A 41,219-nucleotide genomic window follows, 5' to 3' on the forward strand; every position below is an offset into this window, starting at 1 on the left:
CTGCAAGAAGACCTTAAGGTGGTTATTGCGGCGGGGCTCACCTCTTCCCATTTCGAACAGAGAAGTTAAGCCCGCCTGCGCAGATGGTACTGCAATCCTGTGGGAGAGTATGTCGCCGCCTTTCTTTTAAAAATCCCCATCATTTCTGATGGGGATTTTTTGTTTTACATTGTTTTGATTTATCAAAATAACCTGAAGTCCACTGGACTTTTATTTCATACCGTTCGACCTTCGGTCTCGGGTCTCCTCTTAATATCAAATGCTCGATTCGGGCTATGCCCTCGGGTCTTTAGAAAGCCCTATCCAAACGGATAGGGTTTTTTGTTTTGCATTGTTTTGATTTATCAAAATAACCTGAAGTCTAATGGGCCGGGATTCCTTATCTTGATGTATGTTGTTAGTTGGCTTCGCTTAGTTCGGCTAAACCTTAAATATTTTCAATATCTTTTATCTAATGATGAAGGTGGTGTTTTTTTATAATAATCTATTTTTATAATAATTACAGTGGTTGTTTACCGGACATATGTCGCATTTAGGATTTGTTGGTCTGCAAATTTCCCTGCCAAGAAAAGAAATTGACATTCCGATTTCTCCCCAGATGTTCTTGTCTAAAACTTGCATTAATTGCTTTTCTACCTTATTCCCATCTTTTGATTCGTTAATTAATCCTATTCTGGGGGCAACTCTGATAACATGTAAATCAGCTATAATACCCTCGGCTTCAACTTTACTTTCACGCATAATTACATTTGCTGATTTTCGCCCTATACCCTTTAATGCTGTTAGAGTATCCATTGTTAGAGGAACATTTTCATCTTTTTTTAATAATTGTGCTATTTCAATAATCCAGTTGGCTTTGGTTTCGAAGTTTCTTACTTTTGAAATATAAGGTCTCAAGGTTTCTATATTTGATACGGAAAGAGTTTCCATGTTAGGGAAGGCATCAAATAATACTGGTGTAATTTTATTGATATTTGCATCTGAATCTTGAGCAGAAAGTATTACCATGATTAGTAATTGGTATGTGTTATGATAATCCAGAGGATGCTTTTTACCTTCGTATTTATCGAGTAAAGGCTGTAGTTTTTCTGTCCATTCCATATATTTAGAATAAAAAAATCCAGCAAAAGCTGGATTAAAGTTATAGTAATTCTAATGTTCTTTCAAGTGCCATACCGCGTGATCCTTTAATAAGTATTGTTGCATTTTGTATTTTATTTTGGTATTCTTTGCTGAAATTGTCAAAAGTTTCGAAAAAGAAAAGATGCTTTTGGGAAACTTTATTATGATAGAAGTCTTTGCCAATAAAGTACACATTTATGTTTTCTTCTTTTTTTAAGCTTTCAATGATTTTCTTATGCTCCTCAATGCTTTCGCTGCCTAATTCAAACATGTCGCCTAAAACAGCTATTTTTTGAGTTGATTCCAGTTGGATTAAATTTGTTAATGCGGCGTTCATACTTGAAGGGTTGGCATTATATGCATCAAGTATAATGTGATTACCGTTTTTCTCAATCAATTGAGAGCGGTTGTTTGATGGTATATAGTTTTCTATTGCGTTCTTTATGTCGATATCTTCAATGTTGAAGTATTTACCAATTGTGATAGCTGCATTAATATTGTTTGCGTTATAAATGCCAATTAGGTGAGATTGTATGGTGGTATTGTTTGAAAAATCTACTTTAACTAATGGATTAGCAATTGTCGAATTGATTTTTATATCACTATTATCTGAGCTACTAAATGTGTATTTGTTTAGTGCTTTTGTCTTCTCAACCTGGATAGGATCATCAAGATTTACGAAAGCAGTTTTGTGATTTTCCTGCAAGTAAGTATATAATTCGCTTTTTCCTTTTATAACACCTTCAAATCCTCCAAATCCTTCCAAATGTGCTTTTCCGAAATTTGTGATATAACCGAAATCAGGCTCAGCTATATTGCAAAGTAATTCAATTTCTTTTTGATGATTTGCTCCCATCTCGACAATTCCAATATCGGTATTTTCATCGAATGAAAGTAGGGTTAAGGGAACACCAATATGATTGTTTAAATTTCCGATTGTAGCCTTAGTGTTATATTTTTTTGAAAGAACACAATTGATGAGTTCTTTTGTGGTTGTTTTTCCATTGCTGCCTGTTAAAGCAACAATTGGTAATCCGAGTTGGTTTCTGTGATAATTGGCTAAATCCTGTAATGTTTTTAAACTGTCATTAACCAAAATCATTTTATCTTGATCAGAATAATAGTTCTTATTGTCGATAATTACAAAAAGAGCTCCTTTGTTTAAGGCTTCCTGGGCAAATGTGTTTGCGTCAAAATTATCGCCTTTAAGTGCTACGAAAAGGGAATTTGATTCTATTTTGCGTGTATCTGTTGAAATAGATTCACATTGTAAAAAGCATTGGTAAATTTCTTCTATTTTCATATAGCGAATGTACTAAAAAAATAAGAGCCCTAAAAATAGGGCTCTTATTTTGTATGAAAGTATGATTAATTTCTTGGTCTTTTCTTGAAATCAGATTTAGGACCAACTCTTGACATTGCACATCTGAAACCGATGTAGTCAGTAGCGATGTCTTGGTGGCAATATCTTCTTGATGCAGGGTCTAGCCAGTAAGCTCTGTCTCTCCAAGAACCTCCTTTGTAAACTCTAACGTCATTTCCGATTAAAGTTGTTCTTTTAACTGATTTGTCGAATTTGCGATCCATTGATTTTGTTCCTGAAACAGTATCTTTAACTGAAGAAACTTTATGGATTGGAGAGTCATACATTCTTTTCTTTTCTGAAATTGGAGCGTCAGTACCATCGCTGCTTCCAAAGTCAAAGAAACGAGTTGATGATTTATCTCCGTCTCTGTAATCGATATTGTTACTTGTTGAGAAGTTTTGTCTTAAGTAAGTTTCTTGTTCGTCAACAGGTATCTGAGCAATTTCTCCCGGTTTGTTACGAGCAATAATTTTACCATTACTTAAAGTATCGTACTTCATTGTTTCAGTTGTTACGAACTCAACTTTTCCTTCTTTGTCGATTTTGTTTTTAGTATAAACGTTTCCACGGAAATAGTTGAAATCATTTGCCTCGTCATCAACCATAGGTCTGTAAACGTCTTGTACCCATTCTGCAACGTTACCTGCCATGTCGTATAATCCAAAATCATTTGGTTTGTATGATTTAACAGCAGCTGTAATATCAGCATTGTCATCTGACCATCCAGCAATTCCTCCGTAATCACCTTTGCCTTGTTTGAAGTTGGCTAATTGATCACCTCTTGTGATTCTGTTGCCAGAACGTGTGTATTGACCTTTCCAAGGATATTTCTTTTGGCCTCTGTAAATGTTGAATTCTCTGTTTCCTACGTCAGCAGCTGCAGCATATTCCCACTCAGCTTCTGTCGGAAGTCTGTATTCAGGTAATAAAACACCTGAAGTTTTTTGTGCGTATACATTTTTAGGTCCATCTGCGCCGGCAGTTGAAGTTGTATCAGCTTTCTTGGCTTTTTTAGACTTACCTGCGGCACGTCCCATTTGTTTTTGTAAAATAATTTCTTCGTTACCACCAAAAGATGTTGATGGAGATAGTAAGTATGGCTCAGTGTTGAAAGTGTTGTTTGCATCAACATCAACAACTTTAGCCCCTTTTTTCATATAACCTTCTCTTTCAAGGATTGCCTCGTTCACACGGTCAGTTCTCCATTTAGCAAACTCAGTAGCCTGAATCCAGTTAACACCTACTACAGGATATTGTGAATAAGCTGGGTGTCTTAAGTAGTTATTGGTCATAGTTTCATTATAACCTAATCTGTTTCTCCATACTAAAGTATCAGGTAAAGCACCTTCATAAATATGGCGGTAGTTTGCATCCGCAGGAGGGAATACTCTTTTTAACCAATCCAAGTACTCCATGTACATGATGTTGGTTACCTCAGTTTCATCCATATAGAATGACTGTACGTGTTGTTGTGATGGAGTGTTGTTCCAATCATGCATAACGTCATCTTGTACTTTACCCATAGTAAATGTACCACCTTCAACTAAAATAAGGCCAGGAGCCGTTTCTTGTTTTGTAAAATTGGAGTTGTACTGGAAACCTCCGTTGGGATCGTTAATTTTCCAGCCCGTAGCAGACGAAGTGTTTTTCGTGCTTGACTTTTTACTACAACTCGTAGTAAAACTTAACAGTACCATCATAGAAAAAAGTACTTTTACCGTCATTGTTTTGTTTACTTTCATACTTTTAGTAGGTAATTATTTTGTGGCGCAATATAATAATTAACCATTAAACTGCAACACTAAATGAATAAATATTTTAAAAAAATCTTAAAATTTTAGACGTTAACATCACATCATAACGTAAACTTGTTTTTTATATTGTGTATTTGGCTATTTTTACCGATTAAAATATTTATAGCTTTTTTAGCGTTAGTAATCTGTATGAAGAAGATTTTATATATTCTGGTGTTATGCTTTTTTCAACTTCTTTCTGCTCAACGAAGTGGGAGTGTTTCTTTGCAATGGAGCGAAAAGCCTTATAAGTTGAATGACCGGTTCCAATTCACAATTCCTAATTTCCAGAATGAGAATTTTTCTTATGATGAGACAAGAAAGGTTATTGTATTTACTAAAATATTAAAAATTAGTGACGGCTATTCAGGTAATACAATTCAAGTTTCGAATGTGGTTTATGAAACTATTTCTGCTGAAAAGTTAGGGGAATTGGATAAGAAAAGTATTCCGAATGCAATTAATGTTTATTCAGAAGTGGTCAGAAGCCGTGATGATTTCTCAAATGTATTGCAATTTTCTCCTATTATATTGGAGAATGGTATATATAAAAGAGTAAAGTCGTTGGATTATAATTTTGTTTCAAGTTCAAACAGGCAATTCGATTCAGAAACCAGAAGAGCAGTTTCTAGTTCTGTTTTGAGTTCAGGGACTTGGAAAAAGTTTTATGTTGATAAATCTGGGGTTTATAAAATTTCCAAGCAATTTTTGAGTGAACTTGGTTTTGCTGTCAATGTTGATCCCAGGACAATAAAATTGTACGGAAGTGGTGGAGAAATGTTGCCTTTGTTGAATTCTGCTTCTTATCAGGAAGATCTGACTGAAAATGCAATTCAGTTTGTTGGTGAAGATGATGGTGTTTTTAATGATTCCGATTATATTCTATTTTATGCTAAAGGTCTTGATAATTGGAGTGATGAAAATCAGACCCATTTAAATTTATATGCGACTAAAGCTTATTATTATGTTACTTCTTCTTCCGGTAACGGAAAAAGGATTCAATCGCTTTCCGAGCCGGTGACAACTCCGGATAATGTGTATACATCTTTTGATGATTATAAATTCCTTGAAGAAGATAAGGTAAATATCGTAAGATTGGGCAGAAAATGGTATGGTGACTCCTTTAGTGCGCAAAACGAAAAAGACTTTGATTTCAATTTTCCGAACTTGGTGACTACAACACCTGTATTAGTAAATGTCAATGGTGCGGCTTCCGGAGCAGTAAGTACATCTTTTAGTGTTAATGTTGGCGGTCAAGATCAAGGAAATTTGACTTTTAGTGCGATTAATCCTGACGGACCGGTCTATGCTTCGTCTAATAATGGGACGTATTCTGTTAATCTTACGAGTGGAGGGTTTAAGGTTAAATTGAAGTATAATAATAATGGTGTGCCTTCGGCAACTGGTTATTTGGATTATATCAGTGTAAGAGCAAAATCGCAGTTGCGGGGTTTTGGTAAGCAGTTCCTGTTTAATGTAGATGAAGTAGCTATTAATGTTGGTGTTTGTGAATATCAAATTGCCAATGCTTCTGCAATTAGTCAGGTGTGGGATGTTACTGATATTTATAATGTATCGGCGAAATCAAACAATGGACAAAGTCAGTTTTCGGTTTTGGCAACCATGGGTGAAGCTAGGAAATATATTGCGATAGATAATTCTGATTTCTATTCGCCTTTAAGGGATAGTGATTCGTCAGTAGCTAATCAGGATTTGAAAGGTGATGTTTTTAAAGATAGTCAAGGGAATTTTCAGGATGTCGATTATTTGATTGTTACACCACAATTTTTATTGTCCCAAGCTGAAAGATTGGCTAATTTTCACAGAACTACAAATCAGTTAAAGGTTAAAGTGGTTACGCTTGAAAAATTATACACTGAATTTTCTTCCGGAAAACAGGATATCGGTGCCATAAGAAATTTTGTGAAGTATATTTATAAAAACGCTTCAGATCCAACGAAGAAAATTAAATATGTATGCCTTTTTGGTGATGCTTCTTATGATTTTAAGAACAGAATTGCAAACAATACTAATATTGTACCTGTCTTTTACAGTTTGGATAGTTTCTCATTGGTTTCGTCATTTATTTCCGATGACTACTTCGGAATGATGGATAATAATGAAGGGAATATGTTGTCTGCCCAAGGTTTGGATATTGCCGTGGGAAGAATGTTGGTTTCAACACTGGCCCAGGCTGAGCAAATGGTTTCAAAAGTAATCGATTACCATGATGAGAAATCTTACGGGAAATGGCGTAATAATCTGGTTTTCTTTTCAGATGATGTAGATAAGGAAAGTGATGCTACTTTACAGTCTGTTGTCGATAATTTGGCCAATACGGTTACTTCGAATAAGCCTTTTTTCAATGCTAAGAAAATTCATGCCGACTCTTATGTGCAGGAAACTACTTCAGGAGGGCAGAAATATCCAAAAGCCAAGGAGGATTTTATTAATTCGTTTGCACAAGGAGCTTTGATTTTTGATTATTTGGGTCATGGAAGTGAGGATGTTTTAGCTCAGGAACGTTATTTTGAAAATGTTGATGCTCAAAATTTATCCAATAAATATAAGTATCCTCTATTTATAACAGTTACTTGTGAATTTACACGCTTTGATAATCCGTTCCATAAAACAGGGGGCGAATTTACGTATTGGAATCCTTCGGGTGGAGCTGTCTCCATGGTTACCACTACAAGACAGATAGGGCAAAGTACCGGTGAAAATTTCAACCAGCGATTAGCTCAGTATTTATTCGCTTATGGTTCAAATAACTATGTTTCAATTGCTGAAGCTGTCAGGTTAACCAAAGGAAGTATGTTGAATTCGGGTAATAATGTTGTTTTTTATATCGGTGATCCGGCTTTGAAATTGGCAATCCCTAGACCAAGAATTACTTTGACTAAAATAAATGATGTTCCGGTAAATGCTGTTACAGAGCCTTTAAAAGCTTTGAGTCTTGTAAAGCTTTCGGGAGAGGTTACAGATGAATTTAATACGCTTCTGTCAAATTATAACGGAGAATTGTCAATTAATATTTTTGATAAAGAAATTGACCGTACAACATTGGGTAATGATGGGACAATGGTTGGAGGAGTAGTTCATAAAATGAATTTCAAAACATTGGGAGAAACTATCTTCAGAGGAAATGCTTCGGTTACAAACGGATTGTTTGAATTTAGTTTTGTAGTGCCAAAGGATATTAAAATCGCAGAAGGAAATGGTAAGGTAAGTTTTTATGCCAAAAAGAACAATGCGATGGAAGACCAGACGGGTTTTGATACAACGATTAGAATCGGAGGGCTGAATACAAGTGCAGAAGTTGATAATACCGCCCCAAGAGTTCGTTTGTATATGAATGACGAATCGTTTGTTTCGGGTGGTATAACTAATGAATCGCCTATGTTCTTGGCTTTTCTCGAAGATGAAAATGGAATTAATACCGCAAGTGGAATCGGTCATGATATCATCGCTTATCTTGATGGCGATGAAACAAAACAGTATGTTCTGAATGATTATTATGAGACCGAATTGGATGATTATACTAAAGGAAAATTGAAGTTTCCGTTCCAGAATTTAACTCCCGGTTTGCATACTTTGACATTTAAGGCGTGGGATGTATACAATAATTTGATTACATCTGAGTTACAGTTTATAGTGGTGGATGATGAAAAGCTTGTTTTGAAAAACGTTCTGAATTATCCTAACCCTTTTGTGAACCATACAGAATTTTGGTTTACACATAATAAACCTTTTGAGCCTCTTGAAGTTCAGGTTCAGGTCTTGACTATCAGTGGTAAAGTGGTGTGGAGTAAAAACCAGACAATCACAACTGAAGGATTTACGTCAAGAGATATTACCTGGGACGGCCGGGATGATTACGGTGACCGTATTGGTAAAGGAGTTTATGTTTATAAGTTGACCGTGAAATCAACGCTCACGAACAAAAAGGTTGAAAAATTTGAGAAATTAGTGATACTTTAATAAAAAGTATATATTTGTTGAATATTTTGAAAAATATAATGAAAAAACTAATCTTACTTTTTACTGGGTTGTTGGCTTCTTCTAACACATTCGCCCAGAATGAAAGACCAATTACAACAGGAGTACCCTTTTTATTGATTGCTGCCGATGCCCGTTCTGCGGGAATGGGGGATAACGGTGTAGCAACATCTCCGGATGCATTTTCTCAACAGTTTAACCCGGCAAAATATGCTTTCTCTTTGAAGAAAAGCGGATTTTCGGTGAGTTATACGCCTTATCTGACCGACTTGGTGAATGATATTTCATTAAGCCAGATTACTTATTTCAACAGATTTAATGAAAGAAGTGCTTTTGGAGGAAGTTTGAGATATTTTGGTTTGGGGGATATCGAATTGACAGATCAAAATGGAAATTCAACCGGATCGGTAAAACCGAACGAGTTGGCTTTTGACTTGTCTTACTCTTTGCAGTTAAGTGATAAATTTTCAATGGGTGTTGCCGGAAGATATATCCGTTCTAACCTGAAAATTGCTTCTTCATCCGGTGATGCTTCAGCGGCTAATAGTTTTGCTGTAGATGTTGCAGGTTATTACGAATCTTCTGAGATTGCATACAATGATTTTAACGGTCGTTGGAGAGCCGGTTTCAATTTGCAGAATATGGGGCCGAAAATTTCCTACGATGGAGATGTGGAAAGAAGTTCTAATTTTTTGCCGGCTAACTTGAGATTGGGTGGAGGTTTTGATTTCATTTTTGATGAATACAATAAAGTAACTGCGAATCTTGAATTTACAAAATTGTTGGTTCCTACTCCGCAAATCGTAACAGATGCGAATGGTGATGGTTTTATCGACGGTCCTGAATATCAGGCTGCTGCTGATGAATATAATAAAGTAGGTTGGGTTTCGGGTATGTTCAAATCATTTGGTGATGCTCCGGACGGATTCAAAGAAGAATTAAAAGAGTTGACTTACTCTACAGGTTTGGAGTATTGGTATCAAGATTCGTTTGCGCTGAGAGCTGGATATTTTAATGAAAGCAAAGATAAAGGAGCCAGAAAATTTGCTACTTTAGGTGCCGGATTCAAATACAATGCAATCAAAATCGATGCCTCGTATTTGTTCTCAATGTCGAGAGTTAAAAATCCTTTAGAAAATACATTGCGTTTTTCATTGACGTTTAACTTCGGAGATGATTACGACCAATATTAATAAGAATAAATAATTAAAACTTAATCCAAATTTCAATTGTGAGATTTGGATTTTTTTTCCCTTATAAAGTATGAAAGAAATAAAAATTGACACGAAAATCTTGGTTTTCCAATCCATGGAAGAGCTTTTTGATGAAGATCAGGATTTGATGAGAAGAGCGGTTGAAGTAAGGAAAAATGCCTATGCGCCTTATTCTAAATTTAAAGTTGGTGCAGCCTTGTTGTTGGATAATGGAGCAGTGGTGGTAGGTTCAAATCAGGAGAATGCTGCGTATCCGTCGGGATTATGTGCTGAGCGTGTGGCTATTTTTCAGGCCGGAGCGGTTTATCCTGATGCTAAAATTATAAGGATGGCAATTACTGCCGGGGCAACAGATAATGTGACTACAAAGCCAATTCCTCCTTGCGGTGCCTGTCGTCAGTCTATTTTTGAATATGAGTTCAGACAAGACACTCCTATTGAAATATTCTTCATGGGTGAAACCGGAGAAGTCTATAAATCAGATTCGATTCAGAATTTATTGCCGTTAACTTTTGATAAAAACTATTTATAATTATAAAAATTACGCTCTAAATTTCACCAATTATTTGGAATGTCTTACTTTTGCTCTTCGCAAATTTGTGTGAGGTCAATTTTTTGCGTTTTATAAAATAATTACACACAATACTTTACAAAGTCACATGAAAGAAGTAACAAAAGAAGTTTTATTAAAGTGGTACGAAGAAATGCTTTTTTGGCGTAAATTCGAGGATAAATTAGCTGCAGTTTATATCCAACAAAAGGTTAGGGGATTTTTGCATTTATATAACGGACAAGAAGCAGTTCTTGCCGGAGCGATTCATGCAATGGATTTGTCGAAAGACAAGATGATTACCGCTTACCGTAACCACGTACAGCCAATTGCAATGGGTGTTGATCCACGAAAAGTAATGGCTGAATTGTATGGTAAAGTTACCGGAACTTCTAAAGGTATGGGAGGTTCAATGCACATTTTCTCTAAAGAACATGGCTTTTATGGTGGTCACGGAATCGTGGGAGCTCAAATCCCTGTTGGTGCCGGAATCGCTTTTGCAGATAAATATTTTGAAACCGGAGGTGTTACCCTGACTTATTTTGGTGATGGTGCTGCGCGCCAGGGGTCATTACACGAAGCATTCAACATGGCAATGAACTGGAAATTACCGGTTGTTTTTATCGTTGAAAACAACGGTTATGCAATGGGAACTTCTGTGGAAAGAACAGCAAACCATACTGATATCTGGAAATTAGGTTTAGGGTACGAAATGCCATGTGGACCTGTTGACGGAATGAATCCTATCAAAGTGGCTGAGGCTATGCATGAGGCTATCGACAGAGCTCGCAGAGGTGACGGACCGACTTTCCTTGAAATGAAAACGTACCGCTACAGAGGACATTCTATGTCTGATGCGCAATTATACAGAACCAAAGAAGAAGTGGAAGAATACAAAAAAATCGACCCTATCACTCAGGTTCTTGATTTGATTAAAGAAAATAAATATGCTACTGATGCTGAAATCGAAACGATCGACCAGAGAGTTGCCGATTTAGTGACTGAGTGTGAGAAATTCGCTGATGAATCTCCATTCCCGGATCCACAACAGTTGTATGACGTTGTATACGAACAAGAAAATTATCCATTCATTCCTCATAAATTATAATCAGTATGGCAACAGTAATTACAATGCCGCGTTTGAGCGATACTATGACGGAAGGGACCGTGGCAACATGGCTTAAAAAAGTGGGTGACAAAATTAAGGAAGGTGATATCCTTGCAGAAATTGAAACTGATAAAGCAACAATGGAATTCGAGTCATTTAATGCCGGAACTTTATTGCATATCGGAATTGAAGAAGGACAATCTGCACCGGTTGATTCATTATTAGCAATCATTGGTAATGAAGGTGAAGATATTTCAGCTTTATTAAGCGGAAGTGCTGCTCCTAAAACCGAAGCAGCTGCACCGGTTGCGGAAGAAAAAACAGCGGAAGCTCCTAAATCAGCCGAATTACCGGCTGGTGTTAAAGTGGTGACGATGCCGCGTTTAAGTGATACCATGACTACAGGAACTGTAGCGACTTGGTTGAAAAAAGTAGGTGATGCCGTAAAAGAAGGAGATATCCTTGCGGAAATCGAAACGGATAAAGCAACAATGGAATTCGAATCATTCAATTCAGGTACTTTATTGTACATTGGAATTGAAGAAGGTGGTTCGGCTCCTGTTGACAGTATATTGGCAATTTTAGGCCCTGCAGGAACTGACGTTTCAGGTGTTGTGGCTAATTTTAAAGTTGGAGGTGCTGTTGAAGCTCCTAAGGCTGAAGAAATAAAAACAGTTCCAACAACTACAAATGTTGTTGAACCTAATTCAAATAATAACACTTCGGGAAGAATTTTTGCTTCTCCATTGGCTAAAAAAATTGCTCAGGAAAAAGGAATCAACTTAGCTCAGGTAAACGGTTCAGGTGAAAACGGAAGAATCACAAAAGCTGATGTTGAGAATTTTGTTCCGGGTACAGCTGCGGTGAGTACACCGGTTCAGGCTTTGGTTGAAGCTACATCTGCCGTTGCTGCTGTTAAGCCATTTGTTCCTGCGGGTGAAGTATTCCAGGAGGAAGTGAAAAATTCACAAATGCGAAAAGTTATTGCTAAGCGTTTGTCAGAATCTAAATTTACTGCACCGCATTATTACCTGACTATCGAGTTGGATATGGATAATGCAATTGCATCCCGTAATATGATTAACGGTTTGCCTGATACTAAAGTTTCATTCAATGATATGGTGATCAAAGCATCAGCTATGGCATTGAAAAAACATCCTCAGGTAAATTCACAATGGAAGGAAGAGGCCATGATCATCAATCACCATGTAAATATTGGTGTGGCTGTGGCAGTTGAAGACGGATTGGTTGTTCCTGTATTGAAATTCACGGATCAAATGACACTGACTCAAATTGGTGCTACCGTAAAAGATATGGCGGGAAGAGCTAAAATTAAAAAAATCCAACCGGCAGAAATGGAAGGAAGTACATTCACGATCTCTAACTTGGGAATGTTCGGAATCCAGTCCTTCACTTCAATTATCAACCAACCAAACTCTGCAATTTTATCGGTAGGCGCTATCGTTGAGAAACCAGTAGTTAAAAATGGTCAGATCGTTGTTGGGAATACCATGACAGTTACATTGGCATGTGACCACAGAACTGTTGACGGTGCTACCGGAGCACAATTCCTTCAAACGTTCAAAGCGTTTATGGAAAACCCGGTTACGATGTTAGCGTAATAAAAAATTAAAACATATTTAATCCCGATTGTCATACTGAGCTTGTCGAAGTATCGTCGGGATTTTTTATTTTTACATAATTCAAAATTTAAAGTATGCGATTAACCATTGTTATTCTGACATTATTATCCTTACATCTTTCCTTTGGACAAAACAAAAAGGAAATTGTTTCGGAAGAAAGTATCTCGAAAACATTATCATTCCTGACATCCGATGCGAATAAAGGAAGGGAGCCCGGTACTCCGGAAATGGAAAATGTTATGAGTTATCTGGAACAGATTTACAAAGACAATAATGTGAAGCCTTATTATGAAACGTATAGGGATAAATTGTCAAATTTTGAGCAACCTGCCTATAATATTGTCGGTGTGATTGAAGGGAATGATCCGGTTCTGAAAAATGAATTCGTTGTTATTGGGGCACATTATGATCATATAGGAAAGGCACAGGAAGTTGCCGGTGATATCATTGCAAACGGTGCGAATGATAATGCCGTGGGAACAACTGCTGTAACCGAATTGGTTAAGTATTTCGGAAAAAATAAAAATAATAAGCGTTCCATCATATTGGCATTGTTTACTGCTGAAGAAAAAGGATTGTTGGGTTCACGCCATTTGGCCCAAAACATGAAAAAAGCCGGAGTTGATGTGTATTTCATGTTCAATTTTGAAATGATCGGTGTTCCGATGAAAGGAAAGGATATGCTGGTGTATATGACAGGAATCACAAAATCGAATATGGCAAAACGAATGAATGAATATGCCGGTGAAAAATGGGTGGGTTATATTCCGGCGGAAACACATTATCAATTATTCAAGGCATCAGATAATTACCCTTTTTACCAGGAATACAATATTCCGGCACATACCATTTCGACTTTTGATTTTGAGAACTATGATTTCTACCACCATGTGGATGATGAATTCGAAAAAATGGATTTGAAGCACATTCAGAAAGTTGTCAATACCTGTATTCCGGTTTTGGAAAAAATGATTAATGCCCCACAAAAAGAAATTCTGTTAGATGGAAAATAAAAATATTATTATAACCGGAACTTCAAGAGGAATCGGTTTTGAATTAGCTTTATTATTTGCGAATGCCGGCCACAACGTTTTGGCTATTTCAAGAAAAACACCAAAGACTTTAATTGAAAATCCTAATATTACTTGTTTGTCTGTTGATTTATCTGTTGATGAAGATTTGCAGAAAGTGGAAACTTTTATTCAGGAAACCTGGAAAAAGGTTGATGTGTTGATTCACAATGCAGGGAGTTTATTACACAAGCCATTTGAATTGATTTCGGCGGCAGAGTTTGAAAATGTTTACAAAGTAAATGTTTTCGGAGTGGCTAACTTAACCCGTATTTGTGTTTCGTATCTGCAAAAAGGGAGTCATGTTGTAACGATAAGTTCGATGGGCGGTATTCAGGGAAGTATGAAATTTCCCGGGCTTGCAGCTTACAGTTCCAGTAAAGGAGCTGTGATTACGTTGTCGGAATTATTGGCAGAAGAATATAAGGAAAAAGGAATCGCCTTTAATGTACTGGCATTGGGTGCAGTCCAGACCGAAATGCTTCAGGAAGCGTTTCCGGGTTATGAAGCTCCAATTTCTGCTAAAGGAATGGCCGATTATATTTTTGATTTTGCTTTGACCGGAAATAAATACTATAACGGAAAAGTGTTGCAGGTTTCTTCAACCACGCCTTAAAGAATGAGTGAGGTTCTTCTAAAATATTTACCCGAACATGCCGTTCCCTTGTGTTTTGAATTAATCAGAGCGAATCATGTGCATCTTAAAATTGTCAATGAGCGCCTAACGCGTCATGGGGATTACCGAAGGGATGCGCAGGGATTTCATCTGATTACGGTAAACGCAGGTCAGAATAAATACCGGTTTTTGATTACTTTGATTCACGAAATTGCACATTTAGTTGCTTTTGAAAAATACGGAAGACACATTAAACCACACGGTGATGAATGGAAACTGACTTTTCAGCGGTTGATGGTTCCGTTTATACGGCCTGAAATATTTCCGCAACAGTTATTGCCTTTAATCGCCAGACATTTCAGAAATCCGAAAGCGAGTAGCGATACTGATGCAACTTTGGCCTTGGCCTTAAAACAATTTGATCCGGAAAATGATAAAAATTATGTATTTGAAATTCCGTACGGGAGTGTCTTCAGAATACATAATGGTAAAATATTTAAAAAAATCGCCTTGCGTACCAAACGAATCGAATGTCTGGAAGTTGCGACCGGAAAGGTGTATTTGTTTAACCCTAATGCCGAAGTCGAACTTTTACCGAACTAGCTGAAATTCTTCGTATATTTGCCGATTCGTTACGTTGTAACTTTTAAACTATGAACAAAAATTATTACGCTATAATTATGGCCGGTGGGGTAGGTTCCCGCTTTTGGCCAGTGAGTACAACCGAGTTTCCAAAACAGTTTCACGATATGTTGGGAACCGGTGAAACTTTAATACAAAAAACATTTGCACGTTTATCACAAATCATTCCGAAGGAAAATATTTTAATCCTGACCCACGAGAGTTATAATGATATTGTTTTGGAACAGTTGCCAATGGTAAAACAGGAGCAAATTGTTCTTGAACCTGCCATGCGGAATACCGCTCCTTGTATTTTGTATGCATCATTAAAAATAAAAAAGCAAAACCCGAATGCCGTAATGGTTGTAGCACCATCCGATCACTGGATTGAAGATGAAGTGCAGTTTTGCGCAAACCTGCAACATGCTTTTGATTTCTGTGAAAGAGATGAAAATTTAATGACTTTGGGAATTTTGCCAACGTTTCCTAATACCGGTTACGGATATATTGAATTCGATAAATTGGATTCACGTCCGGTAAAAAAAGTAAAACAGTTCCGTGAAAAACCGGATTATGCTACGGCACGTAAATTTATCCAAAGCAGAAATTTTCTCTGGAACGCAGGGATTTTTGTATGGAGTGCCAAGTCAGTTTTAAAAGCTTTTGAAGAATTTCAACCCTCCATGTATGCCCATTTTATGAACGGATATGAAGCTTTGAATACAGATAAAGAAAATGCTTTTATTCAGGATAATTATCCTTTGGCGCAAAATATATCGGTCGATTATGCCATTTTGGAAAAGGCACAGAATGTGTATGTACTTCCGGCCACTTTTGACTGGAACGATCTGGGAACCTGGGGTTCATTATATGACAAATTACCAAAAGACGAACAAGATAATGCTGTTGTCAACGCAACCGTTGTACTTGAAAATGCATCTAATAATATCATCCGTACTGAAGGGAAAAAATTAGTTGTTGTCGATGGTTTAACAAATTATATTATTGTTGACAAAGAAGATGTTTTACTGATTTATCCAAAAAGTAAGGAACAGGATATTAAAGCTGTAGTGGCAAAGTTGCAAGCTAAATAATTCATTTCTTTTGGGTAAAATCTATTTTTTCTTCATAATCCTATGGGTAAACGTATGCAGTTCCCAAGGATTGAATTTTTCATTGAATGTAACTGCAGTCAATGAAACATGTCCGGGTAACGGAAGGTTAAATTTTACTGTTTCCAATGCAGCGGCAGATGGAACAGTAATTTTTACGGTTTACAAATTACCGGATGTTACTACACCAATTGTTACTACACAGGCAAATACGTTTACAGGATTAGTAGCGGCAAACTATAGGGTTGTTGCTACTGAATCATTGCCAAACGGAACAATAAATACAAGACAAAGAGATGTTTTGATTCTTGATAGGATTGCACAAATGCAATTGAATTTTCAAAAAGTCAATCAAACCTGTACCCATCTTGGTTCAATAACAATAGCGACAATTTCAGGTTATCCTGAGTCTTACGAAATTATTTCCGGACCAATTACTTTTGCTCCGCAGCCTTCAAATGTTTTTAACGATCTGGTAAACGGGAATTATACTGTAAAGGTTGTGGATGGTTGCGGTGAATTCATTATTCAAAATGTAACGATCGAAAATTCCAGGGCTCTTCTGGCTTTTGGAGAAAATAGATTGTCTTTAATGAATTGTAATTTTTTAAGTGACAGCGTTTTGGTTACTGCGCAGGATGAAATATATTATCCGGTAACAGTTCAGTATACCGTCTATCAGCCGAATGGAACCACAACAGTTTCTTCGCAGGTTATCAATTCAGGCGATCCGGAATCATTGTCGTTAATCCGCATTGTCCCTTTTCAAAACGGCCAGATATACCGTTACAGAATTGCATTGACAGATGCTTGCGGAAATATTTTTAACAGTGGTGAGATAAGTTATAATCCTTCCATGAAGGTTTTTGCCGAGATTAATTTGGTTGCCTGTACAAAAAAAAGAGTCGAGCTTAACATCAATGCATTTGGTATTCCTCCGTTTACTGTCAATTTCCTGAGCAGCCCCCCAGGCTTTAATCCGGTTTTGTTTAATAATTCCCATCCAACATTTAATTCTGATGTCATTTCATATTACAGCTCATCTGTAGATTTGCCAACTGGAAGTTATAATGTACAGATAACAGATTCCTGCGGAAAGACAGATAATGTTGTGTTTACTATTGATAATGTATTGCCAGCACCAACCATAATTGTATCCCAGTTGAAAGGATGCGGGGAAGGTTTCTCTTCGCTTTCAATGGTTGCCAATAGTTCATTGTACCAGATCACATCTGCTGAATTGGTGGCAGCTCCGGTTTCTTATGTCACTTCACTTCCAGTCAATCTTAATTCGAATATTTATCAGGGAGAACTTATCATGGAAAATTTGCCTTCCGGAGAATACAGATTTAAGATTACCGACCGATGCGGGAATATCCACAATGTTTCTGCACAGGCTGTAGGATATTATACAATTTCCAATAATGTAAATGTTATTGAAGATTGTGCTTCATTTAAAATTGATTTGTTGAATATCTCAAATGTGACACAGGGTTTAGCATCGTTTTGGCTTCAGAAATTTGATCCGGCAACAAATAAATGGGTACATCCGGTTACGGGAATGTCTTCAAATGATGATGTCAACAGTTTAAACGCAATAAGTCTGAATAATAATGCAATAAGTAATGCAGTTTCCATAACCGGGAAGTTCAGGGTCATGAAGAAGTTTTACTCTTATAAATTGCCAACCCCATCAAATACAAGTACAACGAATTATTGTTTCGAGGAAATTAAGAGCTTTGATTTCAATCTGGAACCAAGAATTAATAATATTTACAGTTTTTCCTGCAGTAATAATTCGTATCAGGTGATTGTCGAAGCAGGAGGTGCCGCGCCTTTCAGATACGAAATTGTTGCCAAAAACGGTCAGCCGTTTTATATTGATAATGCCAATTCAAGTGTATTCAATGGTTTGTCGGCCGGAGTTTACAGTTTTAAGGTTACGGATAATTGCAATAACATAAAAAACAGATTATTTGAAGTCAGCGGTAATGTTATCCTGCCGGTAATGGCAACTCAATTCTGTAATGGAAGTACTGCAAATCTAAGCGTTCCTTATTTTTCGTATCTACATTACGAATGGTGGAAAGGTAACAACACTTCGCAAATTCTGAGTACTTTGAATACGCTTGCTTTTAGTCCGTTTAATTTTAATACTGATGCAGGTATTTATCATGTCAGAATAACAAATCCGGGTAACCCAAATACATGTATTAATTTTGTTTTGGACTATACCATTCAGAATTCTTTAAATAATCCTGTTGCCGGTAATGATTCCGAAACTACCATATGCGGAGCCCATAGTATAATTGATCTGAATTTGCTGCTTTCTGCCAACCATGATTCAAATGGAATGTGGAGTGAAATTAGTAACAGCGGTGTGTCATTGATAAACGGTGTCTGGGATTCAACAAATGTGGCGGCAGGAGCTTATACTTTTCAATACAAAGTTGACGGTCTGTGTGATAGGGATGATCTTGCGGTTATAAAAATTAATTTAAAAAACCAACCGCAAAGCCCGAATGCTTTTTCAGACAGTCATGTGTGTATGCTCGGGGAATTGCATTTATATGCTTCAACGGTGTTTGGAGCAACTTATGTATGGACAGGACCAAATGGTTTTACATCAAATGACCAAAATCCGGTGTTGTATAATGTTAACTCTTTAATGCAGGGAACATATACAGTGAAGGCAATTTTGGACGGATGTGAATCTGTGCCAAGTTCTGTTGTGGTTGCCATCAATGATTTTCCGGACTTTCAGTTGAAAACATGGTGCGAAGGAAATAAGATGATCAAAGTAGATTTTGTCAATCAGAATGCCAACCAAAATCTGTACAGTTACGACTGGGTATATCCAGATGGAAGCATACATCCGGGAACCCAATCGATAGAAGTGGTTAATGGGCAAACCGGAAATTATTCGGTTGTTGTTACTGATTTTAACGGTTGTGATGTCCAAAAAACAATTGAAATTAATTGTACTTTCTGTAACATACCCAAAGGAGTTTCGGCAAACGGAGATAACGCCAATGATAGTTTTGATTTGAGTTGTATAGATGATATCCGGAATGTGAAAATATTTAACCGTTACGGAGTGCTCATTTTTGAAAAAGATAATTATATAAACGAATGGAAAGGATATGATAAAAATGACCGTCTGTTACCTGTCGGGACTTATTATTATCTTATTGCATTTTACAATGGTGAGCCTAAATCGGGTTGGGTATACCTGAACTATTAATTTGATTGAAAAATTTTATTCAGTATGATTGTTGACTTTATGAAAAGAACGCTGATACTATTTTTTTTGATACTGGCTAATCTGTCTTTTGGCCAGTTATCTGATTTTACGTTAAATGTTACCGCAGTCAATGAAAGCTGTCCAGGTAACGGAAGATTGAATTTTTCGGTTTCCAATACGACAGCAGGAGCGACAGTGGTATACACTGTTTTTAAATTACCGGATGTTGTAACGCCAATTACTGTAACAAGTGCCAATAGTTTTACCGGACTGATAGCAGGTAATTACAGGGTGGTAGCTACCCAGTCTTTAGGGGCTGAATCTAATTCGCAACAACAAGATATTGTCATTGTCAGTCAAATTGTTCCATTGACTTTTGATTTGGTTGGCCAAAATGAGGTTTGTGGTAACGACGGAATGATAACAGCAAATGTAACTCAGGGGAACGCGGTATCCTATGAAATCTTTTCTGGTCCGGTGATAAGACCACTACAGGCTTCTAATGTTTTCACAGGATTGATAGCTGGGACTTATCAGGTAAGGGTTTTTAACGCTTGCGGGGAAGGAGTGGTACGTTCCTATGTTGTTTCTTTAATTTCTTCAGGTTTAATAATAACCTCGCCAAATAATATTGAATTTTTAAGTTGCAGTGAGACTGTTGAGCATCAGTTTTTCAGTCATTCAGCTACCACGGATATTCTTTATCCTTTAGCTGTAGAGTGTACTGTTTTTCCTCCGGGCGGAGCAACTCCATTAGTTTATAATCAAACAGTCAATGGTCCTAACAGACTTAATGATGCATTTTTTTATTCACAGCAAATGCCACTTTATCCTTACCAATACTATACTTATAATATAAAAGTGACAGACAGGTGTGGAAATATTTACAGAAACAATAATATTGTTGTTGACTCCGATATAACTCCTATTTTAGTCAAAAGCGATACTGGTTGTGGTATATTCAATGTTACTTATGTGTGGGTTTTGGGAGTATCCATAATTTCAGCGCCTAATACATTTCCCGGGATTTTACCATACTCATTTACTCCCGGTAATTTATCGGCAAGTGCAACGGGCCTTCCTGCGGGTAATTATACATTTTCTGTAACAGATCTTTGTGGCAATGTAAGGATTGAAAATAGAATATTGGGTCCTGCCGAACTTCCCTTTTTTCGTTATTTTGAAGGTTGCGAAACTGGGATGAGTCAGATTATGAGTTTTGGGACTTCATTAGAGTCAGCTGTCATAATATCTGCACCTGCTACATATTCAAATACACTTCCATACGATGTTTCAAGTAATATTTTTAATGGAAGATTTATAATGACATTGCCTGGAGGGAATTATGTTATTAGAGTTCGGGATGTTTGTGGTAATATTACTACCCATAGAATTTCAACCCAGGGATATAGGGAAGTTGTAAATTTTGAACTGATTAGGAATTGTAATTCATTTGATTTTAATTTTTCCCACAGCAGTAATTATACAGGAGGTAATATTTATTATTGGCTGCAAAAAAGAGATCCTTCCACGAATACATGGGGCCACCCGATTACAGGATTTACTTATATGCCCAATACAAGACCTGATAACTTAAATTCCATGGCTATCAGAAATAACAGTATTACAGCTAATATTGTTGGTACAGGTTCTTACAGAATCGTAATATCTGATGATAGGGAAGCACAATTTTTTTGTACAAGGGTTATTAAAAAATTTGGATACTCAACAGATCCGGTGATTAATAATTTCTATTCTTTCGCCTGTCCAAACGGTACTTATGAAGTTCTCGTTGATGCAGAAGGGTTAGGGCCTATGACTTACAGGATTACTACAAAAAACGGGCTGGCTTTTGTCCTTAATAATGGAAATTCACCGTTGTTCTCAGGTTTAGCTCCCGGTATTTACAATTTCCAGGTGGAAGATGCCTGCGGTAATATTTTGAACAGAGTGTTTGAAATTGGTGATGAAATTATATTCCCGATAACAGCATCTGAATTGTGTACAGGACAATCTGGTTCTTTGTCTCTACCTAATTTTCCTTTCCTTCATTACGAATGGTGGAAGGATAATAATACAACTACTATTCTCAGTACAACCAATGTACTTCAATTGAATCCGTTTAATGTGCCGGCTGATTTCGGGATTTACCATGTAAGGATAACTAATCCGGGCAATCCTAATTCCTGTATCAATGAAGTTATTGATTATACAATTTCACCTGATTTGTTGACTCCTGATGCAGGGGATGACAACAGTGTCTCCTATTGTGGTAAACAGGGGATGATAAATTTATATAACTTGTTGATTGGAGATTACGATACAGGCGGACATTGGGAAGAAACAACAAACAGCGGATTTCTGAATAATAATTTATGGGATTCGGCATCAGCCTTAAATGGTGTTTATCATTTTAAATATATTGTTAATGGATTGTGTGGGGTTCAGGATGAAGCACAAGTCACAATTGAAATTAAGGAGTTACCCATGAAACCCGATGTGACATTTGATCCTGTCCTGTGTGAAAACGGGAGTTTGAATTTGCATGCAAGTACTGTTGCGGGGGCGACTTATGTCTGGAATGGACCTAACGGATTTACTTCTGCTTTGCAAAATCCGGTCATAACAAACCTGTCAAATGTAAATAATGGTGTTTATACCGTTTTTGTTATAAAAGACGGTTGCCCGTCAGAAGTAAGTTCTGTTATGGTTGATGTGAAAAAAGCATCTGAAATTACAGTATCCGAAGCCTGCGAAAATGGAATTAAAAAATTATACGTGCAATCATTATCAAATGGAAACGGACAAAATCTGACGGGTTTTACCTGGACTTTACCGGATGGCAGCACCCAAAATGGGAATCCTTTGATTGTTACTGCCGGTAATACCGGTGCTTATACGGTTGAGGTTTTAAATCAGGAGGGTTGTCCGTCTAACTTGGTGTATAATGTAAAATGTGATTCCTGCGGAAATATTCCAAAAGGTGTTTCTGCAAACGGGGATAATCAAAACGATTATTTTGATTTGCAGTGTTTGGAAAATTTCAAAAATGTCAAAATATTTAACCGGTATGGGGTGCTCATTTTTGAAAAAGACAATTATCTGAATGAATGGGGCGGATATGACAAGCAAGGACGTCTTTTGCCTACCGCTACTTATTATTACCTGATTACATTTAATGACGAAAGCTTTAAATCGGGTTGGGTATACCTGAACTATTAAATAAAAAAGGAGTCATTTTGAACTGCCCCCAAAAAGTTAGATACTATTTGGGGGTATTTTTATGGAAAGAAAAGTCAAGTATAGTTATGAGTTTAAACTTCATTGCGTAGAGGAGTTTTTAAAAGGTCATGGTTCGATTAAATCTGTAGCCAGAACAAACGGATTGAATGAATCCAGTCTTAGGTTATGGATAGGTTTTTATTCAAAACAAGGGAAGTCAGGTTTAATCCCCAGAGCAACTCAAATTTATTCAGCTGATTTTAAGTTAAAGGTTTTGGATACTATTAAAAATAAGTTTTTATCTTTGAATGAAGCCTGTCTGCAATTTAATATCCCTAGCAATTCTATCATTATCAATTGGCAAACAAGATATGATCAATATGGTTCAGATGGCTTATTAAACAAACCTAAAGGCAGGTCTAAGGTTATGACTTACAAAAGAGCTAAAAGAAAATCAAACAAACCCTTAACCAGAGAAGAAGAACTTTTGTTGGAGAATGAGTCTTTACGTGCAGAGAATGAACTTTTAAAAAAGCTGCAAGCCTTAATTCAAGCCGAGGAAATCGAGCAAAGCAAAAAGCTCAAGCCATAGACGAATTAAGGCATAAATATGATTTACAACTATTGTTGAATCATATGAATATGGCTCGGAGCAGTTACTACTACTATCATGCAAAAGCTGAATTAAAAGATAAATATAGCCAAGTTAAAGAGTTGATAAAATCGATCTACCATGACCATAAAGGGAGATTCGGCTATCGTCGTATTACTTTAATTCTAAAACAAAAAAACATAATAATCAACCACAAGACTGTATTGAAATTGATGAGGGTTCTGGGTTTAAAAAGTCTGATAAGAGTTAAGAAATATAGATCATATAGAGGAGAACAGGGGAAGATAGCTCCAAATGTATTGCAGCGTAATTTTAAGGCAGATAGACCTAATGAGAAATGGGCTACTGATATTACCGAGTTCAATGTGTTAGGTAAAAAGCTATATCTATCTCCGATAATTGACCTGTTCAATGGAGAGATTATAAGTTATGAATTATCGGAAAGAGCTGATAGCAAACAAGTTTTTACGATGCTCAAGGCATTTTTTAAAAAAATAGCAAATAATACAAATCTAATTTTGCACTCTGACCAAGGATGGCAGTATCAAATGAAGCAGTATCAAAGACTTTTAAAAGAAAAAGGAGTCATACAGAGCATGTCCAGAAAAGGCAATTGTCTTGATAATGCTATCATTGAAAACTTCTTTGGGATACTCAAATCTGAATTGTTCCATCTTAAAAAATACAAATGTGTAAATCAATTGAAAAAGGAAATCAAAGAATATATAGAATATTATAATCACAAGAGAATTAAACTTAATTTAAAAGGAATGAGCCCGGTGGAATACCGAGCTCATTATTATCAAACTTAATTATAAATTTGTCTAAATTTTTTGGGGCACTCTATTTTTGACTCCTTTTTTAATATCTTAGAATAGATTAAATTCCTTCTTTCAATACTGCTTCCCTTACTTTTTTGAATAATTCGGATGAATATACAAAATCGGTAACGGCTTCGTTGTCTGTTTTGAAAATCTGGCTTTTGTCTCCTTCCCAGGCTTTTAAACCATTTTTAAGGAAGACGATTTTGTCACCAATTTCCATTACCGAGTTCATATCGTGTGTATTGATAACCGTCGTAATGTTATACTCTTTCGTAATTTCCTGGATCAGGTTGTCGATTACGATTGCCGTTTTCGGATCCAGTCCCGAATTGGGTTCATCACAAAACAAATACTTCGGATTGTTCACAATCGCCCTGGCAATCGCCACACGTTTTTGCATACCGCCGGAAATTTCCGAAGGTTTCTTTTTATGGGCATCGATCAGTTTAACACGCTCGATTACAAAATCAACTCTTTCCTTGATTTCTTTCTTGGTTTTATCGGTGAACATCTTCAACGGGAAACCAATATTTTCTTCCACCGTCATCGAATCAAACAAAGCACTTCCCTGGAATACCATCCCGATTTCTGTCCGCAATTCACGTCTTTCATCATCGGTCATGCCGGAATAAATCCTTCCGTCAAACGAAATGGTTCCGCTGTCAACATGGTGGATTCCCAAAAGTGACTTTAAGAATACGGTTTTACCCGAACCGGATTGTCCAATGATCAAATTGGTTTTTCCGGCATCCAAAGTGGTTGAAATTCCTTTTAACACCATTTGTTCGCCAAATGATTTTTTTATGTCTTTTACTTCAATCATACTTAATTAGCTAAAAGGAGTTGGGTTAAAATATAGTTGCATAAAATGATCACTACCGAAGTCCAAACGAAAGAAACCGTACTGGCTTTTCCAACTTCCAATGCACCACCCTTCATGTAATAACCGTGAAACGAAGGAATGGTTGCCAGTAAAAAGGCAAAAACAAAAGTTTTCATAAAGGCATAAGTCACGTGAAACGGAATGAATTCTACCTGGATTCCGTTGATGAATTCGTCAGCTGAAGTAAATCCTCCGTAAACGGCTGCCATCCATCCGCCCAAAACACCTAAAAACATACTGATTCCAATCACGAATGGGTATAGTAATAAAGCTATCAATTTTGGAAACACTAAATAATTCAATGAATTTACACCCATTACTTCCAAGGCATCAATTTGTTCGGTAACACGCATGGTTCCAATACTTGAGGTAATGAACGAACCCATTTTACCGGCCATGATGATCGAAATGAATGTAGGGGCAAACTCCAAAATAACCGATTGTCTGGTTGCAAAACCGATTAAGTATTTCGGAATTAACGGATTGGTTAAATTCAAAGCGGTCTGGATTGCCACAACCCCACCAACGAAAAAGGATATAAAACATACAATCCCCAAGGAATCGATTATCAAATCATCAATTTCTTTGAAAATCAACTGGCGCATCATCGACCATTTTGTGGGCTTCTTGATAATTTCACGAAGCATTATAAAATATCTCCCGATTTGCGATAAATAGCGTATTAACATCATTGGCTTTAAAATAAAAGCGAAAATACGAAATTGTTATGAGTTTGAATGTTCCTGAAGGTATTTTTGGATAATCAGATTTGGTACGGTATTGAGATCTGAGTGGGAATTTTCTTTTTAAACGGGTTTGAATTTAAAAGTGAAGATTTTCTTAATTCGGGTTGTTTTTAATGTGCAAGTGACTAACTTTGTGGTAATCAAGAATTTGAATTTTGTTTTTGATTTTTTCCTTTCAATAAATTTACCCTTCGAACCAGTCATTGGTAATTAAAATCAGTAGATATGGAAGGAATTAAAATGACTTATGTAGAGCTTAAAAGCAGAATAACTGATTTAAAGCAAAAAGTAGATGAATTAACTTCCGTATTGGAAGAAACCTATCTAACTTCCCAACGGTCAATTTTGGAAAACCCCGGTGGTCATCCCCCTGTGAGCCATGATTTTATAAACGCAGTCTTGCATAAAATTAAAACACCTCTGGATACGGTCGTCGGATTGGCTAAACTGATGAGCACGGCTAAACTGGATATTGAGGAGAGAGCTTATCTGGCAAAAATCATCAACAATTGTTCCAATGAACTTCAGGGTGCATTTTCTGAGTTCATGAGTTTTAGTTCCTTAAAGCAAAATGGAATACGAATCACAAACGATGAAGTTTCACTCAATGAAATATTGGATAGCCTGAAAGAGAAATTCCGCAGTCAGGTTTTTTTTAAGGGACTGACTTTCAAATTGGTGAAAGGATTGCCGGATGAAGATAGGGTAATGATCGATAAAAATATCATGATAGAGGTTTTTACAAGTCTGCTCAATAATGCTTTACGGTTTACCGATCAGGGATTTGTTGAAATGGGTTACCAAGTAATCGACAACCGGATCAGTTTTTATGTGAAAGACAGCGGAGTGGGTTTTGATCCGGAATTTAAAGAAAAGCTATTTGGTTCGCTGAACCGTGATGAAGCGATAATCGACGGTGAAACTAAATTCGGTTTGGGGCTTTCAACAGTGAAACATTATGCTGATTTGCTGGGCGGAACATTGAAAGCAGAATCGGAACCGGGTGGAGGAAGTGCTTTCTATTTTGAAGTCCCCTATGTTCCGGCAGCAAGAAAAATAAAAAGCACAGCTCAGAAAAAAACAATCAAAGTGTTGATTGCAGAAGATGAAGAAATCAGTTTTATGCTGCTGAAAAAATTACTGGATAAAGGAAATGTGGAAATCATCCGGGCCAAAAATGGAGAAGAAGCCTATGAGATTTACAAAAATAATCCTGATATCAATTTGATTTTGATGGATATCCGGATGCCGCAGGTGGACGGTTATGTCGCTGCCCAACTGATTAAACACGAAGCGCCCGAAATTCCGATTATTGCACAGTCGTCTTATTCGTTTAAAGAGGATAAGGATGATTACGGAAATGCATTCAACGGCTATCTTTCAAAACCGGTCAACAGAAAAGATTTCGAATCGGTGGTGCATAAATATATTGATATGACTTCGCTGAATTAAAAGCAGCAGTGATAAAAAAGAAACCTCACAATCGTGAGGTTTTTTTTATTTGAATATTTTTTCTTTCATTTTTTTCCAGCGGTAGGCTTTGACGAACTTTGCCTGTTCGGGTGTGACCAACATGCCTTTATTTTCGGCTTTTGCTTTCCAAAAACCTCGGATGTAATCAATGAATAACAATGGTTTTCTTTTTCGCATCGCTAATTTCAATGATGCAACCGCCGTGATGAAAAATCCGTAGCCCAAGGTATAAAACGCTTCTCCCTGTTTGTAACGCGAAGCTTTGTTGTAATTGGCTCCAGTCGGTTTGAGGTGTTTGACTTTTAAAGATTCATCGGTCACGACTTTCCAATTGTAATATTTGCACAGCAATTCGTCAACCGTGTCCCAACCCATAGCGGGTTTCAATCCGCCAATTTGCTGAAAGGTTTCTTTTCTGTAAGCTTTAAAAGCACCACGGATGTGGTCCTTATCGGTTAAATTCTCCAAAATCCATCCGTCGTTTTTTTCAATGTAGGCAAATCCGCCGGCCATTCCTGTTTTGCTGTCACTTTTGAAATGTTTGATGATGGTTTCAAAATAATCGGGAGGGAAAATCAAATCTGAATCGCCCTTTACCATAATATCATAATTGTCGTCCAACGTTTCCAATCCGGCCTGAAACGCCTGAATCACTTTACTTCCCGGTAAATGAATGGCATCCGATTTTTTTTCAACCAAAGAAATCCAGGAATGTTTTGCAATATAATCCTGAACGATTGCAGCGGTTCCATCGGTTGAATTATCATTGACAACAACTGCTTTTTTGGGTAAAACAGTCTGATTAACCAATGATTCCAATGTTAAACCGATAAATTTTTCTTCGTTATGTGCCGGTATGACGATATAGTAGTCCATTCTCACTAATTAGTTTACAAACGTACATAAAATTTTAAAAATACATTTTATCTGAAGTTCCCGCTTACCTTAATAAATAAATAAGTTTTAAAGCGGAAATATCTTTATTTTTGTGGGAACAGAAAAACAATGAAGAAAATCGCTTTTATCGAGATGGAAACCCATTCGGCTTTGTTGGAGCAGTGGTATCTTTTAGTCAAAGAAATGACGGCTGTCGATTTTCATTTTTTTGTAAGTCCGAAGGTAAACGACAAACTTACGGCTATTCCAAAGGAGCATATTTCAGAGATTCTTTCCGTTCCGGAGACAGACTTCTCGCATTTTGACGGAATTGTGATCAACACTTTACACCGCGATTTTAAAGATTACCAAAAATTATTCGGACAAAAACCGGTATTGTGTCTGGTTCATAACCTGAACTTCAGTCTCTTCTTTAAAAGTATTTCACTGGCTAATGTTTTTAAAGAAAAGGAAAAATTCACCTATTTCCTGAAATTATACCTCAAGGAAAAAGTGGCGTCCGGCCGGAAAGTAATTCTGAAAGTCAAACAATTCGGTGTAATTTCAAAGGCGGCATTGCAAAGCATAAAAAAAGACGGTAGCTATTCAAACCAATCGAAACTGATTCAGATGAATTACTGTCATCAGTCGGAATTTCCGGAAGATGAGGCAGTCCACATCGTAATGCCGGGCAATGTTTCCAATAAACGGAAGGATGTCGATCTGGTGTTGAAGGTTATTTTACAATTGGAGCCACAATCGGTACTGCAGTTTACATTTCTGGGCAAACCTGAAAATGATTCGGTGCGCGGCCAATTGGAACAGTTGAAAAAGAATTGCCATCCCAATATAAGGATTACCTACTTCAGTCAGTTCATCCCATGGGTGAGTTACAGTAAAATCATCAGCAAGGCACATTTGTTATTGTGTCCGATAAAAGAGCAGACTTCCTTTTACTGGGTGGATGAATTTTACGGAAGCACGAAAGTCAGCGGGAGTGAAGCCGATTGTATGTACAACGGAAAAATTGGATTGTTCCCGGAAAGCTATCCTAAAATGGATTGGCATAACTTATATTACGGTAACGAACAGCAGCTTTTGGCTATTTTAAATACGCTGACGGTTGAAAAATTACGCGATGAATATTCCCATTTGCAGGAATACATTCAAAAATATACTTTTGAAAAAGTTAAAAATGAATTGGAAGCACAGCTTCTGGAACTAACACATAACTAATGTTACAGTCATTGATCAAACTGGCCTACAGTTACTGGCCGTCTTTATACAAAAAAAGATATTATAAAACCTTGGGTTCCTTATCGACCGGGAATTACAAATGCGAACCCGAATTGTTGTACCTGCATCAGGTGTTGCAACAAGATTCTGTTTTTGTAGACATCGGAACCAATAAAGGAATTTATTTATATCAGGCGGAAAAAGTCATCAAATCCGGAAAAATTTACGGCTTCGAACCGAATACCAGTCTGGTGAATTATATCAAGCCATTATTTCCTGCAGTGGAATTATTTCCATTGGCGGTTTCTTCGAGCACCGGAACATCGGTGTTGCATATTCCCAAAAAAGGAAACGGTTTACAGGATACCCGTGCTTCATTGGAAGATATGGGGGATGAGGTTGAACGGATTGAAATCCAAACCATAACACTCGATGACTGGGCCACACAAAACAATATTACCAAACTGGATTTGGTGAAGATTGATGTCGAAGGCCATGAGTTTGATTCGGTTAAAGGATGTAAAACGATTCTGGAAACCCTCAAACCAATCTTCATCATCGAAATCGAATTGCGTCATGCGCATTATCCAATCAAGGATATTTTTGATTTCATCATTGGTTTTGGTTACGAAGTATTTTATTTCGACAGAAAAGCATTAAGCTTACAGCCTTTTGAAGTGTCACAAATGGCCGACCTCCAGAAGGATGAATATTTGAATGATTTTAATACCTACATTAATAATTTTATATTCGTTCCGAAAGAATTATAAATTATGAGTTATGAGTTATGAGTGAGAGTATCGTAAAGAATAAGAGTTATCAGTTAGCAATTGAAGGAGTTCGTTTTTTTCAGTTATTGCAAAATGATAAAAGAGAGTTTGTTTTAAGTAAACAATTTTTACGTTCCATAACATCTGTTGGCGCAAATGTGAGAGAAGCAATTAATGCGCAATCAAAAGCAGATTTTATTCATAAATTGTCAATCTCACAGAGAGAATGTGATGAAAGTATTTATTGGTTAGAGTTATTAAAAGATACAAATATTGTAACTGAACAAGAATTTTCACCAATTTATGATCAGGCAAAAGAAGTTTTAAAAATCATTAGAAGTATCATCATCACTTCAAAGAAAAATTTAGTTCATAACTCATAACTCATAACTCATAACTCATAACTCATAACTCATAACTCAAAATGTCGGTAGTTGCACGTCAAAGCATAAAATACAGTCTGATAGGATATTTCAGTACTTTTATTGGCATTCTGTCAACGGTATTCCTATACCCGAACGACTTGGAGTTTGCCGGTAAGCTACAGTTCGTTTTCCAGACTGCGATGCTGATCCTGCCGGTGGTGGCGTTGGGAATTATGCATGCCAATGTGCGCTTCTTTCCGAAAATGTCTGCCGATAACCAGCAGCAGCAACTTTTCAAATTTTCGATTGTATTCATCATTGGTAATTTTTTTATCGGTGTCGCGATTTTACTTTTGGCCACGCTGGTTTTTCCGCAAATCAAAAAAATGGATTTTTGGGAATACAGCCAGTATATTTTACCGATGGCGTTACTGTTGGCGTTGATTCAGCTGTGTTCAAAATACATTTCCATCAAAAAGCGAATCGTTGTTCCGAATATTTTTGAGAATGTTTTTCCGAAACTGGGAATGGTTGCCGCTTTTGTTTTCTTTGTATTTTATGGATATTCCGAAGAAAACTCGATGCTGTATTATATGGCGTTTTTCGTATTGGCCTTGGCCGGTATGCTGATTTATCTGAACCGTCTGGAAAAAGTCTCCAAGAAAATTAATTTTTCATTCTTACGGAAAGAAGGATTTGGCCGCGAACTGATGGTGTATTCGTTTTACACATTCCTAGGCAGTATGGGTTCGGTTGTGGCGTTGAACATTGATACCTATATGATTGGTGAAATGCTGACGTTCGAGGAAGTCTCGATTTACAATACGTCACTCAACCTGGTACGCATGATTACAGTTCCGGCTTTGGGTGTGTATACGATTTCAGCTCCGATTATCGCCGGTTACATCTCCGAGAATAATATGGCCGACTTAAAAAGTCTGCACCACAAAACGTCGTTTTATCTTTTTGTGATCGGGACGGTGTTGTTCGGACTCGTAGCCGTTGGCATGGACGATTTGTTTGCAATGATGAAAAACGGGGACCAACTCGCGAAAGGGCTGCCGGTCGTGTACATCATGGGGTTTGCGTTTCTGTTTGACCTCGCCACCGGATTCAACGGGTATATTATTTCCAATTCGAAGTATTATAAATTCAATAACACGACAACTGTTGCATTGGCAATATTGACCGTAACCACCAATCTGATCTTCCTGTTCTGGTTTAAAATGGGAATCGTGGGGGTTTCTATGGCGACAGCGATATCATTGACAACGTACAACCTGATCAAAATTATTTTCAACTATAAAAAATTCGGTGTGCACCCGTTCAGTATGAAGTATGTGTACGTGTTGGCCGTATTAGCGGTTGTACTTGTTACCGGATATTTCCTGCCGGATACACCCAATAAATTTGTAACGCTTTGTTATAAACCGGCTGTCGCTTTTGTGATTTTTGCTGTGGCGAATTATGTTTTGAAAATTATTTCTATTAAGGAAGTGATGCCGAAGTCTTTGTTTAAGTGACTTCGAGAACACTTCGACAAGCTCAGTGTGACACCTCAGTCAACGTTTCTTGCGATGCTAGTTCTCGGTTGTGGTGACTTCGAGAACACTTCGACAAGCTCAGTGTGACACCTCAGTCACCGTTTCTTACGATGATAGTTCTCGGTTGTGGTGACTTCGAGAGCCTCAGTCACCGTTTCTTGAGATAATAATTCTCGGTTCTCGGTGGCTGAGGCTCTCGAAGCCACATCTGCAATTTATTCCTGTTACAAAAAAATATTTTTTCCAAATTAATAACGCAAACTGTTATTAATTTTTATTTTTTCCAAAAAAGTAACATAAACCGTTATTAATTTTTATTTTTTTTAAATAAATAACAGTTTGAACCTGCTACACTGTCAGATAAAATTCACGTATAAATACGTATTGTCAGAAAATTCGGATAGAGGTATATTGTTTTGATAAACAACTAAAAACGAAACAACTGTTATGTCAACAATACCCCTTGAAGATTCCTTCGCCCAGACACTCCGGGAACGGATAAACAATTATTTTAAAGAAAATGATATTTCGGTAAAAGCCAACAGGGAGATGAAAATCAAAATGATTACCGGTTTGCTGTGGTGGTCACTTTCGTATCTGTTCATTTATCTGTTTTCTTTTGACAAACTTTCTTTTTTCCTGTTGTATGTCTTTCACGGATGGGGACATATTTTCTTTTCTTTTAATGTGGGTCATGATGCTTTGCACAATGCTATTTCAAAAAAAGGACGCATTAATAAATTATGGGCGTACAGCTATGACCTTTTGGGTGTGAATACCTATATGTGGCGTTTCATGCACCATCAGGGACATCACTCTTGCCTGAATGTTACGGGAGAAGACATGTCGCTTGAAACAGCGGGTTTTTTCCGGCTTTCAAATGAGCAGGAATTAAAACCTTATCATAAGTACCAACAGTATTACTCTTTTATTATTTATGGTTTGTACCTGTTGTATTATGTTTTCTATAAAGACTTCAAATACTTTTTTAATAAAAAGAATATACACTTAAAGGATATTAAACATCCCGTAAAAGAATGGATCATCCTTTTTGCCGGAAAAGCTTTTTATCTTTTGTATATGCTTGTCCTGCCATTGGTACTGTTGCCTTTCGGATGGGCTTTTATCCTTTTTACATTTGTGTTTACTTTATTTATGATCGGATTGGTGATGTCTTTTACTTTTCAGACCACACATATCATAGATTCAACCTATTTTCCGAAACACAACTCCGAATATGAAAACTATGTGTACCATGTTTTTGCGACCACAGCCGATTACTCGGTTGAGAACAAGCTGTCGAATTGGTTTTTTGGCGGATTGAACATTCACATCATTCACCATCTCCGCCCGGATATCTGTCATATCCATTATCAGAAACTGACCGGAATTCTTAAGGAAGTTGCCGCCGAATATGGTGTAGTCTACAGGGAAAACAAAACGGTTTATGAGGCGTTCAGGTCGCATATGACGGCCCTGAAATTATTGGGGAACGGTAGTTTAGACCGGGAAATAAATAATAATCTTAATTACGCACGGTTTATTAAGGGGTGATTGGACTTCGACAAGCTCAGTCACCGTTTCTTGAGATAATAATTCCCGGCTCCGGTGACCGAGTGGTTGTTGAGCTTGTCGAAGTATCGAAGCCACTGTTCTCAAAAGCTGACGCGAGCATCCCGCTCGTGTCCGTATATTTTTTACTATCATTTGATACTATCACAATGCTGACGTGAGCTTCTAGTTCGAGTCCAATGCTAAATGGAACAAATAAATAATTGAAGTTGTTTTATTGGGCAAACTTGTATGACACGAGCGAGACGCTCGCGCCAGCGATACCACTTCCCTAAAAAACTGATTCCGGCAATCAAATTAAAAAATACAATAAATCATTAAAACGCTGTATATTGTATTCAATTTTAAACAATGATTATGAAAATCAATATACATTTCATCTTATTAAGTTTATTCGCTATGCTTGGCTGTTCGTCCGATAGTAATTCAGAAAATGAGGAACCGGTAAAAACGGTGATCTATTTGATCCGTCATGCGGAAAAGGCTGATGCCAGTGCCGACCCGGATTTATCTGCGGCGGGTTTGACACGCGCCAACAACTGGGCGGTCATCTTAGACGATGTGACTTTCGATGCTTTTTACAGCACCGACTATAAAAGAACGAAACAAACGATACAGCCCACGGCAACCCGGGACGGGAAGACGGTGGTGTTATACAATCCTGCAAGTTTCACACTCGCAGGTGTGGTAGCAGCCCATCCGGGAAAAAATATTTTTATTGTGGGACACAGCAATACGATCCCGGCTTTGATCAATACGTATATAGGATCCAATGTGTATCCTGATATGGCCGAGTCGGAATTTGGGAACCTGTATAAGGTTACCGTTGAGGATGGTGAGATTACGCACGGGATGACGGTGCATAATTGATTTGGGGTTTGGTGACTTCGAGAACCTCAGTCACCGTTTCCTTAAGTAGGAGCTCTCGGTTTCCGGTGGCTGAGGCACTCGAAGCCACTTTCTTTCGTTGGCTGAGGTTCTCGAAGCCTAAATGTAGCGCGAGCTTCCAGCCCGTGTCCAATTGTCAATGGATTTTTAAAATAGTGAGTAAAAAATAAAACGGATTGAAGTACACTTCTCAATCCGTTTTATTTTTATTTACCGTTTATAATACACTACGATACTTGCTTTGGCCAGCGTCTGATTCCAAAGATTAAAACCCACAACAGCCGGGTTGGTGTTTTCGTCGGGTCCCAGTTTATCTGTTTTTAAGGCATATACTGTTATAATGTAGTGATGCAAGCCATGTCCTTCGGGCGGACACGGACCGCCAAATCCTTTGATCCCGTAATCAGTTATACTTTGAATAGCACTCTTCGGCGCTAGATTGAGCTTACTGTTTCCTGCGTTAGTCACTAATTCGTTAACGTTGGCCGGAATGTCAAACACCACCCAATGCCAGAATCCGCTTCCTGTGGGCGCATCAGGATCGTACATGGTGATGGCAAAACTTTTGGTGCCTTCGGGGGCGTTTTTCCAGGATAACTGTGGTGACAGGTTATTTCCCGAACATCCAAAGCCGTTGAATTCCTGCGTCTTGGTCGCTTCACCGCCCAGATCTTTACTGGATAATGTAAATGTCTTTTGTCCGAAAAGTGTGGTGGAGACAATCAATGTCAGCACTACCATCCAATTTGCTTTTTTCATTGTAATATGATTTAAAATTTAAAGCAAAAATAATAGCAGCATTACAGACGCAATGGAGACAGAGGTTCAAAAACTGTTGCCGGAAGTTCAGCTTTTATGATGTTGTTTGGGTGTGACTCCGTATTTGGATTTATACGCCTGGATGAAACTCGATAAATTCTCATAACCGACTTCAAAATAAATTTCCGAGGCGTTTTTGTGTTCCTGATGCAGTAAATGGTATGCCTTTTCCAGTCTCTTATTCTGAAACCATTTGATAGGCGATTCACCATAATGTTTTTCAAATTCCCTTTTAAAAGAGGAGACGCTTTTATTACACAGGAAAGCCAGTTCGTTTACTGTGAGTTTGTTCCACTGATTCATTTCCACTGTCCGGATAAATTTCTGTGTAGCGTTATCGCTGTTGGCCGTTAGCGCATGCAGGAATCCGGTACCGTGAATTTCGGTCAGATACAGCAGTATCTCTTCGAGCTTGACCTCGATCAGTTTCTTTTGGGTGACTTTTGAAAGCTTTGCAATATCCAGCAGACTGCTCACAAACCGCTGGATGAACTCGTCATAACGAAAGGAGTGAACCGATGGGTATCCACTTGCTCCGTTGACAGTCAGTCCGTTTTTGCGGAGAAATTGCATGACGGTTTCGTTGCTGAAAAATAAGAGTACACTACTATAATTACGGTTGCCTGAAAGTCTTTCGGTCATCAGGCAGTGTCCCGACTTCATGATGAGGAATTGGGAGTTGTCAATGGCTAAAGCCGAATTATCAAACACTACTTCTTTTGTTCCTTCGGTCAGGAAACTGAAGGTGTTCCGGTTTAACGCGATTTGTTGCTTCGCTATTTCTTTCGCACTCTGATAATCAAAAACCTGAACCGCTTGGGAGTGGTCTAAAGGTAGATCGTCAGGAAGTGTGATGGTGTTCATTGGGAGGAAGGATGTGTTTGCGTGCTTGCTGTTTTGCAGCGTGTTCAAAAATAGATAAATATTTTGACTTGTAGATGGCGCGAGCGTCCAGCTCGTGTCCATATCTGTTTAAAATAAAAAAAGACTATAACGTTTTGTTGTAGTCTTTTGTTGTTTTATAGAGTATGGATTGTAGATTCGCGCTATCGGTTAGCTATCGCACTTGTTTTAATCTTTCATCATTTTATCATATTCGTCAACGTCAGTGTCACGGAAAAAGTTAAAGCCACTTAATTCATTGATTTTCCATTTCCCATCTTCTTTTTTAGCTTTTACCCTATAGGTATGGGAAAGATCTTTGTCCCAGGTCCAAACGAAGTCGGCCCTGTCCTGATTGATGACTAAACTGTCAATCGTCAGTACTTTCCAATATTCTTCAGGGTAGTCCTGACAACTGCACCAATTGTTTGCATCCGTTTCCCAAAGCGGGATGCCATCGTTTATGTTTCGCCAACGAATGTCTGCTTTTTTTATGGAAGCATCTATTGTCATGGCTATGGCTTTGTGCCCTTTCAGAAAATCGGTACTGAAGAAATCCGTCTGTTTGAAAAGTTGAAGATTGTTTTGGTATTTGTCCCAATCAATCCCTGTGAAAATACTGTCTTGCTTTTCGTCATATTGGTATGGAAAATCGTGCACTAATGATTCTTCAATATTGTACCATTCATAAGCCTGCCGTATCAGTTTTGTTAATGCAACGCTGTCATTATTTATTGGATTAAAAGTGGTGCTTTCTTTTGGTGTTACTTTTTTTTCAGACTTTTCAGTACAGCTGATAAGTAAAGTTATGGTCAGGTAAATAATGAAGAGATTTAAATTTTTCATGTTTTGGGTTTTTCCGGTAGGGTTGTGGCTAAGTTGCATATCCGGTATGTTTTGGATGTATGCCTGTTGCTTTTAGCGTTTCAAAAATAGATAATTATTTTTTGATTCTTGGCCGGATGCTATCCGGGAATTTTAAAATTATTTGTAGAGACGCCATGCATGGCGTCTCTACCATAAAAAAAAGGGGAACCAAATTGGTTCCCCTTTTTTGCGGATTAAATTTTAAACCGACAACGTCGCTTTGTGGGTCGTGACTGCTGTAATGAACGCTTCGATTTCCCCAAGTTCTTTCGAAATGCGTTCCACATCTACTTCCTTTTCCAGCAATGCCACAATACCATAGTTGATTCTTCTGTCCTCCAGTAAAAATTTTCTGTAATCCAGTCTTCTGAGTTTCTTCTGATGGTCTTCCTTGATGCTGCCCTCCGGAAGTGTAGGCAGGATTGCATTGATCGTGTTCATTTGGGAAATTACCGATTGTAGTTCGGTGTCAATGTTCAACGAGGCTGTTGAATAATTTTGTGTTTGTTTACTTTCGTTTAACTTTTTTAAGGCCAAATTCTCTTTTTCGTTTTGTGCCCAAGTTAATACGGCTTCGCAATCTGATAGTTGCGTTAATTTTGCAATTGAATACATAATGATGTAATTTATTGGTTCATAATGTTTTTCTTACAAACAAGAGGCATGCCAAAAAAAGAAAAAATCGTTGTTTTTTAGCGTTTTGAATGAAAAATACCGTGATTTAAGGAGGGGTTTGTCACTGGGATTGGTGACTTGATGGGGTAAGTAGAGACGCCATGCATGGCGTTTCTACATCGCATGGAGGACAAAATGTTTAAATTTTGTAATTTAAACATTATTTCTCTGCGCCAGCAGGAGTGATCGATATTATTGGATGCTGTTTTTTTGTTTCTGATATTTAAAAACTTTCCATGTAAGTATAATCAACCCAGCTATGTTTAAAATGTTCCAAAATTGCAATAAAAAGTAAAATGTTAACTGTCTCGGATTCATACTTGCTAAACTACCATACTCTTCTTCGGGGCCTTGGTAACTGTCGTCATAATCCATTTGTGAAATTCCTAAAACCAGATAAATAAAAATATCAATAGCGATAACTGCTGACCAAAATGCAATTGTATTTGAGTATTTTTTTGTTTTTATCATTTATTTTTATTTTGTTGGTTCAAGCTTTATCATGGTTTGAATTTTGTGTTGTGGAGTTGCGTTTTCGATAAAATTAATGTTTTTGAAATTTCGACTGAATAATTTTCCACCTCTTATCAACTAATGCAAAACGTATATCAGGAATGTATGAAGTTCCTGGCTGTCGACATTTATTTTCGCTAATAATTGCCAAAGGAGATTTTTTATTTTTTGTTTTCAACCCTTTTAGATAGTATTGATGAAAATTTATATCGACAGTATCTTTACTTATTATTGAATAGTCGAGAGTATAAACAGTTAGTTCTTTGCCTTGTTTACGGGAGATACTGATAATTTGATTTCGTGGTAAAATTTTTATCATTCCATTCTGAAACTTATTTTCAGGAATGTTAGTCTGATCTTCTAAATCAACATATTTATAACCGCTGGAAAGTTGCCAGTCAATGCGTTCTGTCAATGCTTTGACGTATAGAGAGTCAATATCATTTTGTGATAATTCTTCTTGAGCCTGAACAAGAGTGGCTTGGAATAATATTAGACAGAATACTATTTTTGATAACTTTTTCATATATGCTGAGTGTTATTCAATTGTAGCTAACGTATATATGTTTACTTGTAGCGTTTTCAAAAGTAGATAAATATTATAAATTGTTGGCACGAGCGGGACGCTCGCGCCAGCGGGGGCAAGATTTCTTATGGATTTTCTAATTTAAACTTTACGCCAACTTCAGCACTGATCCTTATTTTTTCAAATTCGATGTCTTCGGATGTATATTCATATTTAGATTCTTTTATACTTGAAGCTCCACGGATTTGAATACCTGAGACTCTTCCAGCCAAAGAATTTATGGTATTGGTGTCTAAATCAGAAATGAAAATTGCATTGCCAACCTTTTGGTTTAAAGGTTTTGCCATGGATAAAGCGTTTGCATGTGCTTTTTTGACTGCTAAACTTTTAAGCTCAAGTTTAAGTTTTTCTGTTTTTGAATACTCTGTCTTTTCGAGAGTGATGTTCGAGATGTTTTCTTCTTCGAGACTTTGTATAACCGATCCGGCAGTTTTTGCATTATACACTGTCAGACTATATAATTTTGCTTTTTGTATGTCTTGTCGTTTAAGAAAATACTTTTTGAAGTTACTGGACAAATCAATCAAGACTAATTGTTTTTTTATATCAATCCCATTTGAATTTAATTTTTCAATCATTTTTGTTTCCAATTCGTCAACTGAAATTTTTCCTTTGGTATCTTTTTCGGAAATTAAAATAGTAAGGTAAATTTTATCGGGTATAACCAATGTGTCAATTTTAGCCGAAGTTTCAATATAAGACTGGTCAATAAAGTTTTTATTTTGAGAAAATGATTTTGTAATCAGTAAGAGGAGAATGGCAGAAAATATTTTTTTCATTTTGTTTGATTTTAGATTATTTCTTTAAGATGTGCTTTTTCTTCAAAAGGTTGGAATTAGAAAAATATTTTCTAATTTCTCCTGCTGCTGGGTGTGTCGCGCTCGTGCTTGTAATTTTGCGAATGACTATTTTTCTTTTTTGTTAGCACGAGCATTTCGCTAGCTCCAGCATGGCTGGTAATTATAGAATGCTCAATTTACAAGGTTCATCTTTTGTTACGCAATATTTGAGTAAATAATCCGCGATATAAGTAACCTCTTCTTTTGAGAAGCATGGAGGAAAATAAGTAATGTATTTTACTAATTCATTTAAAGAAAGAATCTTAACAAATTCGAATTCTCCTAATGGTTTGTGATTGATAAAAACAATTATATTCTTAATAGGAATTTTTCTTTTGCCCCAATGATGGTTTTTTAGTGTATTATTTGCTAATAACTTAAACAATGCAAAATTTGTTCTATGAACTTGCTTGACAGGAGAGCGCATGTCAATATTTTGTATCGAATTTTCACTCCAATTTTTTGTTTCTATAATAAAAACCCCTGATGGAGAAATTACAATATGATCAATTTGTATGGACTTTATGTAGCCTTTTTCTTTGCTGTTGAATATTGGTGGTTGAAAATAGCAAGTAAAGTCATTTATTAAAGTATACTCGTCAGGTAATTTTGATAATGTTGTTTCTACTTTATGTTCACCAATTGCGCCATAGATAAAACTTTTCAATTCTTTGATTATACTCCTTCTTTTGGAAAGATTTTGTAACTCATTTGAAGAACTTTGATTTACTGCGTTTTCAAAATCATTTTTTTCAAAATCATACCGAATATTTTTTTGCAATAGAACCTTGTTTTGTTTTCGGGATGTGATAAAAATATTTGCTCGGGTCAGAGTAGGAGCTGACCAAATTTTTGTCCAAACAATAATGTTTAAGCCTAGGTCTTTAAATATGGTAAGGAGATTTGATTTTGGTAAGAATAATTTGTCTAATTGCTGATTTAGATTATCTAGTTTTAGTTTCAGCTTTTCATTTCGCTCAGTTTTGTATTTTGAAATTTCGTTAACCAAAATAACAATATCATCTTCAAGAACTTTTTTTTCTGTTTGAACTGATAATCTATGTTTTAAGATTATTTGCTCTTCCGTAAAGGAATAGTTTTTTTCAAAATTTATTAAATCAGAAATGGAATTAAATTCATCAAAATTATTTTTTGACAACTGAGATTCTATGTGACTCAATGCTCCAATTGTATTGTAAACTATACACATTTTCTGAAAGTTCTGTTGCTAACGTTCAACGGCTTGGCGATAGTTGCGAAGCCAATGGAATGATTAATTACTATTAAAGATAAAGTTTTTCGTGAAGAAAAACGTTAAGTTGATTAAGTATCCTGTTAACGCGAGTGTCCCGCTCTTGACATAAAAGTTTTTTCAATAATATAACTCTTTAATAAAGTTTTCATTCTAGATTGGACACGAGCGGGACGCTCGCGCAGCGAGGCAAAGTCAGGAGACTTTGCCTTTACTTTGAATTTGATAAAAAACTTTAAATTTATTCAAAGGAAAGCAGAGGTGAACTTTAGACTTTGCTGGATTAGAACCAAGCTACGCATTAGTCCTCTGCCTT

Annotated in this window: 32 protein-coding genes, 1 rRNA gene and 1 pseudogene; 20 read left to right on the forward strand and 14 right to left on the reverse strand. The window is 36.9% G+C overall.

Features of this window, described 5'->3' with window-relative positions; translation table 11 throughout:
* Window positions 1–14: 14 nt before the first annotated feature.
* Window positions 15–124: ribosomal RNA gene (rrf, locus tag NAT51_RS18335) — 5S ribosomal RNA — on the forward strand.
* A gap of 350 nt (window positions 125–474) precedes the next feature.
* On the opposite strand, the gene NAT51_RS18340 is transcribed toward rrf, so the two are convergent.
* The 3 genes from NAT51_RS18340 to gldJ all read right to left on the reverse strand — a co-directional run bounded on the left by NAT51_RS18340 (window position 475) and on the right by gldJ (window position 4,230).
* A complete protein-coding gene (locus NAT51_RS18340; protein ID WP_250601316.1) occupies window positions 475–1,101 on the reverse strand; it encodes an endonuclease III domain-containing protein in 627 nt (208 codons plus the stop codon).
* A 40-nt stretch (window positions 1,102–1,141) separates the two neighbouring features.
* On the reverse strand, window positions 1,142–2,425 hold the full coding sequence (locus NAT51_RS18345; protein ID WP_250601318.1) for a UDP-N-acetylmuramoyl-tripeptide--D-alanyl-D-alanine ligase: 1,284 nt from the start codon (window positions 2,423–2,425) through the stop codon (window positions 1,142–1,144).
* A gap of 65 nt (window positions 2,426–2,490) precedes the next feature.
* Entirely contained in the window at window positions 2,491–4,230 is a 1,740-nt protein-coding gene (gene gldJ / locus NAT51_RS18350; RefSeq protein ID WP_250601320.1) for a gliding motility lipoprotein GldJ, read from the reverse strand.
* A gap of 201 nt (window positions 4,231–4,431) precedes the next feature.
* Here gldJ and porU point away from each other — a divergent pair, with 201 nt between their 5' ends.
* The 12 genes and pseudogenes from porU to NAT51_RS19840 all read left to right on the forward strand — a co-directional run bounded on the left by porU (window position 4,432) and on the right by NAT51_RS19840 (window position 24,105).
* A complete protein-coding gene (porU, locus tag NAT51_RS18355; RefSeq protein ID WP_250601322.1) occupies window positions 4,432–8,262 on the forward strand; it encodes a type IX secretion system sortase PorU in 3,831 nt (1,276 codons plus the stop codon).
* 38 nt (window positions 8,263–8,300) lie between these two features.
* Window positions 8,301–9,473, forward strand: a complete 1,173-nt coding sequence (gene porV / locus NAT51_RS18360) for a type IX secretion system outer membrane channel protein PorV (RefSeq protein WP_250601324.1) — start codon at window positions 8,301–8,303, stop codon at window positions 9,471–9,473.
* Between the two features lie 70 nt (window positions 9,474–9,543).
* Complete coding sequence (gene cdd, locus NAT51_RS18365) at window positions 9,544–10,026, forward strand: cytidine deaminase (protein WP_250601326.1); 483 nt, start codon at window positions 9,544–9,546, stop codon at window positions 10,024–10,026.
* Window positions 10,027–10,153: 127 nt separating this feature from the next.
* Window positions 10,154–11,152, forward strand: a complete 999-nt coding sequence (pdhA, locus tag NAT51_RS18370) for a pyruvate dehydrogenase (acetyl-transferring) E1 component subunit alpha (protein WP_250601328.1) — start codon at window positions 10,154–10,156, stop codon at window positions 11,150–11,152.
* Window positions 11,153–11,157: 5 nt separating this feature from the next.
* Window positions 11,158–12,774, forward strand: coding sequence for a pyruvate dehydrogenase complex dihydrolipoamide acetyltransferase (locus tag NAT51_RS18375; protein ID WP_250601330.1), 1,617 nt, complete (start codon window positions 11,158–11,160; stop codon window positions 12,772–12,774).
* 95 nt (window positions 12,775–12,869) lie between these two features.
* Window positions 12,870–13,808: a M28 family metallopeptidase gene (locus NAT51_RS18380; RefSeq protein WP_250601331.1), complete on the forward strand. Its 939-nt coding sequence runs from the start codon at window positions 12,870–12,872 to the stop codon at window positions 13,806–13,808.
* Entirely contained in the window at window positions 13,798–14,481 is a 684-nt protein-coding gene (locus tag NAT51_RS18385; RefSeq protein WP_250601333.1) for an SDR family NAD(P)-dependent oxidoreductase, read from the forward strand. The genes NAT51_RS18380 and NAT51_RS18385 overlap by 11 nt, the downstream gene beginning before the upstream one ends.
* A gap of 3 nt (window positions 14,482–14,484) precedes the next feature.
* Window positions 14,485–15,084, forward strand: coding sequence for a SprT-like domain-containing protein (locus tag NAT51_RS18390; RefSeq protein WP_250601335.1), 600 nt, complete (start codon window positions 14,485–14,487; stop codon window positions 15,082–15,084).
* A 50-nt stretch (window positions 15,085–15,134) separates the two neighbouring features.
* On the forward strand, window positions 15,135–16,196 hold the full coding sequence (locus tag NAT51_RS18395) for a mannose-1-phosphate guanylyltransferase (protein WP_250601337.1): 1,062 nt from the start codon (window positions 15,135–15,137) through the stop codon (window positions 16,194–16,196).
* Between the two features lie 10 nt (window positions 16,197–16,206).
* Entirely contained in the window at window positions 16,207–19,458 is a 3,252-nt protein-coding gene (locus NAT51_RS18400) for a gliding motility-associated C-terminal domain-containing protein (protein WP_250601339.1), read from the forward strand.
* Window positions 19,459–19,497: 39 nt separating this feature from the next.
* A complete protein-coding gene (locus tag NAT51_RS18405) occupies window positions 19,498–22,680 on the forward strand; it encodes a gliding motility-associated C-terminal domain-containing protein (RefSeq protein WP_250601340.1) in 3,183 nt (1,060 codons plus the stop codon).
* Between the two features lie 61 nt (window positions 22,681–22,741).
* Window positions 22,742–24,105 (forward strand): annotated as a pseudogene (locus NAT51_RS19840) (IS3 family transposase).
* A gap of 67 nt (window positions 24,106–24,172) precedes the next feature.
* Here NAT51_RS19840 and NAT51_RS18420 read toward each other — a convergent pair.
* Both NAT51_RS18420 and NAT51_RS18425 read right to left on the reverse strand, forming a co-directional pair.
* Window positions 24,173–24,940, reverse strand: a complete 768-nt coding sequence (locus NAT51_RS18420; RefSeq protein WP_250601344.1) for an ABC transporter ATP-binding protein — start codon at window positions 24,938–24,940, stop codon at window positions 24,173–24,175.
* 2 nt (window positions 24,941–24,942) lie between these two features.
* Entirely contained in the window at window positions 24,943–25,692 is a 750-nt protein-coding gene (locus NAT51_RS18425) for an MlaE family ABC transporter permease (RefSeq protein ID WP_394799712.1), read from the reverse strand.
* Between the two features lie 279 nt (window positions 25,693–25,971).
* Between NAT51_RS18425 and NAT51_RS18430 the strand changes: the two genes are divergently transcribed.
* A complete protein-coding gene (locus tag NAT51_RS18430; protein ID WP_250601346.1) occupies window positions 25,972–27,198 on the forward strand; it encodes an ATP-binding response regulator in 1,227 nt (408 codons plus the stop codon).
* A 45-nt stretch (window positions 27,199–27,243) separates the two neighbouring features.
* Here NAT51_RS18430 and NAT51_RS18435 read toward each other — a convergent pair whose 3' ends face one another.
* Window positions 27,244–28,095: a glycosyltransferase gene (locus NAT51_RS18435; protein WP_250601348.1), complete on the reverse strand. Its 852-nt coding sequence runs from the start codon at window positions 28,093–28,095 to the stop codon at window positions 27,244–27,246.
* 129 nt (window positions 28,096–28,224) lie between these two features.
* On the opposite strand from NAT51_RS18435, the gene NAT51_RS18440 reads away from it, so the two are divergent.
* The 6 genes from NAT51_RS18440 (at window position 28,225) to NAT51_RS18465 (ending at window position 34,452) form a co-directional block, all read left to right on the forward strand.
* Complete coding sequence (locus NAT51_RS18440; RefSeq protein ID WP_250601350.1) at window positions 28,225–29,331, forward strand: glycosyltransferase family protein; 1,107 nt, start codon at window positions 28,225–28,227, stop codon at window positions 29,329–29,331.
* The gene (locus tag NAT51_RS18445) at window positions 29,331–30,101 is read left to right on the forward strand and encodes an FkbM family methyltransferase (protein ID WP_250601351.1); all 771 of its coding nucleotides are present in this window, start codon (window positions 29,331–29,333) and stop codon (window positions 30,099–30,101) included. Before NAT51_RS18440 ends, NAT51_RS18445 begins: the two co-directional genes overlap by 1 nt.
* 17 nt (window positions 30,102–30,118) lie before the next feature.
* Entirely contained in the window at window positions 30,119–30,484 is a 366-nt protein-coding gene (locus NAT51_RS18450) for a four helix bundle protein (RefSeq protein ID WP_250601353.1), read from the forward strand.
* Window positions 30,485–30,525: 41 nt separating this feature from the next.
* Window positions 30,526–31,989, forward strand: a complete 1,464-nt coding sequence (locus NAT51_RS18455) for a lipopolysaccharide biosynthesis protein (RefSeq protein WP_250601355.1) — start codon at window positions 30,526–30,528, stop codon at window positions 31,987–31,989.
* A gap of 468 nt (window positions 31,990–32,457) precedes the next feature.
* Window positions 32,458–33,564 (forward strand): fatty acid desaturase family protein, encoded by a 1,107-nt coding sequence (locus NAT51_RS18460; RefSeq protein ID WP_250601357.1) that lies wholly within the window; start codon window positions 32,458–32,460, stop codon window positions 33,562–33,564.
* Between the two features lie 417 nt (window positions 33,565–33,981).
* On the forward strand, window positions 33,982–34,452 hold the full coding sequence (locus tag NAT51_RS18465; RefSeq protein WP_250601359.1) for a phosphoglycerate mutase family protein: 471 nt from the start codon (window positions 33,982–33,984) through the stop codon (window positions 34,450–34,452).
* Window positions 34,453–34,680: 228 nt separating this feature from the next.
* Here the strand turns inward: NAT51_RS18465 and NAT51_RS18470 are convergent, their stop codons facing one another.
* From NAT51_RS18470 to NAT51_RS18505, 8 genes are all read right to left on the reverse strand, one after another.
* Window positions 34,681–35,229 (reverse strand): YbhB/YbcL family Raf kinase inhibitor-like protein, encoded by a 549-nt coding sequence (locus NAT51_RS18470; RefSeq protein ID WP_250601361.1) that lies wholly within the window; start codon window positions 35,227–35,229, stop codon window positions 34,681–34,683.
* Between the two features lie 87 nt (window positions 35,230–35,316).
* Window positions 35,317–36,153: a helix-turn-helix domain-containing protein gene (locus NAT51_RS18475; protein ID WP_250601379.1), complete on the reverse strand. Its 837-nt coding sequence runs from the start codon at window positions 36,151–36,153 to the stop codon at window positions 35,317–35,319.
* 207 nt (window positions 36,154–36,360) lie between these two features.
* Window positions 36,361–37,056 (reverse strand): hypothetical protein, encoded by a 696-nt coding sequence (locus NAT51_RS18480; RefSeq protein ID WP_250601363.1) that lies wholly within the window; start codon window positions 37,054–37,056, stop codon window positions 36,361–36,363.
* A gap of 183 nt (window positions 37,057–37,239) precedes the next feature.
* On the reverse strand, window positions 37,240–37,653 hold the full coding sequence (locus NAT51_RS18485; protein ID WP_250601365.1) for a hypothetical protein: 414 nt from the start codon (window positions 37,651–37,653) through the stop codon (window positions 37,240–37,242).
* A gap of 252 nt (window positions 37,654–37,905) precedes the next feature.
* On the reverse strand, window positions 37,906–38,184 hold the full coding sequence (locus NAT51_RS18490) for a hypothetical protein (protein ID WP_250601367.1): 279 nt from the start codon (window positions 38,182–38,184) through the stop codon (window positions 37,906–37,908).
* Between the two features lie 73 nt (window positions 38,185–38,257).
* A complete protein-coding gene (locus tag NAT51_RS18495; RefSeq protein ID WP_250601369.1) occupies window positions 38,258–38,752 on the reverse strand; it encodes a hypothetical protein in 495 nt (164 codons plus the stop codon).
* 125 nt (window positions 38,753–38,877) lie between these two features.
* Window positions 38,878–39,591: an SIMPL domain-containing protein gene (locus tag NAT51_RS18500; protein WP_250601371.1), complete on the reverse strand. Its 714-nt coding sequence runs from the start codon at window positions 39,589–39,591 to the stop codon at window positions 38,878–38,880.
* A 181-nt stretch (window positions 39,592–39,772) separates the two neighbouring features.
* On the reverse strand, window positions 39,773–40,861 hold the full coding sequence (locus NAT51_RS18505; RefSeq protein WP_250601373.1) for a nuclease-related domain-containing protein: 1,089 nt from the start codon (window positions 40,859–40,861) through the stop codon (window positions 39,773–39,775).
* Window positions 40,862–41,219 lie beyond the last annotated feature (358 nt).

This window comes from Flavobacterium amniphilum (genome assembly GCF_023634845.1).
Lineage (GTDB): Bacteria > Bacteroidota > Bacteroidia > Flavobacteriales > Flavobacteriaceae > Flavobacterium > Flavobacterium amniphilum.

Excerpts from the sequence above, each read along its gene's own strand:
- NAT51_RS18340 (WP_250601316.1), bottom strand. The coding sequence starts at position 1,101 with ATGGAATGGACAGAAAAACTACAGCCTTTACTCGATAAATACGAAGGT.
- NAT51_RS18345 (WP_250601318.1), bottom strand. The coding sequence starts at position 2,425 with ATGAAAATAGAAGAAATTTACCAATGCTTTTTACAATGTGAATCTATT.
- gldJ (WP_250601320.1), bottom strand. The coding sequence starts at position 4,230 with ATGAAAGTAAACAAAACAATGACGGTAAAAGTACTTTTTTCTATGATG.
- porU (WP_250601322.1), top strand. The coding sequence starts at position 4,432 with ATGAAGAAGATTTTATATATTCTGGTGTTATGCTTTTTTCAACTTCTT.
- porV (WP_250601324.1), top strand. The coding sequence starts at position 8,301 with ATGAAAAAACTAATCTTACTTTTTACTGGGTTGTTGGCTTCTTCTAAC.
- cdd (WP_250601326.1), top strand. The coding sequence starts at position 9,544 with ATGAAAGAAATAAAAATTGACACGAAAATCTTGGTTTTCCAATCCATG.
- pdhA (WP_250601328.1), top strand. The coding sequence starts at position 10,154 with ATGAAAGAAGTAACAAAAGAAGTTTTATTAAAGTGGTACGAAGAAATG.
- NAT51_RS18375 (WP_250601330.1), top strand. The coding sequence starts at position 11,158 with ATGGCAACAGTAATTACAATGCCGCGTTTGAGCGATACTATGACGGAA.
- NAT51_RS18380 (WP_250601331.1), top strand. The coding sequence starts at position 12,870 with ATGCGATTAACCATTGTTATTCTGACATTATTATCCTTACATCTTTCC.
- NAT51_RS18385 (WP_250601333.1), top strand. The coding sequence starts at position 13,798 with ATGGAAAATAAAAATATTATTATAACCGGAACTTCAAGAGGAATCGGT.
- NAT51_RS18390 (WP_250601335.1), top strand. The coding sequence starts at position 14,485 with ATGAGTGAGGTTCTTCTAAAATATTTACCCGAACATGCCGTTCCCTTG.
- NAT51_RS18395 (WP_250601337.1), top strand. The coding sequence starts at position 15,135 with ATGAACAAAAATTATTACGCTATAATTATGGCCGGTGGGGTAGGTTCC.
- NAT51_RS18405 (WP_250601340.1), top strand. The coding sequence starts at position 19,498 with ATGAAAAGAACGCTGATACTATTTTTTTTGATACTGGCTAATCTGTCT.
- NAT51_RS18420 (WP_250601344.1), bottom strand. The coding sequence starts at position 24,940 with ATGATTGAAGTAAAAGACATAAAAAAATCATTTGGCGAACAAATGGTG.
- NAT51_RS18425 (WP_394799712.1), bottom strand. The coding sequence starts at position 25,692 with ATGATGTTAATACGCTATTTATCGCAAATCGGGAGATATTTTATAATG.
- NAT51_RS18430 (WP_250601346.1), top strand. The coding sequence starts at position 25,972 with ATGGAAGGAATTAAAATGACTTATGTAGAGCTTAAAAGCAGAATAACT.
- NAT51_RS18435 (WP_250601348.1), bottom strand. The coding sequence starts at position 28,095 with ATGGACTACTATATCGTCATACCGGCACATAACGAAGAAAAATTTATC.
- NAT51_RS18440 (WP_250601350.1), top strand. The coding sequence starts at position 28,225 with ATGAAGAAAATCGCTTTTATCGAGATGGAAACCCATTCGGCTTTGTTG.
- NAT51_RS18445 (WP_250601351.1), top strand. The coding sequence starts at position 29,331 with ATGTTACAGTCATTGATCAAACTGGCCTACAGTTACTGGCCGTCTTTA.
- NAT51_RS18450 (WP_250601353.1), top strand. The coding sequence starts at position 30,119 with ATGAGTGAGAGTATCGTAAAGAATAAGAGTTATCAGTTAGCAATTGAA.
- NAT51_RS18455 (WP_250601355.1), top strand. The coding sequence starts at position 30,526 with ATGTCGGTAGTTGCACGTCAAAGCATAAAATACAGTCTGATAGGATAT.
- NAT51_RS18460 (WP_250601357.1), top strand. The coding sequence starts at position 32,458 with ATGTCAACAATACCCCTTGAAGATTCCTTCGCCCAGACACTCCGGGAA.
- NAT51_RS18465 (WP_250601359.1), top strand. The coding sequence starts at position 33,982 with ATGCTTGGCTGTTCGTCCGATAGTAATTCAGAAAATGAGGAACCGGTA.
- NAT51_RS18470 (WP_250601361.1), bottom strand. The coding sequence starts at position 35,229 with ATGAAAAAAGCAAATTGGATGGTAGTGCTGACATTGATTGTCTCCACC.
- NAT51_RS18475 (WP_250601379.1), bottom strand. The coding sequence starts at position 36,153 with ATGAACACCATCACACTTCCTGACGATCTACCTTTAGACCACTCCCAA.
- NAT51_RS18480 (WP_250601363.1), bottom strand. The coding sequence starts at position 37,056 with ATGCAACTTAGCCACAACCCTACCGGAAAAACCCAAAACATGAAAAAT.
- NAT51_RS18485 (WP_250601365.1), bottom strand. The coding sequence starts at position 37,653 with ATGTATTCAATTGCAAAATTAACGCAACTATCAGATTGCGAAGCCGTA.
- NAT51_RS18490 (WP_250601367.1), bottom strand. The coding sequence starts at position 38,184 with ATGATAAAAACAAAAAAATACTCAAATACAATTGCATTTTGGTCAGCA.
- NAT51_RS18495 (WP_250601369.1), bottom strand. The coding sequence starts at position 38,752 with ATGAAAAAGTTATCAAAAATAGTATTCTGTCTAATATTATTCCAAGCC.
- NAT51_RS18500 (WP_250601371.1), bottom strand. The coding sequence starts at position 39,591 with ATGAAAAAAATATTTTCTGCCATTCTCCTCTTACTGATTACAAAATCA.
- NAT51_RS18505 (WP_250601373.1), bottom strand. The coding sequence starts at position 40,861 with ATGTGTATAGTTTACAATACAATTGGAGCATTGAGTCACATAGAATCT.